General features: G+C 64.6%; 51 protein-coding genes, 1 tRNA gene and 1 riboswitch (2 of these 53 only partly in view). Of the genes, 21 read left to right on the top strand and 31 right to left on the bottom strand.

Annotation, left to right across the window (positions count from 1 at the left end):
• Together smpB and dapA are read right to left on the bottom strand one after the other, a co-directional pair.
• On the bottom strand, positions 1-216 hold the beginning of the coding sequence (gene smpB, locus E6C48_RS13525; protein WP_136358027.1) for an SsrA-binding protein SmpB. It extends 264 nt beyond the left edge of the window; only the first 216 of its 480 coding nucleotides appear in the window; the start codon lies at positions 214-216; its stop codon lies off the left edge, out of view.
• 25 nt (positions 217-241) lie between these two features.
• Positions 242-1123 (bottom strand): 4-hydroxy-tetrahydrodipicolinate synthase, encoded by an 882-nt coding sequence (dapA, locus tag E6C48_RS13520; RefSeq protein WP_136358025.1) that lies wholly within the window; start codon positions 1121-1123, stop codon positions 242-244.
• Between the two features lie 231 nt (positions 1124-1354).
• Between dapA and E6C48_RS13515 the strand changes: the two genes are divergently transcribed.
• Positions 1355-3394 (top strand): lytic transglycosylase domain-containing protein, encoded by a 2040-nt coding sequence (locus E6C48_RS13515; protein ID WP_136358023.1) that lies wholly within the window; start codon positions 1355-1357, stop codon positions 3392-3394.
• Positions 3391-4299, top strand: coding sequence for an alpha/beta fold hydrolase (locus E6C48_RS13510; protein ID WP_136358021.1), 909 nt, complete (start codon positions 3391-3393; stop codon positions 4297-4299). The genes E6C48_RS13515 and E6C48_RS13510 overlap by 4 nt, the downstream gene beginning before the upstream one ends.
• A gap of 132 nt (positions 4300-4431) precedes the next feature.
• Here the strand turns inward: E6C48_RS13510 and E6C48_RS13505 are convergent, their stop codons facing one another.
• The 3 genes from E6C48_RS13505 to E6C48_RS13495 form a co-directional block, all read right to left on the bottom strand.
• On the bottom strand, positions 4432-5586 hold the full coding sequence (locus tag E6C48_RS13505; RefSeq protein ID WP_206086503.1) for a tyrosine-type recombinase/integrase: 1155 nt from the start codon (positions 5584-5586) through the stop codon (positions 4432-4434).
• Positions 5587-5821: 235 nt separating this feature from the next.
• Positions 5822-6940, bottom strand: coding sequence for a porin (locus E6C48_RS13500; protein WP_136358018.1), 1119 nt, complete (start codon positions 6938-6940; stop codon positions 5822-5824).
• A gap of 385 nt (positions 6941-7325) precedes the next feature.
• Positions 7326-7416 (bottom strand) — tRNA-Ser (locus tag E6C48_RS13495).
• 504 nt (positions 7417-7920) lie between these two features.
• Here E6C48_RS13495 and E6C48_RS13490 point away from each other — a divergent pair.
• Both E6C48_RS13490 and E6C48_RS13485 read left to right on the top strand, forming a co-directional pair.
• A complete protein-coding gene (locus E6C48_RS13490; RefSeq protein ID WP_136358016.1) occupies positions 7921-9018 on the top strand; it encodes a porin in 1098 nt (365 codons plus the stop codon).
• Positions 9019-9212: 194 nt separating this feature from the next.
• Positions 9213-10325 (top strand): pyridoxal phosphate-dependent aminotransferase, encoded by a 1113-nt coding sequence (locus E6C48_RS13485; RefSeq protein WP_136358014.1) that lies wholly within the window; start codon positions 9213-9215, stop codon positions 10323-10325.
• Between the two features lie 16 nt (positions 10326-10341).
• Here the strand turns inward: E6C48_RS13485 and E6C48_RS13480 are convergent, their stop codons facing one another.
• Positions 10342-10800, bottom strand: coding sequence for a histidine phosphatase family protein (locus tag E6C48_RS13480; RefSeq protein WP_230978759.1), 459 nt, complete (start codon positions 10798-10800; stop codon positions 10342-10344).
• Positions 10801-11010: 210 nt separating this feature from the next.
• A riboswitch (adenosylcobalamin (AdoCbl) riboswitch) is annotated at positions 11011-11155 on the top strand.
• Here E6C48_RS13480 and E6C48_RS13475 point away from each other — a divergent pair.
• The 7 genes from E6C48_RS13475 to E6C48_RS13445 all read left to right on the top strand — a co-directional run bounded on the left by E6C48_RS13475 (position 11156) and on the right by E6C48_RS13445 (position 18361).
• The gene (locus tag E6C48_RS13475) at positions 11156-11362 is read left to right on the top strand and encodes a CbtB domain-containing protein (protein ID WP_136358010.1); all 207 of its coding nucleotides are present in this window, start codon (positions 11156-11158) and stop codon (positions 11360-11362) included. It abuts the riboswitch before it with no gap.
• 13 nt (positions 11363-11375) lie between these two features.
• Entirely contained in the window at positions 11376-12134 is a 759-nt protein-coding gene (locus tag E6C48_RS13470) for a CbtA family protein (protein WP_136358008.1), read from the top strand.
• Between the two features lie 8 nt (positions 12135-12142).
• Positions 12143-12790 (top strand): hypothetical protein, encoded by a 648-nt coding sequence (locus E6C48_RS13465; protein ID WP_136358006.1) that lies wholly within the window; start codon positions 12143-12145, stop codon positions 12788-12790.
• A 149-nt stretch (positions 12791-12939) separates the two neighbouring features.
• Positions 12940-13581 (top strand): TetR/AcrR family transcriptional regulator, encoded by a 642-nt coding sequence (locus E6C48_RS13460; protein ID WP_136358004.1) that lies wholly within the window; start codon positions 12940-12942, stop codon positions 13579-13581.
• Complete coding sequence (locus E6C48_RS13455) at positions 13550-14713, top strand: isovaleryl-CoA dehydrogenase (RefSeq protein WP_136358002.1); 1164 nt, start codon at positions 13550-13552, stop codon at positions 14711-14713. The genes E6C48_RS13460 and E6C48_RS13455 overlap by 32 nt, the downstream gene beginning before the upstream one ends.
• A 59-nt stretch (positions 14714-14772) precedes the next feature.
• A complete protein-coding gene (locus E6C48_RS13450; protein ID WP_136358000.1) occupies positions 14773-16380 on the top strand; it encodes a carboxyl transferase domain-containing protein in 1608 nt (535 codons plus the stop codon).
• A gap of 10 nt (positions 16381-16390) precedes the next feature.
• The gene (locus E6C48_RS13445) at positions 16391-18361 is read left to right on the top strand and encodes an acetyl/propionyl/methylcrotonyl-CoA carboxylase subunit alpha (RefSeq protein WP_136357998.1); all 1971 of its coding nucleotides are present in this window, start codon (positions 16391-16393) and stop codon (positions 18359-18361) included.
• Positions 18362-18552: 191 nt separating this feature from the next.
• On the opposite strand, the gene E6C48_RS13440 is transcribed toward E6C48_RS13445, so the two are convergent.
• Both E6C48_RS13440 and E6C48_RS13435 read right to left on the bottom strand, forming a co-directional pair.
• Positions 18553-19674, bottom strand: coding sequence for a branched-chain amino acid ABC transporter substrate-binding protein (locus E6C48_RS13440; protein ID WP_136357996.1), 1122 nt, complete (start codon positions 19672-19674; stop codon positions 18553-18555).
• Positions 19675-19950: 276 nt separating this feature from the next.
• On the bottom strand, positions 19951-20217 hold the full coding sequence (locus E6C48_RS13435; protein ID WP_136357994.1) for an SEL1-like repeat protein: 267 nt from the start codon (positions 20215-20217) through the stop codon (positions 19951-19953).
• Between the two features lie 438 nt (positions 20218-20655).
• Between E6C48_RS13435 and E6C48_RS13430 the strand changes: the two genes are divergently transcribed.
• The 4 genes from E6C48_RS13430 (at position 20656) to E6C48_RS13420 (ending at position 23165) form a co-directional block, all read left to right on the top strand.
• Complete coding sequence (locus tag E6C48_RS13430; protein WP_136357992.1) at positions 20656-20997, top strand: DUF2147 domain-containing protein; 342 nt, start codon at positions 20656-20658, stop codon at positions 20995-20997.
• 209 nt (positions 20998-21206) lie between these two features.
• Complete coding sequence (locus E6C48_RS22570; protein WP_168734528.1) at positions 21207-21377, top strand: hypothetical protein; 171 nt, start codon at positions 21207-21209, stop codon at positions 21375-21377.
• Positions 21378-21401: 24 nt separating this feature from the next.
• Positions 21402-21587 (top strand): hypothetical protein, encoded by a 186-nt coding sequence (locus E6C48_RS13425; protein WP_136357990.1) that lies wholly within the window; start codon positions 21402-21404, stop codon positions 21585-21587.
• A gap of 75 nt (positions 21588-21662) precedes the next feature.
• Positions 21663-23165 carry an AMP nucleosidase gene (locus E6C48_RS13420; protein ID WP_136357988.1) on the top strand — a complete coding sequence of 501 codons (1503 nt, stop codon included), beginning with the start codon at positions 21663-21665 and terminating at the stop codon, positions 23163-23165.
• 9 nt (positions 23166-23174) lie between these two features.
• Here the strand turns inward: E6C48_RS13420 and E6C48_RS13415 are convergent, their stop codons facing one another.
• The gene (locus tag E6C48_RS13415; protein WP_136357987.1) at positions 23175-23768 is read right to left on the bottom strand and encodes a DUF922 domain-containing Zn-dependent protease; all 594 of its coding nucleotides are present in this window, start codon (positions 23766-23768) and stop codon (positions 23175-23177) included.
• Between the two features lie 257 nt (positions 23769-24025).
• On the opposite strand from E6C48_RS13415, the gene E6C48_RS13410 reads away from it, so the two are divergent.
• On the top strand, positions 24026-25063 hold the full coding sequence (locus tag E6C48_RS13410; protein WP_136357985.1) for an endonuclease/exonuclease/phosphatase family protein: 1038 nt from the start codon (positions 24026-24028) through the stop codon (positions 25061-25063).
• Between the two features lie 4 nt (positions 25064-25067).
• Here E6C48_RS13410 and E6C48_RS13405 read toward each other — a convergent pair whose 3' ends face one another.
• Both E6C48_RS13405 and E6C48_RS13400 read right to left on the bottom strand, forming a co-directional pair.
• Positions 25068-25670, bottom strand: a complete 603-nt coding sequence (locus E6C48_RS13405; RefSeq protein ID WP_136357983.1) for a DUF922 domain-containing protein — start codon at positions 25668-25670, stop codon at positions 25068-25070.
• Between the two features lie 106 nt (positions 25671-25776).
• A complete protein-coding gene (locus E6C48_RS13400) occupies positions 25777-27459 on the bottom strand; it encodes an electron transfer flavoprotein-ubiquinone oxidoreductase (RefSeq protein WP_136357981.1) in 1683 nt (560 codons plus the stop codon).
• A 295-nt stretch (positions 27460-27754) separates the two neighbouring features.
• On the opposite strand from E6C48_RS13400, the gene E6C48_RS13395 reads away from it, so the two are divergent.
• Together E6C48_RS13395 and E6C48_RS13390 are read left to right on the top strand one after the other, a co-directional pair.
• Positions 27755-28327 carry a hypothetical protein gene (locus tag E6C48_RS13395; RefSeq protein WP_136357979.1) on the top strand — a complete coding sequence of 191 codons (573 nt, stop codon included), beginning with the start codon at positions 27755-27757 and terminating at the stop codon, positions 28325-28327.
• Positions 28328-28432: 105 nt separating this feature from the next.
• Positions 28433-29305, top strand: a complete 873-nt coding sequence (locus E6C48_RS13390) for a uracil-DNA glycosylase (RefSeq protein ID WP_168734527.1) — start codon at positions 28433-28435, stop codon at positions 29303-29305.
• A gap of 2 nt (positions 29306-29307) precedes the next feature.
• On the opposite strand, the gene E6C48_RS13385 is transcribed toward E6C48_RS13390, so the two are convergent.
• Entirely contained in the window at positions 29308-29703 is a 396-nt protein-coding gene (locus E6C48_RS13385; RefSeq protein ID WP_136357976.1) for a hypothetical protein, read from the bottom strand.
• A 164-nt stretch (positions 29704-29867) separates the two neighbouring features.
• On the opposite strand from E6C48_RS13385, the gene E6C48_RS13380 reads away from it, so the two are divergent.
• On the top strand, positions 29868-30674 hold the full coding sequence (locus E6C48_RS13380) for a helix-turn-helix domain-containing protein (RefSeq protein WP_136357974.1): 807 nt from the start codon (positions 29868-29870) through the stop codon (positions 30672-30674).
• Here E6C48_RS13380 and E6C48_RS13375 read toward each other — a convergent pair.
• Positions 30671-31621 carry a DMT family transporter gene (locus tag E6C48_RS13375; protein ID WP_230978758.1) on the bottom strand — a complete coding sequence of 317 codons (951 nt, stop codon included), beginning with the start codon at positions 31619-31621 and terminating at the stop codon, positions 30671-30673. The two genes, E6C48_RS13380 and E6C48_RS13375, sit on opposite strands and share 4 nt — an antisense overlap.
• A 299-nt stretch (positions 31622-31920) precedes the next feature.
• Here E6C48_RS13375 and pepN point away from each other — a divergent pair, with 299 nt between their 5' ends.
• Positions 31921-34566, top strand: coding sequence for an aminopeptidase N (pepN, locus tag E6C48_RS13370; protein ID WP_136357972.1), 2646 nt, complete (start codon positions 31921-31923; stop codon positions 34564-34566).
• A gap of 166 nt (positions 34567-34732) precedes the next feature.
• Positions 34733-37060: a PAS domain-containing sensor histidine kinase gene (locus tag E6C48_RS13365; RefSeq protein WP_136357970.1), complete on the top strand. Its 2328-nt coding sequence runs from the start codon at positions 34733-34735 to the stop codon at positions 37058-37060.
• A 5-nt stretch (positions 37061-37065) separates the two neighbouring features.
• On the opposite strand, the gene E6C48_RS13360 is transcribed toward E6C48_RS13365, so the two are convergent.
• The 18 genes from E6C48_RS13360 to E6C48_RS13275 all read right to left on the bottom strand — a co-directional run.
• Positions 37066-40023 carry a bifunctional [glutamine synthetase] adenylyltransferase/[glutamine synthetase]-adenylyl-L-tyrosine phosphorylase gene (locus E6C48_RS13360; protein ID WP_136357968.1) on the bottom strand — a complete coding sequence of 986 codons (2958 nt, stop codon included), beginning with the start codon at positions 40021-40023 and terminating at the stop codon, positions 37066-37068.
• Between the two features lie 13 nt (positions 40024-40036).
• Positions 40037-41479: a sensor histidine kinase gene (locus tag E6C48_RS13355; protein WP_136357966.1), complete on the bottom strand. Its 1443-nt coding sequence runs from the start codon at positions 41477-41479 to the stop codon at positions 40037-40039.
• 5 nt (positions 41480-41484) lie between these two features.
• Positions 41485-42159: a response regulator transcription factor gene (locus tag E6C48_RS13350; protein ID WP_136357964.1), complete on the bottom strand. Its 675-nt coding sequence runs from the start codon at positions 42157-42159 to the stop codon at positions 41485-41487.
• A gap of 193 nt (positions 42160-42352) precedes the next feature.
• Positions 42353-43879: a Do family serine endopeptidase gene (locus E6C48_RS13345; RefSeq protein ID WP_136357962.1), complete on the bottom strand. Its 1527-nt coding sequence runs from the start codon at positions 43877-43879 to the stop codon at positions 42353-42355.
• 150 nt (positions 43880-44029) lie between these two features.
• Entirely contained in the window at positions 44030-44461 is a 432-nt protein-coding gene (locus E6C48_RS13340) for a cytochrome c-type biogenesis protein (protein ID WP_136358225.1), read from the bottom strand.
• 35 nt (positions 44462-44496) lie between these two features.
• The gene (locus E6C48_RS13335; protein ID WP_136357960.1) at positions 44497-46488 is read right to left on the bottom strand and encodes a heme lyase CcmF/NrfE family subunit; all 1992 of its coding nucleotides are present in this window, start codon (positions 46486-46488) and stop codon (positions 44497-44499) included.
• A 5-nt stretch (positions 46489-46493) separates the two neighbouring features.
• Positions 46494-46937 carry a cytochrome c maturation protein CcmE gene (gene ccmE, locus E6C48_RS13330; RefSeq protein ID WP_136357957.1) on the bottom strand — a complete coding sequence of 148 codons (444 nt, stop codon included), beginning with the start codon at positions 46935-46937 and terminating at the stop codon, positions 46494-46496.
• A 3-nt stretch (positions 46938-46940) separates the two neighbouring features.
• Complete coding sequence (gene ccmI, locus E6C48_RS13325; protein WP_136358223.1) at positions 46941-48071, bottom strand: c-type cytochrome biogenesis protein CcmI; 1131 nt, start codon at positions 48069-48071, stop codon at positions 46941-46943.
• Positions 48072-48177: 106 nt separating this feature from the next.
• The gene (locus E6C48_RS13320) at positions 48178-48609 is read right to left on the bottom strand and encodes a hypothetical protein (protein WP_136357955.1); all 432 of its coding nucleotides are present in this window, start codon (positions 48607-48609) and stop codon (positions 48178-48180) included.
• Positions 48610-48706: 97 nt separating this feature from the next.
• Complete coding sequence (locus E6C48_RS13315; protein ID WP_230978757.1) at positions 48707-50083, bottom strand: ATP-binding protein; 1377 nt, start codon at positions 50081-50083, stop codon at positions 48707-48709.
• 46 nt (positions 50084-50129) lie between these two features.
• Positions 50130-50795 carry a response regulator transcription factor gene (locus E6C48_RS13310; protein WP_136357951.1) on the bottom strand — a complete coding sequence of 222 codons (666 nt, stop codon included), beginning with the start codon at positions 50793-50795 and terminating at the stop codon, positions 50130-50132.
• A gap of 77 nt (positions 50796-50872) precedes the next feature.
• Complete coding sequence (locus E6C48_RS13305) at positions 50873-51172, bottom strand: hypothetical protein (RefSeq protein WP_136357949.1); 300 nt, start codon at positions 51170-51172, stop codon at positions 50873-50875.
• 125 nt (positions 51173-51297) lie between these two features.
• Complete coding sequence (locus E6C48_RS13300) at positions 51298-51504, bottom strand: hypothetical protein (RefSeq protein ID WP_136357948.1); 207 nt, start codon at positions 51502-51504, stop codon at positions 51298-51300.
• A gap of 34 nt (positions 51505-51538) precedes the next feature.
• A complete protein-coding gene (locus E6C48_RS13295) occupies positions 51539-55435 on the bottom strand; it encodes a baseplate multidomain protein megatron (RefSeq protein ID WP_136357946.1) in 3897 nt (1298 codons plus the stop codon).
• A gap of 15 nt (positions 55436-55450) precedes the next feature.
• Positions 55451-55894, bottom strand: coding sequence for an NlpC/P60 family protein (locus tag E6C48_RS13290; RefSeq protein ID WP_136357944.1), 444 nt, complete (start codon positions 55892-55894; stop codon positions 55451-55453).
• Position 55895: 1 nt separating this feature from the next.
• Positions 55896-56786 carry a DUF2163 domain-containing protein gene (locus E6C48_RS13285; RefSeq protein ID WP_136357942.1) on the bottom strand — a complete coding sequence of 297 codons (891 nt, stop codon included), beginning with the start codon at positions 56784-56786 and terminating at the stop codon, positions 55896-55898.
• Positions 56783-57433 (bottom strand): DUF2460 domain-containing protein, encoded by a 651-nt coding sequence (locus E6C48_RS13280; RefSeq protein WP_136357940.1) that lies wholly within the window; start codon positions 57431-57433, stop codon positions 56783-56785. The genes E6C48_RS13285 and E6C48_RS13280 overlap by 4 nt, the downstream gene beginning before the upstream one ends.
• A gap of 8 nt (positions 57434-57441) precedes the next feature.
• On the bottom strand, positions 57442-57671 hold the 3' end of the coding sequence (locus E6C48_RS13275; RefSeq protein WP_407940989.1) for a phage tail tape measure protein. Its footprint extends 346 nt past the window's final position; 230 of the gene's 576 nt are visible here — the last part of the coding sequence; its start codon lies beyond the right edge, outside the window; it ends in the stop codon at positions 57442-57444.

The raw sequence follows: 57671 nt of genomic DNA, 5'->3' as shown, positions 1-57671 counted from the left end.
TTCCGGCAGATAGGAGTTGATCAGCCAAAGCTCGCCGCCCTCGAAGGAAGCGTAGCTTTCCTGGATGTTGGCATGACCGCCGCGCAGCGACTTGACCTCGGTGCCGCTCAGCACCAGGCCGGTCTCGAGCGTGTCGAGAACCTCATAGTTGAAGCGCGCCTTACGGTTTTCCGCGGCGACCTTGCTGTTGGGATCGGACTTCCTGACCTGGTTCATGGTGGCCCGACGTAGGGCCTGCCGGTCAGTTAATCAAGCCTGCCGCCTTCATCGCATCGTCGATCCTGCCGGCGGTCCCCTCCTCCACCGTCACCAGCGGCGAGCGGGTTACGTTCTCGATCTTGCCGAGGCGCGACAGCGCGTATTTGGCACCCGAGACACCGGGCTCGATGAAGATCGCCTTGTGCAACGGCAGAAGCCGGTCCTGCAATTCCAGCGCCTTGTCCTTATCGTTGGCAAGCGTCGCCGCCTGGAACTCCGCGCACAGGCGCGGCGCGACATTGGAAGTGACGGAGATGCAGCCGACGCCGCCATGCGCATTGAAGCCGAGCGCCGAGGCATCCTCGCCTGAAAGCTGGATGAAATCCTTGCCGCATGTGGCGCGCTGCTCCGACACGCGCTCGACCTTGCCGGTGGCATCCTTGACGCCGACGATATTCTTGAAGTCGTGCGCCAGCCGCCCCATCGTCTCCGGGCTCATGTCGATGACCGAGCGCGGCGGGATATTGTAGATGATGATCGGCAGGCTGGTGGCCTTCGCCACCGCCGCGAAATGTTCGTAAAGCCCGCGCTGCGTCGGCTTGTTGTAATAGGGTGTGACGACCAGCGCCGCATCGGCGCCTGCCTTCTCGGCATGTTGCACCAGGTCGATGGCTTCCAACGTATTGTTGGAGCCGGCGCCCGCCACCACGGGAACGCGGCCCTTCGCCACCTCGACGCACACCTTCACGACCCGGTGGTGCTCGTCATGCGACAGCGTCGGCGATTCCCCGGTGGTGCCGACCGGTACCAAGCCATTGCTGCCCTCGCTGATCTGCCACGCGACGAAATCGCGAAAGGCTTTCTCGTCGAAACGTCCGCTCTGATCGAACGGCGTCACGAGCGCGGTAAGCGAGCCTCTCAGCATTTTCGTTCTACTCCATGGAATCCCGTGGATTCCTTGCCTATCGGGGTTGAGGGCCTTCTAGCCGAAAGCCGGGGCGCGCACCATAGTCTCGACACCGTTGCCGGGCAAGAATCGACGATGAGGCCAGTTCCGGGTACCGGATCGATCCGTCGTTCATCGGGCCTTCACGCCCCCGACCTAGGATTGGGCATGCGCCATGGTTGACAACGAGGGACGGCACAGACGGTGCGCATGACCGCCAGATGGCTCTACTACCCGGCATTGCTGATTGCCGCAGCGACCCTGCTGCCCGGCGTAACGGGCGACGCCGGGGGCGATGCGCAGCAGTTGACGGCAGCCATCCCCATGACGGCGTCGGACCAGCCCACCCCTCCTTCCGCCAGCGACGCCAACGATATTGCGCCCTTGAAAAGCGGACTGAACGCACTCGCCGCGCGTGATATCGCCGCTGCGCGCACCATCCGAGACGGCCTGCCTGCCGGCTCACTCGACCGCCATGTGCTGGCCTGGACCATCGCGCTCTATGGCGGCGACCAGGTACCGAGCGGCGAGATCGCTGCCACAGCCGCTTCGCTGCCCGGTTGGCCCGGGTTGACGACACTGCGCAAAAACAGCGAGCGCGCCATCTATCGCGAGAACCCCGACCCGCAGACGGTGATAAAGGCATTCGGCAGCAGCCAGCCGCTGACGGCGAAGGGGATCATCCTGCTGGCACGCGCCTATCGGACGCAGGGAAATACCGAGGCGGCGCTGTCAGTGCTGACCCCCTTCTGGCGTACGGAGAAACTCGAGGCAAAGGACGAAGCGGCGATCATCGCCGAATTCGGCGCGATCATTCCCGCCGCCGACCATCGCATGCGCATGGAGCGCATGTTCTATGCCGGCCGCGTGGAGGCGGCCATTCGCGTCGCGGCCCTTGCCGGGGCGAAGGAACTGGCCGCGGCCTGGAGCGCCGCAATCCGCGGCGACAAAGCTGCACCGGCCTTGCTCAAGGCGGTTCCTGTCGCCCAGCGCTCCGCCGGCTACTTCTTTGCCCAGGCCGAGTACTTAAGGAAACGCAAGCGTTTCGAGGAAGCGGCGGTTGTGGTGATGAAGGCGCCGACCGACCGCGCCGCGCTCGTCGACCCGGATGCCTGGTGGGTGGAGCGGCGGGTGCTTTCGCGCGCACTGGCCGACCAAGGCGACATGAAGACCGCCTACCGGATCGCCGCCATGCACGCTGCGGAAAGCCCCGCAAGCGCCGTCGAGGCCGAATTCCACGCCGGGTGGTATGCGCTGCGCGGCCTGAAAGACCCGGCGACCGCCGCCAGCCATTTCAGCCGCATCGTCAGCCTTGCGCAGGGACCGATCTCGCTGGCGCGCGGCTACTACTGGCTCGGCCGCGCCGCCGAAGCGGGCGGTCCCGGCGACGCCAAGGCCTATTTCGCGAAGGCGGCCGCCTACGGCACCACGTTCTACGGCCAGCTTTCGGGAGAACGGATCGGCCGGCACACCCTCAACCTCGACGATCCCCAGCCAAGCGCCGACGACCGGCGGAATTTTGCCGCCCGGGAGGCGGTGGCGGCGATCGGTCGCCTGCAACTTGCGGGTTACGAACGCTATGCCGGCACGCTCTACCTCGACCTCGCAGGCCAGCTGACCAGCCCCGGCGAACTGGCGCTGCTGGCGGCAATGGCGGAAAAGCAGGGCAACCACTTCCTCGCGCTGAAGATCGCCAAGATCGCCGTCGCCAACGGCATCGACGTCGGCGGGCTGTCGCATCCGCTCGGCGTCATTCCCGAAACCGCCGATATTTCGGGCTCCGGCAAGGCGCTCGCCTATGCGATCGCCCGGCAGGAAAGCGAATTCAACGTCGGCGCCGTATCGGCGGCCGGCGCGCGCGGGCTGCTGCAACTCATGCCGGCGACGGCCGAACAGCTGGCAGGCAAGGCTGGCCTGCCCTTCTCGCAGACGCGACTGACCAGCGACGCCGGCTATAACGCCACGCTGGGCGCGGCTTTTCTCGGCGAGCAGCTCGCCCGCTTCGGCGGCTCCTACGTGCTCACCTTCGCCGGCTACAATGCCGGCCCGCGGCGCGCACGGGAGTGGGTGGCGAAATACGGCGACCCGCGCGGCATGGATCTCGATGCCGTTGTCGACTGGATCGAACGCATTCCCTACACTGAGACGCGCTCCTACGTGCAGCGCGTCATGGAAAACTACGAGGTCTACAGGATGCGCATTTCAGGCCAGTTCGACATAGCGGCCGACCTCGTCGAGGGACGCAAGTGAGTTCGGCACCTGAAAGGGTCGGCGATGGGGAGTTCTCCGACTTTTTCTATACAGCCACCGATGGCCTGACGCTGCACGCCCGAATCTATGGCGAGGCGCGGGAAGGCCGCCGGCCGGTGGTATGCCTGCCCGGGCTGACTCGCAACGCGCGCGACTTTCATCTTCTGGCGCTGCATCTTGCCTCTCACGCCCCGGTGCCGCGCCAGGTGATCGCCTTCGACTATCGTGGCCGCGGCCAGTCCGACTACGACCCGGATATCGGCAACTATACAGTCGTTACCGAGGCAGGCGACATCCTGGCCGGGCTCGCGGCGCTCGGCGTCAACGAGGCCGCTTTCATCGGCACGTCGCGCGGCGGGCTGATTATCCATCTCCTTGGCGCCATGCAGCCGGCAGCGCTGAAGGCCATCGTCTTCAACGACATCGGCCCAGCAATCGAAGGCGACGGCCTGCGTCATATCAGCGATTATCTCGGCAAGGGCGCGCCGAAACCGCAGACCAGAGCAGACGCCATTGCGACGCAGAAGGCCGTGCACGGCGCCGATTTCCCCGCGCTCGGCAAAGCCGACTGGGAAACCATGGTCGACGCCCTCTATCGCACCGGGCCTGAGGGATTGATCCCCGACTTCGATCCGAAACTCGTGGAAACGCTGGCCGGCATCGACTTCTCGCAGCCCTTGCCGACGCTGTGGCCGCAATTCGACGCGTTAAGCGACATCCCGATGCTGGCGATCCGCGGCGAAAATTCCAGGCTGCTGTCGAAAACCACGCTGGCCGAAATGGCGCGACGGCATCCGACATTGAAAACAATGACCGTCGCCGGGCAAGGCCATGCGCCTTTTCTGGAAACCGGCGACCTGCCTGCCGCCATCGCCAGCTTCATCGACGACGCGGGGCGCGCCTGAGCAACTTCTCACCGACAAATACAGTTGAAATAACCGCAAGTATAATTTTCAGCGTCGATCATCGGCGATCTTACACCGGTCCGCGGCGGACGGCGCCGAATCCGCCCGCTGCGGCCTTCCATCAAGCGCGCTTTACTTGCCGCGAGCCTTCGCGACGGCGCGTGGAGCGCCCAGGTTTTCGGCGAGCGATGAAGGCGAGGATTCCGGCCGGTGCGGCTTCTTCACCTTCTTGCCGGATTCCTTTGCCGGTTTCGCCTTGGCCGCGGTCCGAGCCGCCGGCTTCGACGACCTTGCGGCTGCGCTCTGCGTTGCGCCGGCTGCTTGAGCCTGCCAGCCGGCCGCGGCCGGCGGATCCGGCATGCGGTGCGGTTCAAGCACCGTGACGCAACCATCCAGATCGTGCGTGGCCAGATGGGCATAGCGCATGGTCATCTGCAACGTCTGATGGCCGAGCCACATCTGCACGCGGCGAATGTCGATGCCGCCCTGGACAAGCCGCGAGGCGCAGGTATGCCGCAGAATATGGGGAACGACCTGATCGTCGCTGGCGAGGCCGACTTCCTTCTTCGCCTCGTTCCAGACGGCTCGGAACTGCGGTTGCGTCAGCATGGCGAAGGGGCCTTTGCCACGCGGACCATCCCCATCGAGAACCAGCGCCTGCATGGCGCGCGCGGTCAGCGGGATGGTGCGGCTGCGGCCCGATTTCGTGATCCAGAAGCTGACCCGGCTGCCCTGGATATCGTTCCAGATCAGCCCGATCGCCTCACCCAGGCGGCAACCGGTGTCGACCAGAAAGACCGATAGCCGGTAAGCGTTCTCGTCGCGACTGCGGATAGCGGCGAAAAGCCGTTCCTCCTCGTCGCGTTCGAGGAAGCGAATCCGTCCCGACCGCTCCTTTTGGCGACGGAACTCCGGCAGGCTGTGAATATCCCCCATCTTGTAAGCCTTGCGCAGCAATTTGCTGAGTGCGGCCATCTTGCGATTGATCGTCGCATTGCTGTTGCCGCGCTCGCGTAGTGCCGCGATCAAACCGTCCAGCGTCTCCTGATCGAATGTACTGAACCGTCGACCGCACAAGATCTCATCTATCTCACCGATAAATGAACTGACGTTGTATTTGTGCCTACCGTCGTCCCACAGTATATCGCGGTAGGATGCAAACAGTTCGCCGATCCTGTAAGATTTTACCTCTTTGATCCCGAAGTTGTAGCGGATCTTGGTATTGCCGGAAATGAAGTCGGACATGTAGTCCGCGACAGCCTCTCCGCGAAGCGAATCCTTGGTCATCAATGTACCACCCCCCGATGGATAGAATCTCCCTATCCATTTGGAGGCGTCCTTTCAAGAACTCAGTTTGCGAGCAAACCGACCCTTGTGGTATTTTGAACACAGGACCGTTTTCCGCAAACGCGTTTCAGATATCGCCCATCCGCCTCAATTCCCGTTCATCCCAAGCCCTAAAAACAAACCCGGACGCTCTCACGTCCGGGTTTGCTATTTTCGTGTCTAGGACACGCGCGTCTTAGAAGTTGCGCTGGAAGCGGATGACGCCGCCCCAACCGTCTTCACCACCGCCAACCTTGGTGTAGTTGACTTCCGGCTTGATGAGGAAGCCGGGAACCAGGTTGTAGGCGACGCCGAAGGAAGCGGCGACGTCCTTGTTCTCGTCATACGAGGCTTCGGCGTAGATCGTGGCCTTCTCGTTGGCCTTGAACGAACCGCCGCCCCAGACGGCCCAGTTACCGCCCCAAGGCTTGTAATCGTTCGTCTTGGAGTGATCGTCGGTGCCGTAGCCGCCCATGACGAAGAGCGAGAACTGCTCGTTCACGTTGACGTCGAGGCGAGCCTTGGCAGCCCACTCCTCGTACACGCTGTTGTAAGCGGCGACGGCACTGATGCCACCCCAGCCCTGCGTAAACTTCGCGCCGGCCAGAACATGCGGCACGTAGCTGTCGATGATGTCGCCGTAACCCTGCTCAAAACCGACGATCGCCGAGAAGCCGTTGCCGGCGTCGAAGGTGTAGCTGATCTGGTTGGTGTTGGCCGCGTCACCGTACTGGATGAACGAGTTGTTGATCGCAGCGCCGGCATAACCGGTCCAATCGGCGAAGATCGAGTCGGCATAGCCGATCATCAGGCCGCCGAGCTTAATGTAGGCCGAACCAAGCCACGCGCTGTTGCTGGTGGTCGCATACCTACCATCGGCAAGCTCGATGAAACCGGTCTTCGGGTCGAGAGAGTAGAGGCCGTTCCTGCCGGTTCCGTTGGACGCATCGATAGCGATGTGAGTCGACAGCGTGCCGTACTCGGTCTCCTGGCCGGTGTCGACGGTCAGCTCGATCTTGGTCTCCTTCGACCAGGTACCCTGCCACTTGCCGGTACGCCGATCCTGCACCCACTTGCCATTGTTGCCGTAACCGGCAAACTCGCTGCCGACGCCGGCGGTGTAGCGGACGTAGCCGCCGATGCGCATGCAGGTCTCGGTGCCCGGGATGTAGAAGTAGCCGGCGCCGTACACGTCGCAGATCTTGACGTATTCAGCGGGCTCCGGCTCGGCGACGACGACTGCGTCGGCGGCGCGCGCACCGGAGACTGCGACCAGAGCCGCAGCGGAGCCGAAAAGAAGGCTCTTGATGTTCATTTTCTGACCTCCAGTCTGAATCGCGGCGCAGGCGTTTGTCAGCGGCGGAAGTTTCGTGCGCCCGCACCTCGCAAACGCTTGCTACGCTTGGCTTTGCGTGCATGCGAGCCAACGGAACGGAATCGAAGCGATATAAAACTGAACGAAGAAGAGCTTGGTGGCCGGCAGAAGATTTGGACCCGAAGGGCAAGACCGGGCGGGCGCCGGTCGGTCAAGCCGCCCCGCGTGTGCGTTGAGCAAAGCGAAGAGCACGGCACGAAGCAGGGTGGCGGAGAAGGGGGGCAAAGTCCGAACCCGCAGGGTTCGCAAGCCCGACCGGGCGTCGCGCGGCCAGCGCGCCCCATCGGAGCCGTAAGCGAAGCGAATTGGCGTGAGATATGGAATATGGCGGAGAGGATGGGATTCGAACCCACGAGGCCCTTTTGAGGCCTACGCCCTTAGCAGGGGCGCGCCTTCGACCACTCGGCCACCTCTCCTTAGCGGCGCTGGATAAAGAAAAGGCCCGGCACAATCAAGCGGGGCGCATTGAATAAGCGGCGGCATATCGGGCCATGGCAGTTCGTGCGGCGAATCGGGCCGTCACAGGGGAGGAATCGGGCCGCAGCGCGGCAAAATCCTGGCGCGATACGAGGCGTCCGAGCAATTCCGGACACATCCAGGATTCGAATCGTCGGGGCGATTCCCGGCCAAAAGCCCGGTTCAAAGGCTTCTGCGGCGCTCGATCGGGCGGCCAGAGTTAACGAGACCTTTCCGGCCGTGGCGAAATCGTGTCATTTGTGCAACATCGCCCCTGGATAGCATCCCTGTTGTCGTTTCGCCGGCACGATCCTTGTTGAACGACGCCGACCGATGGGTAATGTCGGGGTCGAAGAAGGGGCGCGGTGCGCATCTTTTTCAGTAGTGGGGATGGGGCAGGGAACGCTGTCCTTCAGCAAAGAATACCCAGACCCGTTTTTAAACTTTTGACTGGAGGTCAGAAAATGAACATCAAGAGCCTTCTTTTCGGCTCCGCTGCGGCTCTGGTCGCAGTCTCCGGTGCGCGCGCCGCCGACGCAGTCGTCGTCGCCGAGCCGGAGCCCGCTGAATACGTCAAGATCTGCGACGTGTACGGCGCCGGCTACTTCTACATCCCGGGCACCGAGACCTGCATGCGCATCAGCGGCTACGTCCGCTACACCGCAAGCGTCGGCTCGGAGTTCAACGGCTATGACGGCAAGTGGAACGCCGACAAGCGAGATGGCGATATGCAGGGCACATGGTCCAAGGAGACCAAGATCGTCCTGAACGTCGACACCGGCCAGGAGACCGAATACGGTACGCTGTCGACCCACGCCGGCATCAAGGCGAACTGGGGCACTGGCCTCGACGCCGCTGACGAAACCATCGGCACCGGTGCCGCGGCGCTCGACTCCGCCTACATCAAGCTCGGCGGCCTGATGATCGGCTATGCCGACTCGATCTTCGCCGACTGGACCGGTTATGCCGGTGCTGCGATCAACAACTCGTTCATCCAGTACGGCGACGACCACAACACCAACCAGATCAGCTACACCTTCGACGCCGGCAACGGCTTCTCGGCGATCCTGGGCTTCGAACAGGGCCAGCATGACTCCGACGTCATCGACAGCTATGTTCCGCATGTCGTCGGCGGCGCCAAGTTCACGCAGGGCTGGGGCGGCATCAGCGCCGTCGCCGCTTACAACAGCGTGTGGGAAGAGTGGGCCGCCAAGGCTCGCCTGGACGTCAACGTGAACGAGCAGTTCTCGCTCTTCGTCATGGGCGGCTACGGCACCGACGATCATGTCGACTATAACGACTACAAGCCGTGGGGCGGCAACTGGGCCGTCTGGGGCGGCGGTTCGTTCAAGGCCAACGAGAAGGCCACGATCTACGCCGAAGCCTCGTATGACGACAACAAGGACATCGCCGCTTCGCTCGGCGTTGCCTACAGCCTGGTTCCGGGCTTCATCATCAAGCCGGAAGTCAACTACACCAAGTACGGCAACGTCGCTGCAAACGGCGCGCTCGCCGGTGAAGACGGTTGGGGCGGCGTCATCCGCTTCCAGCGCAACTTCTAAGACAGGCTTACTGTCTTGAAAGAGAACCCGGCGGGCAACCGCCGGGTTTTTTCTTGCCCGGAGGAAGGCGAAGACAGCGGCCACGGTCGGCGTGGATTACCCACCCGCTTGCCTCCACGAAAAGCCCGCTGTAGCAAGGCTTTGTCCCGAGGCCCGACGGCCTGCGAAATCGATAAAGCGACAGGTCTACCGCCATGCCCAAGCGCCCTCCCCTCACACCGGTCGTCGATACGCTGCCGGAAACCGTCCCCTTCGTCGGGCCGGAAGCCCAGGAACGCGAACGCGGGCGCCCTTTCCGCGCCCGCATCGGCGCCAACGAGTTGAGTTTCGGCCCCTCGCCGAAGGTGATCGCGCGCATGGCCGAGGTGGCGCGCGACCAGTGGATGTATTGCGACCCCGACAATTTCGATCTCAAGGTGGCTACCGCCGCTCATCTCGGCGTCGGGGTGGAGAACATCGTCGTCGGCGAAGGCATAGACGGCCTGCTAGGCCTGGTGGCGCGCATGTATGCCGGGCCGGGCGATGCGGTCGTCACCTCGCTCGGCGCGTATCCGACCTTCAATTTCCATGTCGCCAGCGTCGGCGGGCGGCTGGTGACGGTCCCCTACGAACAGGATCGCGAAAGCCTCGAGGGGCTGCTCGACGCCGTGCGTCGGGAAAAGGCGCCGCTGGTCTACCTCTCCAACCCCGACAATCCGATGGGAAGCTGGTGGGAAGCAGACGAGATCGACCGCTTCATCGCCGCACTCCCCGAAACCACCATGCTGGTGCTCGACGAAGCTTATGGCGAACTCGGCCCGGCCTCGGCGCTGCCGGCCGTCGACGTATCGCGGCCGAATCTCATCCGCATGCGCACCTTCTCCAAGGCCTATGGGCTGGCGGGTATCCGCTGCGGCTACGCCTTCGGCGAGGCGCAGGTGATTCGTGACTTCGAGAAGATTCGCAACCACTACGGCGTCAGCCGCATGGCGCAGGTGGCTGGCGAAGCGGCGCTTGCCGATCAGGCCTGGCTGGCCGAGGTCGTCGCGAAGGTCGCGGCCGGGCGGCAGCGCATAGCCTCCATCGCCGACGAGAACGGCCTCAAGCCGCTTGCCTCCGCCACCAATTTCGTCACCATCGATTGCGGCGGCGACGGGGATTTCGCCGGTAAGGTCATGCAAGGCATGCTGTCGCGCGACGTCTTCATTCGCAAGCCAATGGCGCCGGGTCTCGACCGCTGCATCCGCGTCAGCGTCGGCCTCGACCACGAACTCGACATCTTCGCCGAGGAATTGCCGGGCGTCCTGGCCGCCGCGCGCGGCAACTGAAGAGCCTATCGAGCCGTCAAGCCTGTTGCCTCAAGGTCCAGCGCCGGCCATCGCCGCGCAGGTCCGTCAGGCTGAGCGGCGTAACGTCGATGCGGGCGAAGCAGGCGGCCGGCGCGCCGATCACGGCAAGGATAGCCGCCCGAATGACCGCCGCATGCGTGACGGCGACCGTGTGGCCGGCTGCGCCACGCAGGTCGTCCAGCCAGCCCGCCACTCGACCCATCACCGCTGAAAACGATTCGCCGTCGCCCGGCACGGCATTCGGATCGCCAAGCCATGCGGCAAGCGCCTGCGGTTCGGCCTGTCCGACCTCCGCAATGTCCTTGCCGGTCCAGCGGCCGAAATCCTGATCGCGTAACGTCTCCGACGGCGCGGCGACCAACCCGAGCGCCTCCGCCGTCTGCCTCGCCCGCAGTTCCGGACCGGTCAGGATGCGATCGGCTCGCGCCAGCAACGGCTTCAACGCGACGGTCATTCCCGGCATCCTGTCATCCAGTGCTTCGTCGGCTGGAAAGGCGCCATGCCGTGCCGCCGGTGTAACACCGCTGCAAATAAGGGTGAGACGCGCCCGCATTCGATTCGGCATCCTTTTCGCCCGACATCATGGAAACGTATCGCAGCGATCCTGAACAGATTTGTCGCCATACCGGCTTTCATTGACAGGTAGCAACGCACTGGCATAATGTTCTTTGCATATACAGGTGTGGAAGCCGGTGTGAATCCGGCACGGTCGCGCCACTGTGATCGGCTGTCGCTTTTTGACCCGCCGAAAGTCAGATCTTCCCTGTATATTTTTTGCAACGGGACGCTGGATCCCAGGAGAGGAAATCATGTCCAACATTGCCATCGCAACACCGGATGTCCGCCCGATACCGGTTCGGGAACTCCTGCCGTGGGCAATTTTCGGCGGCCTTCTCTTCCTGATCGCGATCTATTTCGTCGGCACCGAGGAAGGCGCCACATCGCTGTTTTCTGGCATGTACATCCACGAATTCGTGCATGACGGCCGCCATCTTCTCGGTTTCCCCTGCCACTAAAAGGGTTGCCGACATGGTTGGGTCTCTTTTGCTCCGCGGCATGATTGTCGGGGTGATCGCGGGGCTGTTCGCTTTCGGCTTCGCCCGCGTCTTCGGCGAACCGCAGGTCGACCGCGCCATCGCGCTTGAGGAACAGGCGGCGGCAGCCGAACAGGCCACCGGCAGCCAGGCGATGGCCGAGGAACCTGAACTGGTTTCGCGCACCACGCAGGCCGGCATCGGCCTGCTCACCGGCGTCGTCGTCTACGGCGCGGCGGTCGGCGGGCTGTTCTCTCTCGCCTTCGCTTATGTCTACGGACGCATCGGCCGTCTTGGCGCCCGCGCCACTGCGGGCCTGCTGGCGCTCGGCGGCTTCATCACACTCGTTGCAGTGCCGTTCCTGAAATATCCGGCGACCCCGCCGGCAGTCGGCAGCCCCGAGACGATCGGCGCCAGGACGGAATTGTTCTTCGTCATGATGCTGGTGTCGTTGCTGGCCGCGGTCGCGGCCGTCGGCCTTGCGCAACGCCTGTGGGCAAGCCGGGGCGGCTGGAACGCTTCCATCATTGCTGCCGGTGCCTTCATCATGGTGGTGACCATCGCGCAGTACGCCCTGCCGACGGTCAACGAGGTGCCGGAAGGCTTCCCCGCCGATCTGCTGTGGTATTTCCGCACGGCATCGCTCGGCCTGCATGCGGTGCTTTGGACTGTCGTCGGTCTCGGTTTCGGGGCGCTTGCCGAACGCAGCCTTGCCGGGTACCGGCCTGCAGCAGCGCGCACGGCCGTCCGCTGACCGAAGCCATGCCGCGGCGCGCCATCTTTAATGTCCGTGCCGCGGCTTTTTCATGCCTTCTGATCGTCCTTCTGCCCGTAGCAACGGCGCAAGCGCACCGCAGCGCCGCCAATTCCGACGACAGCGGCATCGCCATTCCCGCCCTCACCCATGGGCAGATGGCGGTGATCGCCGACTATCGCGGCAAAATCCTCGACTTGGCCGCGAGGCAAGCCCGCACCGACGAGACGTTCCGCCGGCTGCTCACCTTCGGCAACATCCAGTATACCTATTGCCTGTGGGGTGTCGTCCCCGGCAGCCTGGGGGACGAAGCGAGCCCGTTCAACGAGTGCAGCCACGCCTACCTGTCGGCCACGCAGGCCCTGCTGGTTCACATGCGCGGCATAAACGATCGTAATTCGCCGCTCGGGGCCGATATCGAGGCGCTTGTTTCGCGCATCGACGTGGACATGGTGCGCAACGGCGCGTCTTTCGTGCTGTGCCAGTTCAGCAGCGAGGACTTCAACACGGCCAGTCTGATCCGGCCGGACTGGACCGCGGTGCCTTATCATGCGCCGAGCGTGCTCTCCTTCGCCATGCTGACGGTCGCGATGGGCGGCGCCGGCTTTGCCGGTCTGCGCCGGAAGGGCACGGCGCCCCGGCATCCGGCAGCATAACTCCGGACGAACTCCGCCACGCCTCAGCCATCGACGCTGACTGCATGTGCCGGCGCCGACCAAGGGCAGCCACCACCCATCAAGGAAGCGCTTCACCACCCCTTGAAAGAATTGAACGTTCGTTTTATTAATGACAATGGAGGATAGATATGGCGCGCACGACAGGATCCGACGGCGAAAGAACCGAGGCAGCGATCCGCGACGCGGCGACCGCGTTGATCGCGCGTCACGGCTACGAGGCGATGTCGATGCGCCAGCTGGCCGGCGAGGTCGGCGTGCAAGCGGCCGCGCTCTACCGCTATTTCCCGACCAAGGAAGACCTGCTGTTCTCGCTGATGCTGGAGCACATGGAGGCGTTGCTTACCGCCTGGCAGGAGGCGCGGCCGGCGAGCACTCGGCCTCAGGTGCTGCTTTCGGCCTTCGTGGAAAACCACATCGCCTTCCATATCGCACGGCGGCACTCCACGCATGTCTCCAACATGGAATTGCGCAGCCTGTCGCCGGAGCGGCTGACGCGTATCCTCAAGCTGCGCACGACCTATGAAAAGGAACTGCGCACCATCTTGCGCGACGGCGCGGCGACAGACGCCTTCGCAGCCGACGATATCGAATTGACCGCCATGGCTTTGATCCAGATGATGACAGGCGTCATCGTCTGGTTTCGGCCGGATGAACGGCTTTCCGTCGCGGGCGTGACCGAAACCTATCTCAGGATGACCATGCGCCTCGTCGGCGCGAATGAAGGCCGGGAGGAAAACCATGTACACCAACACGCTGAATTTCGGGCTTGATGCGGACATCGAGGCGCTGCGCGACACGGTGCGCCGCTTCGCGGAGGACCGCATCGCGCCGCTGGCGGCCGAGACCGACCGCTCCAACGAGTTCCCCATGCACCTTTGGCAGGAAATGGGCGCGCTCGGCCTGCTCGGCATCACCGCCGACCCGGATTTCGGCGGCTCCGGCATGGGCTATCTGGCGCAGACCGTGGCAATCGAGGAGATTTCCCGTGCGTGTGCTTCGGTCGGCCTCTCCTACGGCGCGCATTCCAATCTCTGCGTCAACCAGATCAACCGCTGGGCGACGGCGGCGCAGAAGGAAAAGTACCTGCCCTCGCTGTGCTCGGGTGAGACGGTCGGCTCGCTCGCCATGTCGGAGAGCGGCTCTGGTTCGGACGTCGTGTCGATGAAGCTGCGCGCCGAGAAACGCAACGACCGCTATATCCTGAACGGCACCAAGATGTGGATCACCAACGGGCCGGACGCCGGCACGCTGGTGGTCTATGCCAAGACCGAACCGACGATGGGCTCGCGCGGCATCACCGCCTTCATCATCGAGCGGACTATGAAGGGCTTTTCGGTGGCGCAGAAGCTGGACAAGCTCGGCATGCGCGGCTCCAACACCGGGGAGTTGGTGTTCGAGAACGTCGAGGTGCCGTTCGAGAACGTGCTGGGTGTCGAGAACCGGGGCGTCGAGGTGCTGATGTCGGGCCTCGACTACGAGCGCTGCGTGCTGGCCGGCGGGCCGCTCGGCATCATGGCCGCATGCCTCGACACCGTGATGCCCTATGTGCAGACGCGGCGCCAGTTCGGCCAGGCGATCGGCGACTTCCAGTTGGTGCAGGGCAAGCTCGCCGACATGTATGCGACGATGAACGCCGCGCGCGCCTACGTCTATGCGGTAGCAGCATCGTGCGACCGCGGCGAGACGACGCGCAAGGATTCCGCCGGCTGCATCCTGTTCGCCGCCGAGAAAGCGACACTGATGGCGCTCGACGCCATCCAGCTGCTGGGCGGCAACGGCTACGTCAACGACAACCCGACCGGCCGCCTTCTGCGCGACGCCAAACTCTACGAGATCGGCGCCGGGACCAGTGAAATCCGCCGCTGGCTGATCGGCCGCGAGATGATGGCGGAAGCGTCGTAGACGCTTCAAACCCGCCGTCACTCGGCGCAAACTTCCCGCGCAGTCGCGAAAGGCAAGCCATGGCCGTCCTCTCCTCCTCCGTTTCCCCCTCCTCCGAGACCTTTCGCGCCAATGCCGAGAAGATGCGGGTGCTGGTCGCCGATATTTCCGGCAAGGCCGAAACCGTCCAGCGCGGCGGCTCAGAAGAAGCCCGCAAGCGCCATGTCTCGCGCGGAAAGCTGTTGCCGCGCGAACGCCTCGCCCAGCTGCTCGACACCGGCTCGCCGTTCCTGGAGGTCGGCCAGTTCGCCGCCTGGGACATGTATGACGACGCAATATCTGCCGCCGGCATGATCGCCGGCATAGGCCGTGTCGAGGGCCGGGAGGTGATGGTGGTGGTCAACGACGCCACGGTGAAGGGCGGCACCTACTACCCGATAACAGTGAAAAAGCATCTGCGCGCGCAGGAGATCGCCGCGCAGAACAACCTGCCCTGCATCTACCTGGTCGATTCCGGCGGCGCCAACCTGCCCAACCAGGACGAAGTTTTTCCCGACCGCGAGCATTTCGGCCGCATCTTCTTCAATCAGGCCAACATGAGCGCCGCAGGCATTCCGCAGATCGCCTGCGTCATGGGCTCCTGCACGGCCGGCGGCGCCTATGTGCCGGCGATGGCCGACGAATCCATCATGGTGCGCAAGCAAGCCACCATCTTCCTCGGCGGCCCGCCGCTGGTGAAGGCGGCGACCGGCGAGGACGTCTCGGCCGAGGAGCTTGGCGGCGCCGACCTACACACGCGCGAGAGCGGCGTGGCCGATCATCTGGCGATGGACGATGCGCATGCGCTGGCGATCGTACGACGCATCGTCAGAAACCTGAATCGGAACAAGGCCGTAAGCCTCTCCTTACAGAAACCGATTCAACCGCTTTACGATCCGCGCGAGCTCTACGGCATCGTGCCGACGGACCTGCGCCAGCCCTACGACGCGCGCGAGGTGATCGCCCGCATCGTCGACGGCTCGGAATTCGACGAGTTCAAGGCCAATTACGGCACCACGCTGGTGACCGGCTTCGCGCATCTTTACGGGATGCCGGTGGGCATTCTCGCCAACAACGGCGTGCTGTTTTCCGAAAGCGCCGTCAAAGGCGCGCATTTCATCGAACTGTGCTGCCAGCGTAAGATACCGCTCGTCTTCCTGCAAAACATCACCGGCTTCATGGTCGGCCGCAAATACGAGGCCGGCGGCATCGCCAAGGACGGCGCCAAGCTGGTGACGGCGGTGGCGACCGCGCAGGTGCCGAAGCTGACGATGATCATCGGCGGCTCGTTCGGTGCCGGCAATTACGGCATGTGCGGGCGCGCCTACTCGCCCCGGTTTCTGTGGATGTGGCCGAACGCGCGAATCTCGGTGATGGGCGGCGAGCAGGCCGCGATGGTGCTGGCGCAGGTCAGGCGCGAAGGCATCGAACGCAAGGGCGGCAGTTGGAGTGCCGAAGAGGAAGCTGCCTTCAAGCAGCCGACGCTGGAGAAATACGAGCGCGAGGGCCATCCACTCTATTCTTCGGCGCGGCTTTGGGACGACGGCATCATCGACCCGGCGAAATCGCGCGAGGTGCTGGCGCTGTCGCTTTCCGCCGCGCTCAACGCGCCGGTGCCGGAAACGAAGTTCGGCGTGTTCAGGATGTGAGTTGACAGCCATGTTCGAGAAAATCCTGGTCGCCAATCGCGGCGAGATTGCCTGCCGTATCATCCGCACCGCGCGGCGCATGGGCATCGCAACCGTCGCCGTCTATTCCGACGCGGACGCGCACGCGCTGCATGTGGAGATGGCCGACGAGGCGGTGCGCATCGGCGCAGCACCTGTCGGCGAGAGCTACCTCGTGGCCGAAAACATTATCGAGGCGGCGCGCATACGCGGCGCCGAGGCGATCCATCCCGGCTACGGCTTCCTGTCGGAAAACCCGGACTTCGTCGACAAGGTCGTGGCGGCGGGCCTGACCTTCATCGGCCCGTCGGCGGCCTCGATCCGCGCGATGGGATTGAAGGACGCCGCCAAGCGGCTGATGGAAAAGGCTGGCGTGCCGGTTGTGCCCGGCTACCACGGCGAGGCGCAGGAGATCGTCGTGCTCGCCTCCAAGGCGCGCGAGATCGGCTATCCGGTGCTGATCAAGGCGCGCGCCGGCGGCGGCGGCAAGGGCATGCGCCGCGTCGACAATCCCGACGATTTCGCCGAGGCGCTATCCGGCGCCCGGCGTGAAGCCAAGGCCGCCTTCGGCGACGACCGCGTGCTGGTGGAGAAATATGTCGAGAAGCCGCGCCATATCGAAGTGCAGGTGTTCGGCGACGATTTCGGCAATGTCGTGCATCTCTACGAGCGCGACTGCTCGGCGCAGCGCCGCCACCAGAAGGTGATCGAGGAAGCGCCCGCGCCAGGCATGACCGCCGAAATGCGGGCGGCGATGACCGAGGCGGCGGTCACTGCGGCGCAGGCCATCGCCTATTCCGGTGCCGGCACCATCGAATTCATTGTCGATGCGTCGGAGGGGCTCAGGCCGGACCGGTTCTGGTTCATGGAAATGAACACGCGCCTTCAGGTCGAGCATCCGGTGACGGAAATGGTCACCGGGCTGGATCTGGTGGAATGGCAGTTGCGGGTGGCCGCGGGCCAGCGCCTGCCGCTGAAGCAGGACGAGATCACGCTGAACGGCCACGCCTTCGAGGCGCGGCTCTATGCCGAAGACGCCGCCAAGGGCTTTTTGCCGGCCACCGGCACGCTGTACCATCTGCGGTTTCCCATTGCCGCGCCGGCAGGTGCGGAAATCCGCGTCGAAACGGGCGTACGCGAAGGCGATGCCATCTCGCCCTATTACGATCCGATGATCGCCAAGCTGGTGGCGCACGGACCGGATCGGGCCACGGCGCTGGCGGCGCTCAGTTCAATGCTGGCGCAAACGGAGGTTGCCGGCTCGACCGTCAACACGGCATTCCTTGCAGCACTGGCCGCCGACGCCGACTTCGCCACCGGCGATGTCGATACCGGCCTGATCGGCCGTAAGCAGGAGGCGCTGACCACCGTGCCGCCGCCCGGCGCAGAAATAGTGGCGGCGGCCGCACTTGCAGCCTCGGGAGCCGAGGATCTGCCGGCCTCGAACGATCCATGGTCGGCAGTGACCGGCTATGCGCATTTCCATGCCGTGCCGAAGACGGTCAAGCTGAAATTCGGCGAGGAAGATATCGCGGCGGGAATTTCGGTAAAAGACGGTCGATATGGGGTCGATCTTTCCCCGGCGATGAACACCGGCGCTCCGACCCGGCACCATACAGGCGCAGGCGCGGGCCATCTCCCTCTCGCCCGTTGGCCGGGGCATGTCACCGTCTTCGACGGAGCCGTGAGCTATACCTTTGCCGTGCCCGATCCGCTGGCGAGCGCCGACGAGGCCGGCGCCGGTACGGGTTCGCTGCGCGCGCCGATGCCGGGGCTGGTCAAGGTCGTGCGGGCCGCTGCCGGAGAGCGTGTGGCAAAGGGCCAGCCGCTGCTCATCCTGGAAGCCATGAAGATGGAGCACACCATCGCCGCTCCGCATGACGGCACGATCGCCGAGATCGCTACCGAAGGCGCGCAGGTCAGCGACGGCACCGTTCTGGTGCGCTTCGCAGAGGAAGGCTGAGAGTGCGTCCCTCGAGGCTCGCTGTCGCTCGCACCTCAGAATGAGGGAGGTAAGCTGCCAACTCCACCTATTGAAGTCAGCATCAAACGGTCCTCATCCTGAGGTGCGAGCGACAGCGAGCCTCGAAGAACGCACCCCAAAGCAAATGGCCGGGACGAACCCGGCCATTTCCGTTTTCCTGCGGCTATCGATCAGGGCTGGATCGGCGCGTACTTGCCGTCGTGCCACTGGTTGATGTCGTAGCTGGCATTCTTCATGTCGCCCTTCTCGTCGAAGACCACGTCGCCGACCACGGTGTGAATGGCCTCGCCATTCTTCAGAGCTTCGGCGACCTTGGCCGGATCCTCGCTGCCGGCGCGCTCGATGCCTTGAGCGAACGCCTGGATGACGGCATAGGAAAACAGCGTGAAGCCTTCCGGCACGAAACCGCCGGCCTTGATCTTCTCGACCGCTTCCTTGGCTTCCGGCTTGGCCTGCGGATCAGACGGGAAGACGAACATGGTGCCCTCGCCGGCCGGGCCGGCGACCTGCCAGAATTCTGGCGAAGCGATGGAATCGGGCATGATGAGCTGGAACTTGAAGCCCTGCTCTGCCGCCTGACGCAGGATCAGGCCGGCCTCCGGATGGTAGCCGCCGAAATAGACGACGTCGGCTTTCATTTCCTTCAGCTTCGTTACCAGCGCCGAATAGTCCTTCTCGCCGGCATTGATGCTTTCGCGCAGGATTTCCTTGAGGCCGTTCTCGTTCATCGTTTTTGCGACGGCATCGGCGACGCCCTGGCCGTAGGCGCTCTTATCATCCAGCACAACCACGTTCTTGCCGGCATATTTCTTGGCGATCCACGGACCGATGAAGGCGCCCTGCTGGTCGTCACGCGTGTAGAGGCGCATGATCGTCTTCCAGCCCTTGGCGGCTGCGTCGTCGGTCATGACCGGGTTGGACGAGGCCGGGCTCATCATCAGCGCGCCGCCCTCTGCATAGACGGCCGAAGCCGGAATGCTTGAGCCGGAGCAGGCATGACCGTCGATGAACATGACGCCGTTCGCGAGGATGCGGTTGGCGATCGATACCGCCTGCTTGGGATCGCACTGGTCGTCCTCGATCTCAAGTTTGATCTGCTTGCCCATGACGCCGCCCTTGGCGTTGATGGCATCGGCCGCGGCCTGCGCGCCCTGCTTGAACTGGTCGCCGATGGTGGCGAGCTGACCGGTCATCGGGCCGGCAACGGCAAAGGTGATGTCGTCGGCATAGGCCGCCGAGCTGGACAGCGCCGCAGCCAGCAGCGCCGCGCCCAGATATTTCTTTCCAATCATAGTCCAAACCTCCCCAAAGCGCGCGAAGCCCCCTTGGCCCGCGTCGGCGTTGTGGCCGCAAGATTCCATCGCCGGAAGCGGATGTCCAGATGGTTTGGCGGTTCGGGGTCAGAACCTGCGCCAACATGGTGAAAATGAAAGGAGAAAGCCGCGCCGGCCTTATGATGGCCGGTCGCGGCTTTCTCCCGACGAACACTCCCGGCGCCCCCGCAACCCGGTGTCATCCGCCTTCCCTGTCACGGTGCCGGCGCCGCCATGCAAGCGGCGCCGAAGAAATCAATGCATGGTCATCCATTCGCGCGCTTCGCGCAGCGCCCGGGCGATCTCGGTCTTGGTCATCGTCGCCGACAGTTCGGAGCGCAGTTCGGCGGCGTGCGCCGAGCCCTTGATCGCGGCGATGTTGAACCACTTGTGGGCGGCGACGACATCGGTCTCGCAGTCGCGGCCGGTCGCATACATCATGCCCAGTTCGAACAGAATGTCGGCCTGCGCGGTCGTGCCCATGGCGCCGAAGCCGGCTTCAGACATTTCGAAACGTGCCATTTCCAGTCCCCTTTTCCGATCCCTGTCTGCTCCCGAGAGCCGTCTTCATTGTCCCCTGGAGACGTGCCCTTGCGATGCTTCCGAGAATGGCGGCGAGCCTTGAATTGCGCGTTAAATGGCGTGCTTAATTTGGAGAAAACAAAGCTAAAACAAGAGGTAAACGTGACAAATCGTTAAGGATGGCAAGCCGTGCCTTTGCTGGATTTCGTCTCGATTTCGATGAAAATGCGAACAACGGGAGGCAAGACTTCGCTAACCACGCAAAAGCATCGCCCCGATCGCCGCGTCCAGAAAAGCTCGTACCCGACGTCCACGACAACCCCGAAAAATGTTGCGAACTTCCGCAGCGGCACCGGCTTTCGCTCGGCCGGCTCCCGGAATAGCTTACGTTTGCGTAAGGGGTAGACAGGCCGGTGGCCGCAGCAAGGGAGGTCCTCGATGTTTCGCAAGGCAGGCATGGCTCTCGCAGCCATATTGATCATGACGGGTTCGGCGCTGGCCGACCCGATCGAAGGCAACTGGAAGACGCAATCGGGCGAAACGGCGTCGATCGCGGGCGGCGGCTCGTTCTCGATCACGCTCAAGACCGGCAAATACGCAGGCAAGACGATCGGCTCGCTCAGGGCTGCCGGCGACAACAAATATGCCGGCTCCATCACCGACCCGGCCACCGACAAGACCTACAGCGGCAAGGCGACGATCTCCGGGGCGACGATGAAGATGAGCGGCTGCGTGCTTGGTGGCCTCATCTGCAAGAGCCAGACGTGGCATAAACTCTGAAGCGAGCAGGTAAGTTTCCCGATAATCGGGCGGGGCGAGAGCCTCGCCCGTTTGCTTTTGGCTGCCCGCATGACCGGCAGCGGCAGTCTGCGTAGCGGCCGCATCCGCTTTCGCCATGTTTAATCAATTTGAACGGCACATGAACGGCCACCTCAGAGGCGGTTCAGGCCGATCCCGGCATTGTTGTGTCCATATCAAGGAGACAACAGATGCTCGCCCGCCGCTTTACCATCGTCTGCCTGCTGATGACGCTGTTCGGCATGTTCTTCGCCATCCTGGTCGCCGAGGCCGGACGACCGCAGCGCAACTGGGGCGAAGCCAGCGCGCGCAGCTGCGGCGTGGACTGCCTCGGCCAGTTGCCGTCCCGCAATGGCCGGTGAGTACGAAGCGGAAGGATGGCAATCATGAACAAGTCGATCACAAGCATTTCCCGCCTGCTGACGCGGACCGCCGTCATCCTTTTGTGCCTGGCGGCGCCCGTGCTGGCGGTGCCCGTCGTCAAGTCCGGCCCCAACCATACCATCGAAGCGCCGACGATGAAGAAAAGCGGCGCCGGCCTCGTCCTTCTGGTCAGCCTGCAGCGCGGTTGAGCAGGCTGGGCATATCCAGAAGGAACGCTGCGTCACGCCCCTCCCCAGCGCCCCGCCGGCCCTATATAATGGGCCATGGAAAAGCGAATCTATCCTCAAGCCATCGAATCGATCGTCACGCCGGAGCCCTACGGCCGGCATAGCTTCGACGACGCCAAAGAGGCGGTCGCGGCACTCCAGATGCTCTACGATCGCAATACGCGTTTCCTGCGCGACTCTTTCGCGAAACTGGCCGCTGACGGCGACATAACGAAGCGCTATCGGGCCTTCTATCCGGAAGTCGGGGTAACAACGACATCCTTCACGCTGGTGGATTCACGCCAGGCTTACGGCCACATGCCGACGCCGGGGCACTTCTCCACCACCATCACGCGGCCCGACCTGTTCGAGAGCTATCTGATCGAGCAGCTCAGGCTGATCATGCGCAACCACGGCGTCCCGGTGACGGTGTCGGAATCCGAAACGCCGATCCCGCTGCATTTCGCCTTCCTCGAAGGCACGCATGTCGACGGCACCGCGGCCGAGCGCATCAAACGGCCGATCCGCGACCTGTTCGACGTGCCGGACCTCGACGGCACCGACGACCAGATCGCCAACGGCACCTTCGAGGTGGGGCTGGGCGAATCGCGGCCGCTGGCGCCATTCACCGCGCAGCGTATCGACTATTCGCTGCATCGGCTGACCCACTACACGGCGACCAGCCCACAGCACTTCCAGAACTTCGTCCTGTTCACCAACTACCAGTTCTACATCGACGAGTTCTGCGCCCGCGCCCGCGCGCAGATGGCCAATGGCGGCGAAGGCTATGCCGAATTCGTCGAGCCCGGCAATCTGGTGACGCGCGCCGGGGAAAGCCAGCCTTCGGCGGGCATCGCCCCGCTGCGCCTGCCGCAGATGCCGGCCTATCACCTGAAGAAGGCCAACCATGGCGGCATCACCATGGTCAATATCGGCGTCGGCCCCTCCAACGCCAAGACGATCACCGACCATATCGCCGTGCTCAGGCCGCATGCCTGGGTGATGCTCGGCCACTGCGCCGGTCTGCGCAACACGCAGGCACTCGGCGACTACGTGCTGGCGCATGCCTATGTGCGCGAGGATCACGTTCTTGACGACGACCTGCCGATCTGGGTGCCGATCCCGCCGCTGGCGGAGATCCAGGTCGCCTTGCAGGAGGCGGTGCAGGAAGTCACCGGGCTTTCCGGCTACGATCTGAAACGCATCATGCGCACCGGTACGGTCGCCACCATCGACAACCGCAACTGGGAACTGCGCGACCAGCGCGGACCTGTGCAGCGGCTGTCGCAGTCGCGGGCGATCGCGCTGGACATGGAATCGGCCACCATCGCGGCCAACGGCTTCCGCTTCCGCGTCCCCTACGGCACGCTGCTGTGCGTCTCCGACAAGCCGCTGCATGGCGAGTTGAAGCTGCCGGGCATGGCGACCGAGTTCTACAAGCGACAGGTGGCGCAGCACCTCACCATCGGTATCAGGGCGATGGAGAAGCTGGCGGAAATGCCGATGGAACGGCTGCATTCGCGCAAGCTCAGAAGCTTTTCGGAAACGGCCTTTCAGTAACGGCGGACCTCAACCGCCATTGACCAGCCCCAGGATGAGGCGGTGCATGTTGCCGCCGTCGCGGAATTCCTCGCGGTCGAAGTCGCGGCCCTGCTGGCGCTGCGTGTCGGACGCGGCCTTGAGCCGCTTGGTCAGTTCCTGCCTGATGACCTTGCAGTTCGGATCGTTCTCGACGGTGAAGCCGACGGAAAAGCCTTCGATCGTTCTGACCATCGCCTTGATGGTGTCGCCGTGCACCTTTTCATGGGCCAGAACGCCGGCAGCGAACGTATCCCAGTGCCGGTGAACGGCATCCGGCAAGCGGCCAGCTGGCTTCGGCACCGTGTAGGTGATGGTGAGCCACGGCTTGGCCGCGGCCAGAACGCAGGCGCTGCCGCGCTTTTCGTATTTGCGCGACCATTTGAGGTCGAAAGTCGTGTGGGCGATGGCACGGCTGCCGCCAGCCGTCGGGCCGCTCTCTCCGATGGAGACATAGAGTTCCTCGCCGGTTTTTCCGGTTATCGGATAGGTGGCAACTTTCTCGGCGATCTGTCCGTCGGCCGATACCGGCGAGGAGACCATCGACAGAAATACAAGGAAGGACAGGAGACGGGCAAGCGGCATGATCGGTCTTCCGTTGACGCTTCTCATTGCCTCATTGAGCCTTCGAGCGCCAGAGTAGCGGCATTGCGACGAACGCACTCCGCCGCTCCCGTCCATTGTCCTTTGCCGGATTCATACGATACCGGACTGTTCCGTCCGGCTGCAAAATGCCGATTTTCCCTTGCCGCATTTATGCGACGCCCGGCGGTTCCGTCCGGCTGCAAAATGCTCTATCGCCTACCATCAATGAGCCGTATTTTTCAGGTCGATCCGGCATTATGAAAACCGCGTCGAAGCCGCATCTCATTGTTCTGGCCGCCTACGCCGCCATGCTGGCGTTGGCGCTGATGGTTCTGGCCGGCTATTTTGGAACCTATTCTTCCTTCCTCGACGCGTTCAGCCATTTCCGCGTGCATTTCGCCGCGGCGGCGGCGCTTCTGGCTCTGGTGCTTCTGGCGACGCGATTCCGGCTGACGGCAGGCTCTGTGCTGATCTTCGCCATCGCCTGCCTCGCCACCCTTCCCGCCAGCGTGTTCGGGCTGGCGGCTCCCGTACAGGCCGGCTCGATAGCCGCGGCGAATGGCCAGCCGATCTACCGGCTGTTGCAGATGAACCTGCGCTTCAACAATCCAGCCCCTGAAAAGGTGCTGTCGCTGATCGGCTCCGTGCAGCCCGATATCATCACCTTCGAGGAAACCTCGCAGATGTGGGAAGACAAGCTGTCGCTGGTCGCCCATGCCTATCCCTATGGCATCCGTTGCGGCGGCGAGTACGGGACGACGATCCTGTCTCGGCGGCCCTTCGTGGAGGGAAGCGAACCGGGCTGCTACGAGTCCGGCACATTGGCCACGGCGAGGGTGGATTTGGGCGGCACCACGGTCGACGTCGCCGCGGTGCATCTCGGCTGGCCGTGGCCCATCCGCCAGATGCGGCAGATCGACAGGATCTCCGCGCCGCTGGCTGCTTTCGGCGACGATGCCATCATGGCTGGCGACTGCAATGCCGCCGCCTGGAGCGCGGCGGTGCACCGGCTGGCCGGCAAGGGCGGGTTCACGATCATGCCGTCCGTCGGCGCCACCTGGCTGTGGCGGCGGCTGCCGGATGCTCTGCGCTATTTCGGCCTGCCGATCGACCAGGTCTTCTCCAAGGGCGGCGTCACCATCCATTCGGCGAAGAAGCTGGCGCCGGCCGGCTCCGACCATCTGCCTATCCTGGTTGAATTCAGCGTGCGCCCGAAAAAGCCGCAGGACGAGAACCAGACCGCCACGGTTTCGGCCGAACCGGAGCGCATCGCCCGACTTGGCGGTAACGGCTGAAACGTCAACGTTCCCGCACGAAAGCAGCGACCAACTGCTCGACCGGCCCGCCGTCGCCATGCTCGCGCTTGTCGAAGGCGACCTGCCGTGCCTCGTAGGTGCGATAGACCGCATCGATGCGCCGTTTCGCCTCTCGGCGCGTGTGCCGACAGGAGGGGTCATCGTCAAAGGCGATACCGCGCGTCGCTTTCGAGGCGGTGGACACCATGGCACGCGCTATGCGCCCATGCGTGTGTTCATGCTTGCGCACACCGGCGAAGAAGCGCTTCCAGCGGGCGGCGAGCGACGCTGGCATGGGTAACGTTACGCGCGGGAACATATAGGTGAGGTTCAACGTGCCGTCGGCGGCGACCAAGCGGCATGCCTTGCCGGTCGACCTGACCTCGAACCGCCAGTCCACCGTGTATGTGGTCTGGGCGATGGCGCGTGTCATGAAACCTTGCCTGGGCCCGTTGCGGTCCATAGCGTCGACGAGAGCCTGCCCGGTACCGCCGGCGATCGGATCGGTCTGCGTGCGCGTCACGACCTTGACGCCGGCATGGACCGGAGCGGTCAGGCAAGCGCCGACCACGGCGGCAAGCATCGTCCTAACGGCGATCGAGCGCATGGCCTGTTTCCGCAGCATCGATCAAACAGACCATGAGGGGCAAAAGGATTCAACGCCCGGCAACGTCGCATATCCCTTTCCGTCGCCGCCTCGCGGCGGCGCTGCATCACATGCCCTGATAGACAGGTCCCTCGCCGCCCTGCGGCGGCACCCAGTTGATGTTCTGGTTCGGATCCTTGATGTCGCAGGTCTTGCAGTGGACGCAATTCTGCGCGTTGATGACGAAACGCACGTCCTTGGCCGTTGGATCGGCGGCGGCGTTGCCGTCCTTGTCCACCCACTCATAGACCCCTGCCGGGCAGTAGCGCGTCGACGGCCCGGCATAGATGTCGTGCTCCGAGCGTTTCTGCAGATCCATGTCCTTGACCAGGAGGTGAACCGGCTCGTTCTCCTCGTGGTTGGTGCCCGACAAGAACACCGAGGAGAGCCTGTCGAAGGTCAGGACGCCGTCCGGCTTGGGATAGTCTATCTTCCTGTGCTGGGCCGCCGGCTCCAGCGAGGCCGCGTCGGTCTTGCCGTGCTTCAGCGTGCCGAAGGGCGAGAAGCCGAACAGCGTGTTCATCCACATGTCCAGCCCGCCGAGGCCTATGCCGGCGATGGTGCCGAAGCGCGACCACAGCGGCTTGACGTTGCGCACCTTCTTCAGGTCCTTGCCAATGGCGGTGTCGCGCCAGGCATCCTCGTAGGACGAAAGCTCGTCGTTGGCGCGGCCGGCCGCTATCGCCTCGGCGACATGCTCGGCCGCCAGCATCCCCGACAGCACCGCGTTGTGCGAGCCCTTGATGCGCGGCACGTTGACCAGACCCGCAGCACAACCCACCAGCACCCCGCCGGGGAAGGACAGTTTCGGCACCGACTGCCAGCCGCCCTCTGTGATGGCGCGCGCGCCGTAGCCGATGCGCTTGGCGCCGGCAAAGGTCGGCGCGATGGCCGGATGCGTCTTGAAGCGCTGGAATTCCTCGAAAGGCGACAGATACGGATTCTTGTAGTTCAGGTGAACGACGAAGCCGACCGCCACCTGGTTGTCTTCCAGGTGATAAAGGAAGGAGCCGCCGCCGGTCTTCATATCGAGCGGCCAGCCGAAGGAATGCTGCACCAGCCCCGGCCTATGGTTTTCCGGCTTGACCTGCCAAAGCTCCTTCAGGCCGATGCCGAACTTGCCCGGCTCGCGGCCTTCCGAAAGGCCATATTTAGCGATGAGTTGCTTGGCCAGCGAGCCGCGCGCGCCTTCACCGATCAGCACATATTTGCCCATCAGCGCCATGCCGGGCGCGAAGTTCGGACCGTGCGTGCCATCCTTCTCGACGCCCATGTCGCCGGTGATGACGCCGGTCACCGCGCCTTCGTCGTTATAGACGAGTTGGGCGGCTGCGAAGCCCGGATAGATCTCGACGCCGAGCGCCTCGGCCTTCGCCGCCAGCCATTTGGAGACGTTGCCGAGCGAGACGATGTAGTTGCCGTGATTGTTCATCAGTGGCGGCATCATGAAATTGGGCAGGCGGAACGAGCCGGCCGGGCCGAGCACGAGGAAATGATCGGCACTCACCGGCGTCTTGAAGGGATGGTCCCCCTCCTCGCGCCAGCCGGGCAACAGCCGGTCGATGCCGATCGGATCGACCACCGCGCCGGACAGGATATGCGCGCCGACCTCGCCGCCCTTTTCCAGCACCACGACGGACAGATCCGGATTGACCTGTTTCAGGCGGATCGCCGCCGCAAGGCCCGCAGTACCCGCGCCGACGATCACAACGTCGAATTCCATGCTCTCGCGTTCGATGTCGTCGCTCATCTCGTCCCTCCGCACTGGCTCAGCCGCATCGGCATCTGCTGGTTTCTGCGCTCCATAGCGCAGGAATGCTTGCGGGAAAACCGAGGCAAGCGCAACAAGCCCTGTTCCAGACCCGCACCAATCGTCGCGCCAGCCAAGATAATTTTACATTTACGTAAACGTCAATACTGATCGAGAATCCAAGGTGCTTCCCGCCGCCGCCCGGATCGGTCATAGTCGGATCATGAGCACCCAGCAGGCGGGTTCGTCCGAAGGCAGGCTCTTACCGTATCGGCCTCGCCCGGTGTGCCGCGCGATGTATGCCGTCTTGCCCCTGCTTCTGTCCACGGTTGCCCATGCCGACCAGCAGAAAGTGTGGGCGGCCGGCGCCTACTCCTTCTCCGACGAAGAGGGCGGCTTCCGCATCACCGGCGCTTCGGGCAAGGGTACGCACGACGATCCGCTGGTCATCACCGAAGAACTGGAATCGGCGACGCCGGTGACGCTCACCATCCGCACCACGAAGCCGATCAAGGCCTTCGATCCCAGCGGAGACTTCGCCAACGGCATCATGTACATGCGCATCGTCGCGCTCAACAACAGCGGCCAACCCTGGGTGGAGTTCGAGTTCGAGCTTCAGGAGACGCTCGGCCAACCGAGCGTCTTCGGCGACGGTCTCTCCTTCGACCAGCGTAACAAAAGCCCCGACAACATTGTCTCGGATCGCTACGCTCACTTCGACCGCAATTTCGAACCCTATGACAAGCTGCTGTTCAAGGACGGCAAGGTCGACCCGTTGAAAACCGTGCAGTTCGAGTTCCTGATGACGGACTATACGCCGCGCTGGACGTTCTATGTGGTGCAGGACCCGCGCATCCCCTCGAGTTAAGAGTCCTTGGAAAACCTCTTGAGGTCGGACTGCAAACGCTGCCCGACGGTTTTTTCAAAGCAGCTCCGCGCTTGCAAATCGATGGCCGGGGAACGATTGTGCGGCATGACTGCCGCATCCCCCGACCACCGAGCCGATCTGCGCGATATCCTCGCCTTCTATGCCGAGGCAGGCGCCGACGAGGCGCTGGCGGAAGAACCGGTCGACCGCTTCGCGGCGGTCGCATCGCGGCCGGCGCAGTTGCCCGAGCCGTCGGCAAGAGCAGAACCCGGCCTGCCCACAACAAGGCCACCGGCGCGTGCCCGGACTGAAAATCCACCCCGATCCGCGCCGGCACCGGCCCGCCCGGCAGCCGCCGTCCCCGACGAGGCACAGGCGGCGCTGGCGCGCGAACTGGCGGGCAAGGCATCGACGCTCGCCGAATTGCACGAAGCCATGGCTTCCTTCGACGGCTGCAACCTTAAGTTCACCGCCAAGAACCTCGTCTTCGCCGACGGCAACCCCGAAGCCGACCTCATGCTGGTCGGCGAGGCGCCGGGCCGCGACGAGGACCTGGAGGGGCTGCCTTTCGTCGGCCGTTCCGGGCAGTTGCTGAACCGGATGCTGGCGGCGGTCGGCCTCGACCGCAACTCAGCCTACATCGCCAACGTCATTCCCTGGCGGCCACCCGGCAACCGCACGCCGACGCCGCACGAAACGGAAATCTGCCGCCCGTTCATCGAACGGCAGATCGAATTGGTGAACCCGAAAGTGCTGGTCAATCTCGGCGGCCCGTCAGCCAAGACCTTGCTGAACACCACCGAAGGTATCCTCAGGCTGCGTGGCAACTGGCGGGTCCACACCACGCCCTCCGGCACCGCCATTCCGGCGATGCCGACGCTTCACCCCGCCTATCTGCTCAGGACGCCGGCGCACAAACGGCTGGCCTGGCGGGACTTCATCGAAGTCAAGATGAAGCTGCGCAGCCTGCAGGGGTAGGGTCAGGCAGCAGCCGCGGCTTCGCGCAAGCCGATGGCCTGCAGAACGCCGAACAGCGCGACGACGAGCGCCTGCGCGACGACGAAGGCGATGCCGAGCCCGTCCGGCGTGATCGCCCCCGAGGCGAGCAGGCCGAGACAGGCGGCGCACCACAGGAAATTGATGGCGAGGATATCGACCATCACGATTCTCGGTACATGGCGACGCCGTACGACCACGCCGAGCCCCAGAACCCACGGAACAAGCACAAGCCCGGCGCCGACCAGCAGTGTCGACGGCAGACCCAGCAGCGGCGACAGGAAAGGCGCGCCGGCGGCCATGAGCAAGGCGCCTGCTGCGCTGAACAGGATGTCCGCGTAAAGAACGGTGCGCAGGTATTTCGTCATTGTGACCGGCATGTCAGCCTCCTTCAGCTTTACGATCCATCCGGCCAACCATTGCTCGGCTGCCGGAATGTGTGGATCATGGCCGGCACGCGGCGCCGAAGCGATTACCTGGCAGGTAATGGAAACAGCGGCCGTCGTTGGATAGGTTCGGTCGACTTCGAACCGGGAGATCGAGCGTGACCGGAAATGCCAACGCCGTCGGCGACCTCATCCGCGAGTGGCGCGCCCGCCGCCGCATGAGCCAGCTCGACCTCGCCAGCGAAACGGATATCTCGCAGCGGCATCTCAGCTTCCTGGAAAGCGGTCGCGCCGCGCCGTCGCGCGACATGGTGATCCGGCTGGCGGATGGGCTAGACGTGCCGTTGCGCCACCGCAACCGCATGCTGCTGGCGGCCGGCTTCGCGCCGCACTACAGCGAACGGCCATTGGCCGACCCTTCCCTGTCGCCGGCGCTGGAAACGGTGAAACTGGTGCTGAAAGGGCATGAGCCCTTTCCCGCTTTCGCCGTCGATTCGCACTGGAACATGGTGACGGCGAACGATGCGGTCGGCCCGCTCATTGCCGGCGTCGAGGACCCTGCACTCATGGAACCGCCGGTCAACGTTCTGCGACTGTGCCTGCACCCGAAGGGGCTGGCGTCCAGGATCGTCAATCTGGCGGAGTGGCGGGCGCACCTGCTGGCGAGGCTGAAGCGGCAGAACGAAGCCTTCGCCGATCCATCGCTGGAAGAGCTGGAGGAAGAGCTGCGCGCCTATCCGGGCGGCGTCTCGCAGGGCCGGATCGTCCACGACGAGGGCACGGCCATCGCCCATCTATTGCAGATGAGGGTCGGCGAAGATGTGCTGTCGTTCATCTCGACGATCACCGTGTTCGGCACGGCGCTCGACGTCACGCTGTCCGAACTGGCGATCGAATCGTTCTTTCCGGCCGATCCGGAGACCGCTGCGATCCTGACGCATATGGCCAGGAACCGTTCAACCTAGCCCTGCGGCGAGACGACCCGCCGCGCGGCACCGCGAGACAGGCCGAGCTGGCGCTCGCGCCAGATGATGAACATGCCCGCTCCCACGACGATCAACCCGCCGACCAGCATGTAAGGGGTCGGCACATCGCCGAAGGCGAAGTAGCCGACGACGATCGCCAGGATCATCGAGGTGTATTCGAACGGCGCCACGACCGAGACCTCGGCATGACGATAGGCCGACGTCATCAGAATCTGGCCGAGCCCGCCGCAGAATCCGGCGGCGATCAGCGCGCCGTATTGCTGCGGGCTGAGAGCCTCCCAGCCGAACGGGATCGACAGCAAGGACAGCACGCTCGCCATCAGCGAAAACCACAGCACGATGGTGGCCGTGCGTTCGCTATGGACGAGATTGCGCACGAGAATGGCGGCGACAGCGGACGTGCAGGCGCTGGCGAGGGCAGCGATGACGCCCATCACTTCCTCCTCGGCCATGGCGGTACCGGAGGACAGCAGCGTCAGTTCCGGCCAGGCGATGATGACCACGCCGACCAGACCGACCACCACCGCGCTCCAACGGTAGATGCGGATCGTCTCGCCGAGGAAGAGGGAGCTGAAGACGACGACCAGCAACGGCTGCGCGTAGTTCAGCGTGATCGCGTCGGGCAACGGCAGGCGGGTCAACGCGAAAAAAGTCAAAGCCATGGAGCAGACGCCGATGACGCCGCGCGCCACGTGTCCCATCGGCCTCTTGGTGGCGAAGGCCGTGCCAAGCTCGCGCTTGACGCCGAGGAACAGCAGGATCGGAAAGATGGCGAAGAAGGACCGGAAGAAAACGATCTGGCCCGCCGGCAGCGTGCCCGCCGCCTTGATGAGCGACGACATGCAGACGAAAATCGCGACCGACAGGACCTTCAGCGCTATCGCCGTCAGCGCTCCGCGTGAATCGGGAGCTTCATGCGTCTTCACTTGTTCCGATTCCCCCAATCGCTGCTCAAATCCGAGCCGGCTTGGCCGGCATCTCGATATGGCCGATACCGCAGGCGCCGTAAAGCGCGTCGGTCACCGCGCGGCCAACAACACGGACACCTCTGCCAAACTTCGGTGTGGCTACCGCCATGCGGGCTCGCGGCGGCAATTGGATTGGGAGCAAGTTTCCAGACAAGGCCCGTCGCGGTTTTGTCGAGGGGTGGTTTCGTGTAATGGGTCGCCACCTTGAATTTTCTTGAGCCATTCCGGTCCCGCCGGTCGGCAAGCAGGACAACAGCATGCGCACAGACACCGGCCAGGTCTTCAAGCTCGAGGACTATCGCCCCAGCGACTATCTCATCCCTCTGACAGAGCTGAGCTTCCGCCTGTCTCCGGATGCGACCGAGGTGAAGGCGGTGCTGACCATCGAGCGGCGCGACGGCGTGGCGACGACCGCTCCGCTGGTGTTGGACGGCGACGGGCTGCTCCTGAAAAAACTGGAGATCGACGGCACGCCGCTGGCCCAGTCCACCTACACGGTGACGCCGGACAGGCTGGAGATCGCCCACCCGCCGGAAGCCAAGCGCTTCAAGCTCACCATCGAGACGGAAGTGGCGCCGGTGCACAACGAGGCGCTGATGGGACTTTACCTGTCGAACGGCGTCTATTGCACCCAGTGCGAGGCAGAAGGTTTCCGACGCATCACCTATTTCCTCGACCGGCCCGATATCCTGTCGGTCTATACGGTGCGCGTCGAGGCACCCAAGGCGGAGGCGCCGCAGCTCCTGTCCAACGGCAATCCGCTCGAGCGGGGTGAGATGGCGGACGGCTGGCACTACGCCGTCTGGCACGATCCCTTCCCCAAGCCGTCCTATCTGTTCGCGCTGGTTGCAGGCAGCCTCGGCATCGTCAACGACCGCTTCGTCACCCGCTCGGGCCGCGAGGTCGAACTGGGCATCTACGTCGAGCACGGCAAGGAGAAGCTGGCCGACTATGCCATGGACGCGCTCAAGCGATCCATGAAATGGGACGAGGACGTGTTCGGCTGCGAATACGACCTCGACGTCTTCAACATCGTCGCCGTGTCCGACTTCAACATGGGCGCGATGGAGAACAAGGGCCTCAACGTCTTCAACGACAAATACGTGCTGGCCGACGCCGAGACGGCGACAGACGCCGACTTCGCCAATATCGAAGCGATCATCGCGCACGAATACTTCCACAATTGGACAGGCAACAGAATCACTTGCCGGGACTGGTTCCAGCTCTGCCTGAAGGAAGGGCTGACGGTCTTCCGCGACCACGAATTCTCCGCCGACCAGCGTTCGCGACCGGTCAAGCGCATCGCCGAGGTGCGCACGCTGCGCGCGCACCAGTTCCCGGAGGACCAGGGGCCGCTGGCGCATCCGGTGAGGCCGCGCCGCTACCGCGAGATCAACAACTTCTACACGGCCACCGTCTACGAGAAGGGTTCGGAGGTCGTGCGCATGATCCGTACCGTCCTCGGGCCGGAGGCGTTCCGCGCCGGCATGGACCTCTACCTGAAGCGCCACGATGGCGAGGCGGCAACGATCGAGGATTTCCTCAAGGCGTTCGAGGACGCTTCCGGCCGCGACCTTTCGCAGTTCGCGCTGTGGTATCATCAGGCCGGCACACCGAACTTGACCGTTTCATCCGCCTACAACGCGGCGGCGCGCGAGTTCACCATCGAGATCGAGCAGTCGGTGCCGCCGACGCCGTCTGAAAGCCGCAAGCGGCTCATGCACATTCCACTGGCCTTCGGCCTTGTCGGTGCGGATGGCCGCGACATGGTCTATGAGAGCGTCGAGGGTGCCACGGTGGACGATGGCGTCATCCATGTGCGCAAGCGCCGCCACAGCATCCGCTTTTCCGGTATCGCCGAGCGCCCAGCCCTGTCGCTCAACCGCGGGTTTTCCGCGCCGATCACGCTTTCGGTCGAACAGAAGACGGAAGACAGGATCTTCCTTTCCGGCCACGACAGCGATCCCGTGGCGCGCTGGCAGGCGTTCAACACGCTGCTCACCGAGGCGCTCATAGCAGCCTCCCGCCAGATTCGGGGCGGCAAACGACCGGTCTTTTCCGACCGGCTTTCCGCTCTGGCGGGGCAGATCGCCTGTGACGATGCTCTTGAGCAGGCTTATCGCGCACTGGCGCTGGCGCTACCCGGCGAAGCGGACATCGCGCGCGAGATCGGCAACGATATCGACCCCGACGCGATCTTCGCCGCCCGCGAGGCGCTGGCGAAGCGCATCGCCGAGGAGAACGGCCCGTCGCTGCGTGATCTCTATGAGCGGCTGCGCGACAACGGCGAATTCAGCCCGGACGCCGCCGGCGCCGGACGGCGGGCCCTGCGCAACGCGCTGCTCGATTATCTGGCGCTGCTGACGGACGGCGCCTCACTTGCCGCCGACCATTTCCGCCTGGCCGCCAACATGACCGACCGCGCGGCAGCCCTGACGGTGCTTGCTCATCGTCATTCCGGCACGCCGCAGGCTACTGGGGCGCTCGCGTCCTTCGAGTCCCGCTACGCGAACGATCCTCTGGTGATGGACAAATGGTTCCTCGTCCAAGCCAGCGTGCCGGGTGCTCAGACGGTCGAGACGGTGCGCCGGCTGACGTCGCATCGCGGCTTCTCGATGAGCAATCCGAACCGCGTGCGCGCGCTCGTCGGCACCTTCGCCAATGCGAACCAGACCGGTTTCCACCGCGCCGACGGGGAAGGCTACCGCTTTTTCGGCGAGATGGTGCTGGAGGCCGAACGACGCAATCCGCAGCTGGCCGCGCGGCTGGCGACGGCGATGCGTTCGTGGCGCTCACTGGAAGCCGGACGGCGCGACAAGGCGCGCGCAACGCTGCTGGCCATTTCTGGCACAGAGGGCCTTTCCACGGACCTGCGCGATATCGTCGAGCGGATGCTGGCCTGAACAGGCAGGGGTAGCCGCACCCGTCGTCAGGGCGGGCCGTCGCCGGCCGCGAATCATTTCTTCGACGGACCACTGGACAAGCCGAATCACCTCTGATTCTTTAGGCGAAGATTCGGAAGTGCGGCGTTGCCGGATCGTCAAGCAAAGTTCGGGGAGAAAGCCAGTGGTGGCGAAGGCGGACGCGTGGGGCGCGCCCGGCGGGACGGTTTTTGAGCGGCGCAAGGCGGGACTGCGCGAGCGCGGCCTTGCCGGCAACACGCGGCTGATCGCCGAGCCTGCCTATCGCAAGCTGCTCGCAGCCGAACCCTTCCTGCGCAAGCTGATCCCGACGCTCATCGTCATCTTCCTGCTCGTCGTGGCGACGCTGCGTCTGCTGTCGCTGCTGAACTGGCACGACGAAGCGGAGCGCAACGCCAAGGCCCTTCTCTCGCTCGGCGCCGGAGAACTCGCGGCCAGCGCGGGAGACCTGTCCGCCGGTGACCTGCAAGCGCTGCTGGAACGCGTCGGACGCCGCGGTGAACTCGGCACGGATCACGTGCTGGTGCTCACCGACGCCCGCTTCAAGGTACTTGCTGTCTCGCCGACGTCGACGCGCTGGCACGGCCAGGCGCTCGATGCCATCGTATCGGGCGGCCAGCCGCTGTTCCTGTTCGGCGAGCGGGCCGGCGTGATGTCGGTACGGATCGGAGGCAGCGACTGGTACGCCGCCGTCGCGCTGAAGCCGGACGGCAAGGGCGCCGCCGCCGTGATGGTTCCGCAGCATGCCGTCTTCACCGAATGGCGCCGAACCGTCTCACTGAACGTCTCGCTGTTCGTGCTGACGGCGGGCGTCCTTCTGGTCATCCTCTACGCCTATTTCACCCAGGCCTCGCGCGCCCAGGCGGCCGACCGCATGTATCTCGAAGCCCATGAGCGCATCGACATGGCGCTGGTGCGCGGCCGCTGCGGTCTGTGGGACTGGGACATGGCGCGCGGCAAGATGTACTGGTCGCGCTCCATGTACGACATGCTGGGCTACGAGCCCTGCGAGGCGATGCTGTCCTTCGGCGAGGTCGACGCCATCATCCATCCCGAGGACGGCAACCTGTTCGATCTGGCCAACCGCATCGTCGCGCGCGAAATCGACCAGATCGACCAGGTGTTCCGCATGCGCCACGCCGACGGCCAGTGGGTGTGGATGCGCGCCCGCGCCCAGGTGATGGACCCGGAGGCGCCTGAAATCCAGTTGATCGGCATCGCCGTGGACGTCACCGAACAACGGCACCTGGCGCTCCGCTCGGAAGCCGCCGACCTGAGGCTGCGCACAGCCATCGAGAACATCAACGAGTCCTTCGTGCTGTGGGACGCGGCCGGACGGCTGGTGATGTGCAACTCGAAATACCAGCAGGACAACGGCCTGTCCGACCGCGCCGTGATGCCCGGCACGGCGCGCGCGCAGGTCGAGGAACGCATGCTCGCCTTCGCCTCGGAGCGGCGGCTGGCCAACGCCAACGGGCCGAACGGCGGCGTCACCTACGAGCGCCAGCTGGCAGACGGGCGCTGGTTGCAGGTCAACGAGTTGCGCACTCGCGACGGCGGCACCGTTTCGGTCGGCTCCGACATCACCCAGATCAAGCAGCATCAGGAAAAGCTGGTCGACAGCGAGCGCCGGCTGATGGCGACCATCCACGACCTCAGCCTGGCGCGCCGCGCGGAGGAAGACCGTTCGCACGAACTGGTCGAGCTCAATCGCAAATATATGCGAGAGAAGGACCGCGCCGAGGCGGCCAACCGGGCCAAATCCGAATTCCTCGCCAACATGTCGCACGAATTGCGCACGCCGCTCAACGCCATCATCGGTTTCTCCGAACTGATGGAGCAATCCCTGTTCGGACCGCTCGGTTCGCCGCGCTACGATGAATATGCGAACGACATCAACTCCAGCGGCAAATATCTCCTCGGCGTCATCAACGACATCCTCGACATGTCGAAGATAGAGGCCGGCCAGTTCTCGATGGAGCGGGAAGAAATCGACCTTTGCCCGCTGATCAAGGAAACGGTGCGCGTCGTCTCGCTCCAGGCTGCGCAGAAATCGATCACGGTGGAAACGCGCATCGCCGACAGCATGGCGCTGTTCGCCGACCGCCGCGCCATCAAGCAGATCGTCATCAACCTGTTGTCCAATGCCGTGAAGTTCACCGGCCAGGGCGGCCGCATCACGCTGCGCGCCCGCAACGCGTCCGGCGCCATGATCCTCACAATCGAGGACAACGGGTGCGGCATCCCGAAGGACGCCCTGGGTAAGCTCGGGCGGCCCTTCGAACAAGTGCAGAACCAGTTCTCGAAGAACCACACCGGTTCCGGCCTCGGCCTCGCTATCTCGCGCTCGCTCGCGCAACTGCATGGCGGCGCGCTCAAAATCCGCTCGACGGAAGGTTCTGGTACCATCGTCTCGGTTCGGATTCCGGCCGGCAAGAAGCCGACATCGCCGCGACAGATCAAGAAGGCGGCCTGAGCCGGCTATTTCCGCTTCTTCAGCAACCGTCCGAAAATTCCGCGTACCTCGCCCGCCATCTCCTTCAGATGCGCCTCCAGCACGGAAAAGTCGGGCAGGTCCGTTGCCGCCAGTAGCAGATCGGCCAGACCGGGCGGCACGTCCTTGCGATCGAAGGGGCTATCCAGGCAGAGCCGGAATATCTGCGTCAATGCGAGATAGAGCGACCACGCCCGGACGAGATCCTGCCGCGTCGATCCGTCCGCAAACGCCGGAGCGAGCCGCGCCAGTGTCTCGGCCGTGTTGGCGGTGCGGCCCTCGCCTTCGACCTGCCCCGTCAGCGTCGCGACCTGCGCGATGAATTCGAGGTCGATCAATCCGCCCGGAACCAGTTTGATGTCCCACAGGTCGCGCGGCGGCTTCTCTTCCTCGATCAGCGCGCGCATTTCCGCCGCCTCGGCCCGCACCTTGGCGGCATCGCGCGGCAGGGCGAGGATCGCGGCGACCTCGGCGTCGATCTCGGCCGCCAGTTCCGGCTCGCCGGCGATGGCGCGCGCGCGCGTCAGCGCCATCTGCTCCCAGGTCCAGGCGTCCTGCCTCTGGTACTTGCGAAAGGCCTCGACATGGGTCGCCACCGGCCCCTTGTTGCCGGAGGGACGCAGGCGAAGGTCCAGTTCGTAGAGGACGCCCTCGGCCGTCGGCGCGGAAACGGCGGCGATGAGGCGCTGGGTCAGCCGGCTGAAATAGTGCGACGGCGCCAGCGGCTTGTCGCCATCGGACTCCTCGGCATCGGCGTCGTGGTCGTAGAGCAGGATCAGGTCGACGTCCGAACCCGCCGTCAGTTCGCGGCTGCCCAGCTTGCCCATGCCGAGCAGCACGATCCTGCCGCCCGGAACACGGCCATGACGGATGGAAAACTCGGCCTCCACCGCCTCCAGCGCAGCGCCAATGGTGAGGTCGGCGAGATCGGAGAACGCCTTGCCGGCGTGGGCGGCGTCGATCGAACCGGCCAGCAAGCGCACACCGATCAGGAATTTCTGTTCGGAAGCAAAGATGCGCAGCCGATCGAGCACATCCTCGTAGGCACGCTCGCCTTCCAGGAATGCGGCGAGACGCGTGGCCAGATAGGCACGGTTGGGGAGTTCCGTGAGCAGCGCCGGATCGAGCAGTCCGTCGAAGACGTGCGGGCGCCGCGTGATGACGGCGGCCAGCCGCGGCGCCGCGCCCATGATCGTGGCGAGCAGCCTCAAAAGCGCGGGATTGGATTGCAACAGCGAAAAGAGCTGGACGCCGGCGGGCAGGCCGGCGAGGAACTCGTCGAAGCGCATCAGCGCCTCGTCGGCGCGCCGCGTCTTGCCAAAGGCTTCCAGCAGCGCCGGCGTCAGTTCGGTCAGCCGTTCGCGCGCCTCGGCCGAACGGGTGACGCGGTAGCGGCCGAAATGCCAGCTGCGAATGACGCGGCAGATGTCGCTCGGCCGTTGGAAACCCAGCCGGTGCAGCGTCTGCAACGTGTCGGGATCGTCGACGTCGCCGGTGAAGACCAGATTGCCGACGCCGGACGACAGCTCGGGCGCCGCTTCGAACAGCGCGGCATAGTGCGCCTCTACCTGCTGGAGGGATGCGCGGAAAGCATGGGAAAAGCTTTCGGCATCCGCGAAGGCGAGCATGTGGGCGATGCGCTCCAGCCCCTCGTCGTCCTCCGGCAGCGTATGCGTCTGCTCGTCGGCGACCATCTGGATGGCATGCTCGACGCGGCGCAGGAACCAGTATTGGCGGGTCAGCGCATCGCGCGCCTCCGCCGTGATCCAGTTGCGTTTAGCCAGTTCGGCCAGCATCGCCACCGTCTCGCGGCCGCGCAGTTCGGGAAAGCGGCCGCCGGCGATGAGCTGCTGCGTCTGGACGAAGAACTCGATCTCGCGGATGCCGCCGCGGCCGAGCTTGACGTTATGGCCGCGAACGGCGATCTCGCCATGGCCCTTGTGCGCGTGGATCTGGCGCTTGATGGAATGGACGTCGGCGATCGCCGCATAGTCCATGTATTTGCGCCAGACATAGGGCTGGAGCTCCTTGAGAAAGGCCGTTCCCGCCTCGATATCGCCGGCCACCGGACGAGCCTTGATCATGGCCGCCCGCTCCCAATTCTGCCCGCGGCCCTCGTAGTAATTCAGCGCCGCCAGCACCGGGATCGCCAGCGGTGTCGAGCCGGGATCGGGGCGCAGTCTCAGATCGGTCCGGAAAACGTAGCCGTGTTCGGTGCGATCCTGAAGGATGCGTACCAGCCGCCGCGTCAGCCGGGAAAACAGGTCGGTGGCGTCGGAAGGGTCGATGATCGCCGGCCGCTCGGGATCGAAGAAGGAGATCAGGTCGATATCGGAGGAGAAATTCAGCTCGCGCGCGCCGAGCTTGCCCATGCCGAGCAGAATCCAGCCCGATCCTTTAGCCGGGTTTTCCGGGTCGGCGAGGCTGAGCTTGCCCTGGCGATGTGCGTCGCGCAGCAGAAAATCGCTGGCTGCGTCGACGCAAGCGTCAGCAAGCCTGCTCAACCGCCGCACGGTTGCCTGAGTGTCGGCCTCGCCGGCAAGATCGGCAAGCGCAATCAGGAAATGCGCCTCGGTCTTGCGTTCACGCAGGCTGGCCATCAGGGCAGGTTCGGTGAGGTCCGGCACGAGGCCCGAACGGCCGATCTCGGCAACGATAGCGGCAAGACGTTCCTCGACACCCCGATCGAACAGCGCATCAAGCATGCTCGGACGGCGGCGTGCCAGGTCGCGTAGGAAGGGGGAAAGATCGAAGACGGCGCCAAGGAAATCGCGGACGGGAGACTTCGCGGTCAGCAGCCCGGCAACGCGCGCCAGGTCATCTCCCGACGCGGCGTCGGCGATCTCGGCCAGTTCGCGTTCGGCCCGGCCGACATCGAGGGGCGCCAGCGTCACCGTCGGCTTCAGCAGCCATCCTCCCCTCGTGCGCTCCACCGTATCCGCCATGTGTACGACCCAGCTATTTCGGACGATCTTCCTTATCAGGAAAATCCATCGTCACGGATAGTCCGGGATCGGCGGGGGCAAGATCAAGCTGACCGCCGTGGAATTTCATCACCGCCTTGGCGAGGCTCAGGCCAAGGCCGGAACCCGGTTGCGAGCGGCTCTTTTCCAGCCGCACGAAACGCTCGGTCGCGCGCTCGCGGTCGGTGGCGTCCGGAATGCCCTGGCCGTTGTCGGTCACCGTCAGCCGGATTCGCCCGCCGCCGCGCGCCAGCGCGACACGCACGGCGGGCTTGGCGGTCGCATCCTGCGAATATTTGATGGCATTGTCGACGATGTTGGACAGCGCCTGACCGATCAGTTCGCGGTTGCCGTCGACCATGCAGGTTGTCCCGGCGTCCGCTTCGAGCGCGACACCGGCTTCCTCGGCCACCGGCTCGTAAAGCTCGACCACGTCGCGCACGGCGGCGGCGAGATCGACCCTCGTCGTGTGTTCGGAGGAATAACCCGCCTCCAGGCGGGAGATCATCAGGATGGCGTTGAAGGTCTTGATGAGGTGGTCCGATTCGGCAATCGTTCCCTCGAGCGCCGCGCGATAGTCGGCAACCTTGTGATTGCCGGCCAGCGTCGCTTCGGCCCGGTTGCGCAGCCGTGTCAGAGGCGTCTTCAGGTCGTGGGCGATGTTGTCCGAAACCTGCTTCAGCCCTTCGTTGAGCATAGCGATGCGGGCGAGCATGGTGTTGAGGTTTTCCGACAGCCGGTCGAATTCGTCTCCGGCCCCCGTCACGGGCAGGCGGCCGGTGAGATCGCCGCCCATGATGCGCCGGCTCGCCTCCGAAACGCCGTCGATGCGCTTCAGCGCCGCGCGGCCGACGAAGAACCAGATCAGCAGGCCGCCCAGCCCCATCATGCCGACGGCCAGCATCAGCGCCCGGCTGACGACGGCGCGGAAACGCTCCGGCTCGCCGAGGTCGCGGCCGACCAGCATGATCATCTGGTTCGGCAGGCGCAGCACCACCGCTATGGCGTTGTGGCCGGTAGCGGCAGGAGCGGAAGCGACACCGCGCTGGCGGTCGGCCTCCCCCTCGCCGTAACGCTGATAGGAAAAGGGCCGTGTGGTCCAGCCGTCCGTCTCCAGCACGCCCGGCTCAAGGCTGCGCACGTTACCGGTGAGGATCTGGCCGTTGGTGTCGGCAATCAAGTAGAGATTGGCACCGGGCTGGCGAGAACGCTGCTCGACGACGCGCACCAGCGTCGGCAACCCGCCGCGCTGATAGGCGCGCGCCAACCCCAGCACCTCGTCGTTGATGGTTTCCTGCGTCTGCGCCGTCAGCATGCGCGACGACAGCGAGGTCATGTAGAAGACGAGGAGAATGGCGCACAGCGCGAAAAGCAGAAGATAGAGGGCCGATAGCCGCGCAGCCGTCGTCCTCATGATGGCGGGCACGGAAAGCGCCATGAAAGCTAGTCGCCCCTCAACATGTATCCGGCGCCACGGATCGTATGCAGGATAGGCGCGTCGAAACCCTTCTCGATCTTGCCGCGCAGCCTGGAGACATGCACGTCGATGACGTTGGTCTGCGGATCGAAATGGTAATCCCAGACGTTTTCGAGGAGCATGGTGCGGGTCACCACCTGCCCCGCATGACGCATCAGATATTCGAGTAGTCGGAATTCGCGCGGTTGCAGGGTGATTTCGCGCCCGGCACGGCGGACCGAATGGGACAGCCTGTCCAGTTCCAGGTCGCCGACCCGATAGACGGTCTCGCTTTCCTTGGCGCTCGCACGCCGGTTCAGCACCTCGACACGCGCCAGCAGTTCCGAAAAGGCGTAGGGCTTGGTCAGATAGTCATCGCCGCCGGCACGCAGGCCGGTGACGCGGTCGTCCACCTCGCCGAGCGCGGACAGGATGAGCACCGGGGTGGTATTGCCGCGGGAGCGCAGCGCGGCAATGACCGACAGACCGTCGCGGCGCGGCATCATGCGATCCACCACCATCACGTCGTAGTCGCCGGAATCGGCCAGCGCAAAGCCCGTTTCGCCGTCACCGGCGACGTGCGCGGTATGACCGGCCTCGGTAAAAGCCTTTTCCAGATAGTTGGCAGCCTCGCGATCGTCTTCGATGACAAGAATCTTCATGGCATCGTTATACGCGATTCCTGCGGTTCTGGCGGCAGCCATGGCTCAAACCTCGCAAAGCTTTGCGGCAGCGGGTGATGGGACCCGCTGCCGCTGGAACCGGATGCGATGACTGACAAACGTACCCGGTTCCATGCTTTCCCATGCCGCGGCTCGGGGGTGTTGAAACCGCAGCATGGGAAAAGGGTCCCGGTCAGCCCTTGGCGACCGGCAGGGCGACGAAGCGGTTGTTGTCGTCGCGGCTGATCTGGACCAGCACGGATTTACGGCCCGCCTTGGCGGCTTCCGCCATCGCCTTGGTGATGTCGTCGGGGCCGGCCACGTCCTGCGAATTGACGGCGGTGATCACGTCGCCCGCCTGGATGCCGCGATCGGCGGCATCGCTGTCGGGGTCGACATCGGTGACGACGAGCCCCTTGCCATCGTCGGATTTCGTGACCGTGAGGCCGAGATCGGCAAGGCTGTCGGGCTTCACCGGCGCGCTCTGCTGATCGTCGTTGGAGGCCTGCTTGTCGCTTTTCGGCAGCGTGCCGAGATCGACCTTGACGGTTTCGGCCTTGCCGTTGCGCCAGACGGAGACGTCGACCGACTTGCCCGGCGCATAGGCGCCGATCAGGCGCGCCAGTTCCTTGGTCGAGGCGACGTCCTTGCCGTCGACCTGGGTGATAACGTCGCCGGGCACGATGCCGGCCTTCTTCGCCGGGCTGCCGTCCTGGGAACTCGCCACCAGCGCGCCCTTGGCTGACGACAGGCCAAGCGATTCGGCGATGTCGTCGGTGACGGGCTGGATTTCGACGCCCAGCCAACCACGCTCGACGCTGCCGTCCTTCATGAGATCCCGCACGACCATCTTGGCGGTCGAGGCGGGAATAGCGAACGCTATGCCGACATTGCCTCCCGAGGGCGAGAAGATGGCGGTGTTGATGCCGACCACCTGACCGCTCAGGTTGAAGGCGGGACCGCCGGAGTTGCCGCGGTTGACGGCCGCATCGATCTGGATGAAGTCGTCGTAGGGACCGGCACCGATGTCACGGCCGCGCGCCGAGATGATACCGGCGGTGACGGTGCCGCCGAGGCCGAACGGGTTGCCGACGGCGACCACCCAGTCGCCGACCCGAACCTTCGAATCGTCGGCGAAATCGACATAGGTGAATTTCTGGCCCTTGCCGTCCACCTTCAGCACCGCGAGATCGGTGCGGGGGTCGGTGCCGATCAGCTTTGCGTCCAGTTCCTTGCCGTCGTCCGTCACGACGGTGAAGGCAGAGCCTTCCTCGACGACGTGGTTGTTGGTGACAACGTAGCCGTCCTCCGAGATGAAGAAGCCGGAGCCCTGCGCCACCGGACGCGGCTTGTCGCCGCGACGGTCGCGGCGCTGATGCCAGCGATTGTCGTTACGGTCGCCGAAATGGAATTCCTTGAAGAAGCGACGAAGCTGCGGATTGTCGGGCAAGCCGTCGGGGCCCTGGAAGAAGTCCGGGCCGTCGTCGGAGGCGGGCTGGATCTTTGCCTTGACGCGGACACTGACGACGGCCGGCGAGACATGCTCGACGACGTCGGCGAAACTCGGAACCTGGGGGGCCTCGACCTTGACAGCGTCGGCCAGGACCGGAGCGGTCCCGGTGGTGACAGCGCCGACCCCGATCGCGCCTGCGATCGCCAGCGAAGCGGCGGCGGCCAACAGGCGGCTGCGGGTGCGGGGGAGCTTGGAAGCGGTGTTCATCAATCTCTTTCCTCTGAAGAAGGAATTCGGGGGCAGAATGCGTTGGAAGCATCCGATAGTCCCAGAGATAGAGAGCACCACATTACCGGGCGATGGCCGGTACATGACAAAATCGTAATGTTGGAGGACGCGAGCCGGGGAGGACGCGGCCTATTCGCGTTTGAGCAGGATCTCGATCGCGGCTTTTTCCTGCTCGGACAATGCCTCGGCTTCAGCCGGCCTTCCGGCCCGGCTGGCGCGAAAGACGAACAGGCCGCCGGCCAGAAGAAGCAGCACCGGAGCGCCCCATAGAAGCAGCGTGCGAAGCTCGAAGCGCGGCTTCAACAGGACGAATTCGCCATAGCGCGAGACGATATAGTCGATGACCTGCTTGTCGGTGTCCCCCGCCTTCAAGCGCTCGCGAACGAGGATACGGAGATCGCGGGCGAGATCGGCGTCGGACTCGTCGATCGACTGGTTCTGGCAGACCATGCAGCGCAACCCTTCGGATAGAGCGCGAGCCCTCGCCTCGAGCGCGGGATCGGCCAGCATCTCGTCGGGTTTGACTGCCTGCGCGGCACCCGACAGCGCCAGCACGAACATCAAGGACAAAGAAAGCAGGGCTGTGCGGGCGCGATTCACGACACGCCGGCTCCGCCTGCCGCGACCGTTTTGTTGCGGCGTCGTGCCGGCGCGCCGACACGCAGACGCCGATCCGCCAGCGACATGGCGCCACCGACCATCATCACCAGTCCACCGCCCCAGATCAGCGTCACCAGCGGTTTCCACCAGATGCGCACGACCACGGAACCGTCTGCGCCTTCGTCGCCGAGCGAAATATAGAGCTGGCTGAAACCTAAGGTCCTGATTCCAGCTTCCGTCGTGGTCATCTGCCTCACGGGATAGAACCGTTTCGAGGACGTGACCTCACCGGAGGCCGCGCCGGCCGCATTCAGGAGGACGAAGCGTCCGTTCTGTTCGGTGTAGTTCGGTCCGGGCGCCGGGTACAGTCCATCGAAACGCAAGGCGCGGCCGGCGATCTCGACCGTCTCGCCAGCGTGCATGGACAAGATCCGCTCCGCCCCGAAGCACAGCGTCCCGACCATGCCGAGCAGCGTCAGCCCAAGGCCGAGATGAGCAATAGCCGTGCCGAAGATCGAGCGGGGAAGGCCGACCAACCGCCGCGCCGAGACGTTCAATGCGACGTTGCCGACGCCGGCCTTGACGGCGAGGTCGGTGAGCGCGCCGCAAATCAGCCAGAAAGCCAGACCGTCACCCAGCGCGGCCAGTACGGAGGCGCCGTCGATGAAGATCAACGTCACCAGCGCCGCCAGCAATGCCGCCGCGAAGGCGACCATAAGGCGCTGTGCGGCGGCCAGGACATCGCCGCGCTTCCAGGCTAGCAGCGGGCCGAACGGCACCAGAAGCAGCAGCGGGACCATGAGAGGGGTGAAAGTCATGTTGAAGAAGGGGGCGCCGACCGAAATCTTGTCGGCCGAAAGCGCCTCGACGGCGAGCGGATAGACCGTGCCGATCAGCACGGTCGCGGTGGCTGTCGTCAGGAACAGGTTGTTGAGCACCAGCGCGCCTTCCCGGGAAATCGGCTGGAACAGGCCGCCGGCCGCCAAGGTGGAAGCACGCAGCGCAAACAGCGCCAGCGAGCCGCCGATGAACAGCATCAGTATCGCCAGGATAAAGACGCCGCGCGTCGGATCGGTGGCGAAGGCATGGACAGAGGTGAGCACGCCCGACCGCACCAGAAAGGTCCCGAGCAGCGACAGCGAGAAGGTGAGGATGGCCAGAAGCAGCGTCCAGATCTTCAGGGCGGAACGCTTTTCCATGACGATGGCCGAATGCAGCAGCGCGGTGCCGGCCAGCCACGGCATGAAGGAGGCGTTCTCGACCGGATCCCAGAACCAGAAGCCGCCCCAACCGAGCTCGTAGTAGGCCCAGTAGGAGCCCACCGCGATACCGCCGGTCAGGAAAATCCAGGCCACGAGCGTCCACGGACGCACCCAGCGCGCCCAGGCGGCGTCGATGCGCCCCTCGATGAGGGCTGCGACCGAAAAGGAGAAGCAGACGGAAAAGCCGACATAGCCGAGATAGAGCAGCGGCGGGTGAACCGCGAGGCCGAAATCCTGCAGGATCGGGTTGAGATCGCGCCCCTCGACCGGCGCCGGCGAAAGCCGTGCGAACGGGTTGGAGGTGACGAGGATGAACAGGAAGAAAGCGGTACCGATGGCGCCCTGCACGGCCAACACGTTCGCCTTTAGTGTGGCGGGCAGGTTGGTACCGAAGACGGCGACCAGCGCGCCGAAAAAGGTGAGGATGAGAACCCACAAAAGCATGGAACCTTCGTGGTTTCCCCAGGTGCCGGTGATCTTGTAGATGAGCGGTTGAAGGGAGTGCGAATTCTCCCAAACATTGGCGACCGAAAAATCGGACCGCGCATAGGCGATCGCCAACGCCGTGAAGGACAGCGCCGTCAGCGCGAAGCCGGTTACCGTGACCGGGCCGGCAACCGCCATCATCGGCTGGCTGCCGACGCGCGCACCGACGAGCGGCACGATCATCTGCACCAAAGCCAGCGCGAGGGCCAGAACGAGCGCGAAATGTCCGATTTCAACCATGGCCGCTACTGGCTCTCACTCTCGACCCAGACACCCTTGGCCTTCAACCCGTCGGCGACTTCCTTCGGCATATAGCGTTCGTCATGCTTGGCGAGCACGCTGTCGGCGACGAAAGTCCCATCCGGACCGAAAGTACCCTCGGTTATGACGCCCTGCTCTTCCCGAAAGAGGTCGGGCAGGATGCCGGTGTAGGTCACCTTGACGGATTTTTCGTGGTCGGTCACCGCGAAAGCGACAGTGGCCCCCTGGCCGCGCACGATGCTGCCCTTCTCGACGAGCCCGCCCAGGCGAATGCGCTGTCCGGGCTGGACGGTAGCGGTGGCAAGATCGGCAGGCATGTAGAAGTAGGAGGCCTTCTGCCCCAATGCATAGAAGGTCAGTCCCGTCGCCGCGGCGAGGAATACCAACCCTCCCACGATCACCGACAGCCGCTTCTGCTTGCGTGTCATGGCCTACTCCGTCGCCGCCAGTCCGAGCGTCGCGGCAAAAGCGGACACTTTCTTCGCGGCGTCGCTGTCGGCTCCGAGGGCGGCAAGGCCGCGCGTCAGCGCATCGCGTGCCTGATCCGTCTTGCCCAGAACGACATAGGAACGAACAAGCCGCATCCAGCCGTCCGCGTCTTGCGGATCGCGGCGCAATTTTTCATCTAGGCTTGCCACCATCGTCTCGATCATGGCAGCACGATCCTGCGGCGACATGGCTTGCGCTGCCGCCATGTCCTGCTGCGAGGGGCCGTCGCCGGCGGAAGGCGCCTGCCGACCGTCCGCTTCCGCCAGGGCTTCCTGTGCGGCGCGGCGCCACGGCGAATCTGCCGGCAACGCGGCCAGCATCCGCTGCCAGCTGGCCTTGGCGTCTTCCGTGCGACCTTCCTGCGAAGCGGCCATCGCGAGATAGAAGCCGGCCTTGGGATTCATGGGATCAAGCATCAGCGCCGCCTCGAAAGCGGCCTGCGCCTCGGCCGAAACGATGCCGTTCGAGACATAAGTCAATGCTTCGCCCAAGCCTGCCTGGCGCGCCGCCGTCGACCCTTCGAGGCGGATGGCGTTGCGGTATGCCGTCACGGCGTCCGAAAAGCGCTGCAGGCGGAGATAGATCGGGGCCAGCACGTTCCATCCCTTGCCATCGGAAGGATCGGCCGCCAGATGCGCCTCCGCACGCGCCACCAGTTCGTCCACCGAGCTGTCCGCCGGATTTTTAGCCATCCGCTCTGCCAGCGGTTGCGACGGCAGATCGGGCGAACCGAGCATCCCATAAACGCCCCAACTGACCAGCGGGATGGCAAGTACGGCCGCCGCCGAGATGACCCTGAGTGCGGCTCCGTTCGATCGAGCCATGCCGGCATCGGAGGCGGCTGCATCGGCACGCAGGAGACGACGGCCAATCTCGGCCCGCGCCTGCTCGGCTTCGGTGGACTGGATCAAGCCTCGGCCGAGATCGCGATCGAGTTCCGCGAGTTGGTCGCGATACACCGCCACATCGGGGCTTGAGCCAGCCAGACGGCGCGAAGCTCCGCCGGCCAGCGGCAGCAGCACCGACAGGCTGGCGGCCAGCGTCAAGGCGGCGGCGATGATCCAAAAGAGCATGGCATCCCAAATAAACGCGCGGCCACGATCTGCCAACTACAGCGTCCTGCGACGCTTTGGCCGAATCCCGGCCGATCGCTTCCCGTCATGGCCGATGCGATGCGGTTCAGTTCAGTAGCGACCAGCTTCCATCGGCATTGCGACAGGCCGTTCCGCGCGCGGTCAAGCCGCCGCCACCGGCATGGACGGTCTGGGCATATTGGCGACAGTCCTGAGAACCAACGCGATAAGGCTGCGCAGCGACGACTTCGCCGTAATGGCTCGCCTGATCGCCCTTCCAGCCCACCGTCTGCCCGCTCGCCGTGTATTCCAGCGCCTTGTATTCAGCCTCAAGCGCATTGCGCTTCTCCCCGGCGCTCAGGCCGGCGCCGATGGAACCATTGACGAGGCCGCCGCCCATGGCCGCAATGACCGACGAGGAAACCTTGCCGCCGGCCGCGTTCGCAGCGAACACACCCGAGCCCTGGTTCGAGCCAGTAGTGCTGCACCCGGCAATGCCGGCAAGAAGGCCAGAAACCAGAAACAAACGAATTCTCATGCCACACCGGTTTCCAAGGCGCCGTCCCACGCTTCAGCGCCGCGGTAGTGCCAATATTTGGCCGAAATTGGGCTACCCACAAGGCTCCTCCCGGCGATCATTGCAGGCTCCGCAACCTGACCACGGCTCTCAGGCCGCCCATGGCGGACTGCTCAAGCGCCAACTCGCCCCCATACTCGTTGACGAGATCGGCGACAATGGCAAGCCCCAGGCCCGTGCCCGGCTTGGTCTCGTCCAACCGCTTGCCGCGCTTGAGAGCCTCGCGCGCCTTGTCCGCCGGTATACCAGGCCCGTCGTCCTCGATGGCGATCGCGAACAATTCCATACCGTCTGCCGCCTGCAAGGCAGGGCTAACGACGATCGCCACCTTGCTCTTCGCCCATTTGGCGGCGTTTTCGAGCAGGTTACCCAATATCTCTTCGAGATCCTCGCGCTCACCGGCGAAGATCACCTCCTCGGTCGGGAGCGTCCAGGAAACGGCGATCTGGGCATTGAGCTTCTGCACGACCCGGCCCAGCCGCTGCACCAGTTGCCCGACGGGGGTCCGGTAGACGACGCTGTCGCGCTGGGCGGCCATGCGGGCACGCTGCAGATAGTGCTCGACCTGCTTCTGCATCGACGCAGCCTGGTCGACGATCAACTGGCCACGCGCATCGCCAAGGGCGCGGCCTTCGTTCAGCAGCACCGCCAGCGGTGTCTTGAGGGAATGGGCGAGATTGCCCACCTGCGTGCGCGATCGCTCGACGATGCGCTTGTTGTTCTCGATCAAGGCATTGGTTTCGTTGGCCAGCGGTTCGATCTCGGTCGGAAAGCGACCGTCCAGCCGACGCGCGGTTCCCTCGCGCACCATGGCCAGCGCGTTCCTGACCCGGCGTAGCGGCTGAAGTCCGAGCACGATGGCGATCGCGTTGATAGCGATCATGCCGACGCCGAACATGGACAGGTAGGTCAGCAGGCGCCGCTGGAACGTGGCGATCTCGGTTTCGAGTTCACTGCGGTTGCCCATGACCCGAAAGCGGGCCGCGCGGTTCTTGGCGTCGAGCACGAATTCGCTCTCGAACACTTCCAGTTCCTCGCCGTTCAGGCCTTTCGTCGTGTATTTACGCTGGAAGGCGGAATTGAACGGCACCTCGGCGACGCTCGGCGAGGGAATAGACTGGGTCAGCGAAAACGATCGCAAGGTGCCGCTCACCCCCGGCGACGCGGGCTCGACAGACCAGTACCAGCCGGATTTCGGTTGGGAGAATCTCAAATCGCCAAGGTCCGGCGAGCCGGTAAGATTGCCCGCATCCGAGATTCCGACGGAGCCGATGAGATTGAACAGGTGGGCCGATAGGAGGCTCTCGAAGCCCCGTTCACTCGTCTGGCGGTAAAGCGTGGTGATGAGCGTGAAGATGATGACCAGCGTCAGGATCGCCCATACGGTTGAGAAGGCGACGACCCTGAAAGTCAGCGAGCGCAGCCAGAAACGCACAGTCGGCGCCAGTCCGGCACGAGGTCTGGTCAGGAGCGGTTCCGCCTCAAGCCTCCGTCTCGCGCATGCGATAACCCATGCCGCGCACCGTCTCGATGAGGTCTATGCCCATCTTCTTGCGCAGGCGGCCGACGAAAACCTCGATCGTGTTGGAATCGCGATCGAAATCCTGATCGTAGAGATGCTCGACCAGTTCCGTTCGCGAGACAACTTCGCCCATGTGGTGCATCAGATAGGCGAGCAAGCGGAATTCGTGCGACGTCAATTTCAGCGGCACGCCATCGATGTCGGCCTTGGATGCCTTCGTGTCGAGGCGCAGCGGGCCGCAGGTCAGTTCCGAGGAGGCATGGCCGGCAGCACGGCGGATCAGCGCGCGCAGGCGGGCAAGCACTTCTTCGATGTGAAATGGCTTGGCGACGTAGTCGTCCGCGCCAGCGTCGATACCGGCGACCTTGTCGCTCCAGCGATCGCGCGCCGTCAGGATGAGCACCGGCATCTTGCGGCCGTCGCGCCGCCAGCGCTCGACCACGCTGATGCCGTCCATCTGCGGCAGGCCGATATCCAGCACAACGGCATCGTAGGGTTCGGTATCGCCGAGGAAATGCCCCTCCTCGCCGTCATAGGCCCGGTCGACGACATAGCCGGCATCCGACAAGGCGTCGGAAACCTGCCTGTTGAGTTCCTTGTCATCCTCGACGACGAGTACGCGCATCGTGTCCTTTCTGCCCGCCAGACACCAGATATAAGGCGATTCCAAAACCTTGGGAAACGAGGTCCGAGCCTTGCGGCTCAGCCTTGCGGCACGACGATCTCGGCCCGGCGCGGACGTTCGCCTTCCTTGCCCGGCACGAGCACCACGATCACGCAGACCGCCTGCCCGCCTCGCGTGGCCGACGACGCCTTGGCGAGCGTCCCGCCATTCTGCGCGGCCACCTGCTGGCCCACCGCGTAACAGTCGGCGGCCACCGTCTGCATCGGATCGACATAATGCGGCACGGCGACCGGCAGGGCGCTGGCTTGCGCAAGGAACAAGGCTCCGGCACATAAGGCCAGCGCGACAGTTCCGAAAAGGGAGGTCAGCCGTTTCATGGCGAGCGTTCTAATATACCCGTGCTGAACATGGAATGAACACAGCAACGCCCGCAAAGCACCCGCCTTGAAATCACGTCCCACAAAGCCGGGCGCAACATTGCCCGGCCTCCCCTGCGCCTACACTAGCCTATCCTCGCCTTCGCCGACAACCGGCCAAAGATAGCCACCAGTCCCGACACGGCGCTGACGATCTGAAGCAGCGTTTCGGTCAGCGCCTGTCCGTCGACGCCGTCGATGGGTAAGCCGGTAAGGCCTGCGGCGCCGGTCAGGACTGTCACGATGGACGCCCATATGGTGCGGGACAGATACCAGGGTTTGCTAATGGTCATGGCAGGGTCCTTTCGTTGAGAAAAGTGCGGTCGCTCAGACGAGCGCCAGACGACGGCTGGCAGGCAGGCCCCAGCCGATCGAAGTGCCAAGCTGTCGAACCGTCAGGTCGATAGCCGCCGGCAGGCCGCCGAAATCGCTCGCGATCGCGGCGGCGTCGTAGATCCAGCGCGATTCCGCCACGTCCACCATCCGGATCACCGGGCCGCCCACAGGCGCGATTTCCACTCGATACTGCTCGCTCTCCTCGCCCAGCGGCACTTCGCTGCCTTCCCATTGGTCCGCGTCGATGCGGCCGCACCGGATCCAGGACAGCATGACGTCGCCGTCGTTGCGCTTCGCCCTGAGATGAACGGGCGCGTAGGGCAGTAGCGCGCGTACGCCGCCAACCTGGGCGGTCTGGACGAAATTGTCGGTGGAGAAATCCAGGGAAGACGGCCCGGCACGCCAGTTCAGCGACAGGCCCACCTCGCCTGCCAGCAGGCCAGCCGGCGTTACCGCATCGTCCAGAACTACAAAATCGGCGCCTGCCGGTGCACCTGCGGCCATGGCGTCGGTCGTGCCAAGCTGGCCACGCAGCAAACCGGACAGCTTCCAGACCTGCGGCGCCACCTCCTCGGCGGCTTCGAATTGCAGGATTTCCCATGCGCCGGTCGCCGAACGGATGGACGCCGCATTGGCGCCGTTCAACAGCTGGAGACGGCTGATGCTGGCAATCCCGGTATCGAACAGTTCGACGAAAAGCGAGCCGGCACGGTCGATCCTCCCGGCAAAGCCGGAACCCAGAGCGGCCGTCAGGCGGCCGAGGCTCGCGCGCTTTGTCACGAGCGCGCGAGCCGTGAAACCGGTCTCTTCGGGAGCGACGAAAATCGCCTGACTGCGCCACGGCTTTTGCCAGGCGGCCACACGAAACTGGTCCTGCGGCGCACCGCTTCCCACCGCTGCCGGCAGATCCAGGAAGAGGACGTGCGGTTGCCCGACAATCGCCGGCGCGCTCACACTTACCGAGGGCAGCGCGCCCGACCAAACCGCCGGGGCACCGCGTGTGATCTGTCGGGCCGAGACCTTGCGGACCAGACCGTCCTCGACCTCGGTGACGATGAACTCGGAAGGATTGCCGGATGCCGCGACCGTGACGATGGTGCCGGGAGCCACATCGACCTGCGGCTGCGGCAGGGAAAAGCTGGTCGTCTCGCGGCCGTACCAGGTGCGCTTCAGCCAATCGTCAAGCAGGGCTCGGGCCTGGCCGGCCTCCAGCACGCCGGGGAAGGAGAGCGCGTGTTGCCGACTCCCCGGCGCGCCAAGCCGAACGCTGCGGACCGACGCCGCTTGGTATTCGCCGAGCGGATCGCGGAAAGTCAGGATCGCTTCGGCCGGCAGATTGTGCTCAGGCTCGCGCTTGGTCTCGATCACCGGCCCGTCCGACACCGCGACGAATTCGCTTACCGCCAGAGCAGCGGTGCCGGAAGCGCCTGTCTGCCGCAGCACCAGCCGGTCGGCCCCTTGCGCCACGACAAGACCGAACAGGTCGAGCAGCGGTTCCAGCGCAGCGCGCGCGGAGGTGGGATCATCGACCACATAACCGGCGACGGAGCCGGTCACAGCGCCGGTGTCGGCCGTAGGCTGTCCATGGTCCGCGAGAATCGCGTTGACAAGGTCGCCCAAAGCCGGATTGGCGATGCGGCCGTTCAGCCAATGGCCGCGGTTCCAGTTCGCGCCGTCGCTCCATAGGTCGCCGCGCAGCGGAAAGGCGGGAAAGGGTCTGGCATCCCAGGCCCAGAGGTAGATGCGTGAGAAGTCCACCATGCGACCGCCATAGACGGATGAAAGCGGATTGGCCGCATCGTCGAAACCGACGGCGGCGACATCCCAGTGGCGGGCATGCGCTTCCAGGAAACGATGTTGGGCAGCGTCCGAGCGGCCGCCGCCCGAGAAATAAGGCATGCCGTTCTCGGCCGATTTCGGATCTGGAAAGACATTCGGCTGGTTCGGTCCCTTGTCGACCGCCGGACAGCCCAATTCCGTCATCCATATCGGCTTGGCCTGCGGCACCCAGGCGGTCGGAGACGCTTTCTCGATCCCACCGACACGGTCGAAATGCCGGTTTGACCACCAGCCCACAATATCCTTGTAGCGATAGGTCCACGGCTTGCCGTAAGCGCCGTCCGTGATCGGCACGCGGGCTCGGGCATCGCGCGCAGCGACGTCGGGATAGTACCAGTCGAAGCCCTCGCCGCCGGCAATGGCGCCGGCAAGGCCCGCCGGATCGTAGGGACTTGCGAAGCCGTCCGGATTGCCGCCGGCATAGTCGGCGTCGCGCCAGTCGGACAGCGGCATATAGTTGTCGATGCCGACCGCATCGATGGCAGGATGCGCCCACAGCGCATCGAGATGGAAAAAGACGTCGCCGCTGCCGTCGGCCGGATGGTGGCCGAAATACTCGCTCCAGTCGGCGCCATAAGTGATACGCGTTCCGGCCCCGAGCACCGTCCGGGCATCCGCCGCCAGCGCACAAAGTTGCTCGACGAAGGGAAAAGCATCCGCCTGGTCGCGCAATGTCGTCAACCCGCGCAGTTCGCTGCCGATCAGAAAAGCATCGACGCCGCCCGCGCGCGCGGCCAGATGGGCATAGTGGAGGATCAGCCGGCGGTATCCCCAGTCGCTGGCCGATCCGGCAAACATGACCGTATCGCCGGACACGAAAAACTGGCCGGGCAGCGCCGCGCCGCAAAATGCGTCGACCTGGGCGCGAGCCGCAGCAGTCCGGTCCGCACTGCCGGGCAGCAGGGGGGCGGGTTCCGCCGTGATGCGGCCGCGCCAGGGATAGCTCGGCTGTGCAGGCCGTCCATAGGGATCGGGCAAGCCGTTGCCATCAGGTATGTCCATCATCAGGAAGGGGTAGAGCGTGACGCCCAGTCCGCGCGCCTTGATCTCGGCAATGGCGTCGATCACACTGCGGTCGGACGGCGTGCCACCATAGGCTGCGCCGCCGTCATGCCGGGAAACGACTGGCGCATCGGCGCGCTGGACGCCGGACACGACCCAATCGCTGGACAAGCCGCTGCCGCTAGCGGTCGTCACGGCCGGGCGGATACGGCAGTGTCCTGCCCTCAGATCGTCGCCGAACCAGGTAACGATGAGCGCCACATGCTCGAGGTTGGGACACGTCGCCTGCAACTCGTCGAGCGAGGCGGCGATATCGGTCCCGGCAAACAGGACATTGCGGTTCACCGCATCCTCTTCGCCGGGACGATGCTGCCGACTGACGAGGGCCGGCGACAGGCCGTATTCGATGGCGCCCGGAAGCAGCGCGACGGCGCGCACGGAGCGATGGAGTTCGCCCACCGGACGGATGATCTCGAACTGCATCTGCGGAACACGATTGCCGTAGTCGCCGATCGGCAACCTGTCGAGCACGACGTAAGCGACGTCCCGATAGGCGGGCGTATTGCCGGCCCCCTGCTTGGCCTCGATCAGCGGATCGGCCGGTTGCTCAGCCGTACCCTGATAGACGCGCAGCTCGACCGTCTCGCGATCGATCTCGCGACCGTCCGCCCAGATGCGGCGGATGCCGGCGATCTGACCCTCGCATAGCGCGAAGGCGACATTGGCGTGGTAGGAATATTCGGTGACCTTGGGGCCGAGCTTGCCCTGCCGCCGGGTCGCCTTGCTCTCTTCGAAACGTGTCGCCCAGATCAGGATGCCGCCAAGCCGCGCCGTGCCGTAGAGACGCGGCAGCGCCACGCCCTCCTCGGCGGTGAACGGACGCGCGCCGCTGAGACGAGGTCCCTCGATGCGGTTGGTGCCGTTGATCAGCGCCCGGTCGACGGCATAGCCGGCCAGAGCGCCGGCAGCAGTGCCAATGGCCGTGCCGACAGGACCGAGCAGGCCACCGAGATAGGCACCCGCCGCTTGCAGAAGAATAGTCGCCATCGAGGCTCCCGGACGTCAGCTATCTGGAAAGGCGAACACCGCCGCGATGCGGCGGCGCCATTGCGGAACGAGCGGCGACCGCACGACGGCGGCCGCTCCTTCATAGGCATGGACGAAACCGTCCGTGCCCACGGCTATGCCGACATGCCGGGCCGGCCAATGCGGCCGCCAGCGAAACAGCAGCAGGTCTCCCGCCGCGAGATCCGCCATGTCTTTTTCACGGAAATGCCGGCGCGCCGCGCTGGCCAGCCGATCGCCCTCGCCGCCTTCCGACCAATCGGCGGCGTAGACGCCGGGGTGTTCGAGTTCCCGGCCGTAGACTGCCTGCCATACACCGCGCACCAGCCCAAGACAGTCGCAGCCTACACCCTTGCGGCAACCCTGATGCCGGTAGGGCGTGCCGACCCAGGCCAGCGCCTCGGCGACGATCGCCTCTGCCAGCGGACTGTCGCCTGCCATTCTATGGGACGACCGGTCCGCCATCGAATGCTCCGCCGTCGGTCACGTAGGAATAGGCCGCATCGTTGCCGGGCAGATGCGGAAAGCCGCGAAAATTCAGCGCATTGCCGAATTTCGCCTTGCACGTCGCAAAATTTTTGTCGCAACCGGCCGTCACCGAAAAGGCATCTCCGGCCTCGATGGCGGGACCAACAATCGGCAACAGGACGAACACGGTTCCGTTTTCCGTCTTGCGATGGGCGACGATGCGCTCGACCCATCCCGCCCGCGCACCACTCGTCCATGTCAGCGTGCCGGACGAGAACCAGCCGGACTCGTGAGCGTCGAGGCCGGCGACCTGCATCGTCTCCGAGGCGCCGGTCGCGACGACGCTACCGGCTGCGGTGAAACCCGGCTGGGCAAGCAGGAAGCCGCAGCGCGCATCGCCGAGTTCCGCATCGCAGGAGCGCGTGACATAGCGCCCGTTCGGCTGGTCGAGCGCCGTCACGAGACTTTCCAGCTCGGCAACGAAGCGCTCGTCGCTGCGCGTGATTTTGCCGATGATGGCCGTGCGGATCACCACGAAATCCACAGGCTGGCGCCAGTTGACCAGAAGCGTTTCCACCCTGGCGCCGTCGTAGAGGCCGGCGGCGATATCCTCGTCGCGGATACGGTCGGACGAAAGAGCGCCCTCGACGTCGACCGTATCGACCGCAAGGCCCAGCGTGTCGCGCGCCTCGCTGGCGGAAAAGCCGGTTTCCGGCTCGAAGGCCAGGCCACCGACCATCAACCTGCGGTCATGATCGGTAAAACCCGCAACGACCCCGTCCTTGCGGGCCAGGCGCCAGCAATGACAGACCGTCGTGACCTCACGCGAGAAATGCGCGGCAAGCGCAGCAGGGTAAGCCGTCACAACGGCACCTCGACCAAGGGAATGGAGGGGATCTGTCCCGCCTTGAAGGCCTTCAGGTTGATGGAAAGGCGTTCGGTGTCGAAGCGCACCGGCACGTCGAATTCGTAGCCTGCGGTAATGACCGTCCCGGCCGCCGGAACATGCTCCTGCGCAAAGACGATCTCTCCGGTCGCTGCGTCGAAGCTGAACGCGGACGGCGCATCCTGCACAACGGTCGCCACGGCAATCCTGAGGGTTGCCGGGCGCGGTTTCGTGACGAGACGGCGATAGGCGTCGTCACCGATGCCGTAGACCTTGACCAGCGCGAAGCGGTCGGTCGCACCATCCCCCACGCCAATCACCTGGTCGAGCGCGGATGGCGCACCGTCCGGCCGGCAGGATTTCATGTCGAACGGGTCGCGGAAGCGGAAGGCGTGCAGGGAACCGCGCCGCGCCTCGAAGAAGTCGATCACCTCATGCAAATCGTCGAGCGAGCGCACACCGGTGCCGGCGTCATAGTAGTGCCGCGACTGCGAAAAGCGCGCATTGCGTTTCTCGCGACCGGACGTCAGCGTGACGATCTCGTTGCGCCGCTCCGGTCCGCCCGTCGCCCCGAAAGAGACACCGAGCGGAAACAGCACGTCATGGAAGCTGGAAAGTTCGGTCACGAATAGCCTCAAAAGGTTCGGGTGCCGCGCGAGACGGCGCGCGCCAGCATGCCGGTGATCTGTGCCTCGGACTTGCGGAAGGAGGCCGCGTCCTGCGCAGTGACGTTGAAGACGACATTGACCGGTGCCGCCGCTCCGGCGGCGGCGACGCCGAGGCTGCCGTCGGCGCCGCGGCGCAGGGGTAGGATCGCCTCCGATCCCGCCTCGCCCATCAGGCCGAGATTGCCGCCAAGCGGGA

Origin of the sequence: Ollibium composti, assembly GCF_004801285.1 — a bacterium.
Lineage (GTDB): Bacteria > Pseudomonadota > Alphaproteobacteria > Rhizobiales > Rhizobiaceae > Mesorhizobium > Mesorhizobium composti.
This window is presented reverse-complemented; position numbering and strand designations above follow the sequence as displayed.

Coding starts and splice junctions, on each gene's coding strand:
- dapA (WP_136358025.1), bottom strand. CDS start 1,123: ATGCTGAGAGGCTCGCTTACCGCGCTCGTGACGCCGTTCGATCAGAGC.
- E6C48_RS13515 (WP_136358023.1), top strand. CDS start 1,355: ATGACCGCCAGATGGCTCTACTACCCGGCATTGCTGATTGCCGCAGCG.
- E6C48_RS13505 (WP_206086503.1), bottom strand. CDS start 5,586: ATGACCAAGGATTCGCTTCGCGGAGAGGCTGTCGCGGACTACATGTCC.
- E6C48_RS13500 (WP_136358018.1), bottom strand. CDS start 6,940: ATGAACATCAAGAGCCTTCTTTTCGGCTCCGCTGCGGCTCTGGTCGCA.
- E6C48_RS13490 (WP_136358016.1), top strand. CDS start 7,921: ATGAACATCAAGAGCCTTCTTTTCGGCTCCGCTGCGGCTCTGGTCGCA.
- E6C48_RS13485 (WP_136358014.1), top strand. CDS start 9,213: ATGCCCAAGCGCCCTCCCCTCACACCGGTCGTCGATACGCTGCCGGAA.
- E6C48_RS13480 (WP_230978759.1), bottom strand. CDS start 10,800: ATGACCGTCGCGTTGAAGCCGTTGCTGGCGCGAGCCGATCGCATCCTG.
- E6C48_RS13475 (WP_136358010.1), top strand. CDS start 11,156: ATGTCCAACATTGCCATCGCAACACCGGATGTCCGCCCGATACCGGTT.
- E6C48_RS13470 (WP_136358008.1), top strand. CDS start 11,376: ATGGTTGGGTCTCTTTTGCTCCGCGGCATGATTGTCGGGGTGATCGCG.
- E6C48_RS13465 (WP_136358006.1), top strand. CDS start 12,143: ATGCCGCGGCGCGCCATCTTTAATGTCCGTGCCGCGGCTTTTTCATGC.
- E6C48_RS13460 (WP_136358004.1), top strand. CDS start 12,940: ATGGCGCGCACGACAGGATCCGACGGCGAAAGAACCGAGGCAGCGATC.
- E6C48_RS13455 (WP_136358002.1), top strand. CDS start 13,550: ATGTACACCAACACGCTGAATTTCGGGCTTGATGCGGACATCGAGGCG.
- E6C48_RS13450 (WP_136358000.1), top strand. CDS start 14,773: ATGGCCGTCCTCTCCTCCTCCGTTTCCCCCTCCTCCGAGACCTTTCGC.
- E6C48_RS13445 (WP_136357998.1), top strand. CDS start 16,391: ATGTTCGAGAAAATCCTGGTCGCCAATCGCGGCGAGATTGCCTGCCGT.
- E6C48_RS13440 (WP_136357996.1), bottom strand. CDS start 19,674: ATGATTGGAAAGAAATATCTGGGCGCGGCGCTGCTGGCTGCGGCGCTG.
- E6C48_RS13435 (WP_136357994.1), bottom strand. CDS start 20,217: ATGGCACGTTTCGAAATGTCTGAAGCCGGCTTCGGCGCCATGGGCACG.
- E6C48_RS13430 (WP_136357992.1), top strand. CDS start 20,656: ATGTTTCGCAAGGCAGGCATGGCTCTCGCAGCCATATTGATCATGACG.
- E6C48_RS22570 (WP_168734528.1), top strand. CDS start 21,207: ATGCTCGCCCGCCGCTTTACCATCGTCTGCCTGCTGATGACGCTGTTC.
- E6C48_RS13425 (WP_136357990.1), top strand. CDS start 21,402: ATGAACAAGTCGATCACAAGCATTTCCCGCCTGCTGACGCGGACCGCC.
- E6C48_RS13420 (WP_136357988.1), top strand. CDS start 21,663: ATGGAAAAGCGAATCTATCCTCAAGCCATCGAATCGATCGTCACGCCG.
- E6C48_RS13415 (WP_136357987.1), bottom strand. CDS start 23,768: ATGCCGCTTGCCCGTCTCCTGTCCTTCCTTGTATTTCTGTCGATGGTC.
- E6C48_RS13410 (WP_136357985.1), top strand. CDS start 24,026: ATGAAAACCGCGTCGAAGCCGCATCTCATTGTTCTGGCCGCCTACGCC.
- E6C48_RS13405 (WP_136357983.1), bottom strand. CDS start 25,670: ATGCGCTCGATCGCCGTTAGGACGATGCTTGCCGCCGTGGTCGGCGCT.
- E6C48_RS13400 (WP_136357981.1), bottom strand. CDS start 27,459: ATGAGCGACGACATCGAACGCGAGAGCATGGAATTCGACGTTGTGATC.
- E6C48_RS13395 (WP_136357979.1), top strand. CDS start 27,755: ATGTATGCCGTCTTGCCCCTGCTTCTGTCCACGGTTGCCCATGCCGAC.
- E6C48_RS13390 (WP_168734527.1), top strand. CDS start 28,433: ATGACTGCCGCATCCCCCGACCACCGAGCCGATCTGCGCGATATCCTC.
- E6C48_RS13385 (WP_136357976.1), bottom strand. CDS start 29,703: ATGCCGGTCACAATGACGAAATACCTGCGCACCGTTCTTTACGCGGAC.
- pepN (WP_136357972.1), top strand. CDS start 31,921: ATGCGCACAGACACCGGCCAGGTCTTCAAGCTCGAGGACTATCGCCCC.
- E6C48_RS13360 (WP_136357968.1), bottom strand. CDS start 40,023: ATGGCGGATACGGTGGAGCGCACGAGGGGAGGATGGCTGCTGAAGCCG.
- E6C48_RS13355 (WP_136357966.1), bottom strand. CDS start 41,479: ATGGCGCTTTCCGTGCCCGCCATCATGAGGACGACGGCTGCGCGGCTA.
- E6C48_RS13350 (WP_136357964.1), bottom strand. CDS start 42,159: ATGAAGATTCTTGTCATCGAAGACGATCGCGAGGCTGCCAACTATCTG.
- E6C48_RS13345 (WP_136357962.1), bottom strand. CDS start 43,879: ATGAACACCGCTTCCAAGCTCCCCCGCACCCGCAGCCGCCTGTTGGCC.
- E6C48_RS13340 (WP_136358225.1), bottom strand. CDS start 44,461: ATGTTCGTGCTGGCGCTGTCGGGTGCCGCGCAGGCAGTCAAACCCGAC.
- E6C48_RS13335 (WP_136357960.1), bottom strand. CDS start 46,488: ATGGTTGAAATCGGACATTTCGCGCTCGTTCTGGCCCTCGCGCTGGCT.
- ccmE (WP_136357957.1), bottom strand. CDS start 46,937: ATGACACGCAAGCAGAAGCGGCTGTCGGTGATCGTGGGAGGGTTGGTA.
- ccmI (WP_136358223.1), bottom strand. CDS start 48,071: ATGCTCTTTTGGATCATCGCCGCCGCCTTGACGCTGGCCGCCAGCCTG.
- E6C48_RS13320 (WP_136357955.1), bottom strand. CDS start 48,609: ATGAGAATTCGTTTGTTTCTGGTTTCTGGCCTTCTTGCCGGCATTGCC.
- E6C48_RS13310 (WP_136357951.1), bottom strand. CDS start 50,795: ATGCGCGTACTCGTCGTCGAGGATGACAAGGAACTCAACAGGCAGGTT.
- E6C48_RS13305 (WP_136357949.1), bottom strand. CDS start 51,172: ATGAAACGGCTGACCTCCCTTTTCGGAACTGTCGCGCTGGCCTTATGT.
- E6C48_RS13300 (WP_136357948.1), bottom strand. CDS start 51,504: ATGACCATTAGCAAACCCTGGTATCTGTCCCGCACCATATGGGCGTCC.
- E6C48_RS13295 (WP_136357946.1), bottom strand. CDS start 55,435: ATGGCGACTATTCTTCTGCAAGCGGCGGGTGCCTATCTCGGTGGCCTG.
- E6C48_RS13290 (WP_136357944.1), bottom strand. CDS start 55,894: ATGGCAGGCGACAGTCCGCTGGCAGAGGCGATCGTCGCCGAGGCGCTG.